The organism is Shewanella sp. GutCb, assembly GCF_002836135.1.
Classification (GTDB): domain Bacteria; phylum Pseudomonadota; class Gammaproteobacteria; order Enterobacterales; family Shewanellaceae; genus Shewanella.
The window spans coordinates 1-57,671 of record NZ_PJBL01000024.1; the positions used below are offsets into that span (position 1 = coordinate 1).

Annotated in this window: 43 protein-coding genes and 2 riboswitches (1 of these 45 running past the window's edge); of the genes, 25 read left to right on the forward strand and 18 right to left on the reverse strand. The window is 44.0% G+C overall.

Annotated elements, in window-relative coordinates:
* Positions 1 to 450: 450 nt before the first annotated feature.
* On the reverse strand, positions 451 to 762 hold the full coding sequence (locus tag CXF86_RS14085) for a hypothetical protein (RefSeq protein ID WP_101092322.1): 312 nt from the start codon (positions 760 to 762) through the stop codon (positions 451 to 453).
* 89 nt (positions 763 to 851) lie between these two features.
* Positions 852 to 1,385: an RNA 2',3'-cyclic phosphodiesterase gene (gene thpR / locus CXF86_RS14090; protein WP_102039283.1), complete on the reverse strand. Its 534-nt coding sequence runs from the start codon at positions 1,383 to 1,385 to the stop codon at positions 852 to 854.
* A gap of 147 nt (positions 1,386 to 1,532) precedes the next feature.
* Between thpR and hrpB the strand changes: the two genes are divergently transcribed.
* The 3 genes from hrpB to CXF86_RS14105 all read left to right on the forward strand — a co-directional run bounded on the left by hrpB (position 1,533) and on the right by CXF86_RS14105 (position 5,305).
* Positions 1,533 to 4,037 carry an ATP-dependent helicase HrpB gene (hrpB, locus tag CXF86_RS14095; protein WP_102039284.1) on the forward strand — a complete coding sequence of 835 codons (2,505 nt, stop codon included), beginning with the start codon at positions 1,533 to 1,535 and terminating at the stop codon, positions 4,035 to 4,037.
* 280 nt (positions 4,038 to 4,317) lie between these two features.
* Positions 4,318 to 4,734 (forward strand): MerR family transcriptional regulator, encoded by a 417-nt coding sequence (locus CXF86_RS14100; RefSeq protein ID WP_102039285.1) that lies wholly within the window; start codon positions 4,318 to 4,320, stop codon positions 4,732 to 4,734.
* Between the two features lie 115 nt (positions 4,735 to 4,849).
* Positions 4,850 to 5,305, forward strand: a complete 456-nt coding sequence (locus tag CXF86_RS14105) for a DUF6789 family protein (RefSeq protein ID WP_102039286.1) — start codon at positions 4,850 to 4,852, stop codon at positions 5,303 to 5,305.
* A 562-nt stretch (positions 5,306 to 5,867) separates the two neighbouring features.
* On the opposite strand, the gene CXF86_RS14110 is transcribed toward CXF86_RS14105, so the two are convergent.
* A complete protein-coding gene (locus tag CXF86_RS14110) occupies positions 5,868 to 6,809 on the reverse strand; it encodes a LysR family transcriptional regulator (protein WP_102039287.1) in 942 nt (313 codons plus the stop codon).
* A 174-nt stretch (positions 6,810 to 6,983) separates the two neighbouring features.
* Here CXF86_RS14110 and CXF86_RS14115 point away from each other — a divergent pair, with 174 nt between their 5' ends.
* The 4 genes from CXF86_RS14115 to mrcB all read left to right on the forward strand — a co-directional run bounded on the left by CXF86_RS14115 (position 6,984) and on the right by mrcB (position 13,566).
* Positions 6,984 to 8,441 (forward strand): NAD-dependent succinate-semialdehyde dehydrogenase, encoded by a 1,458-nt coding sequence (locus CXF86_RS14115; RefSeq protein ID WP_102039288.1) that lies wholly within the window; start codon positions 6,984 to 6,986, stop codon positions 8,439 to 8,441.
* A gap of 91 nt (positions 8,442 to 8,532) precedes the next feature.
* A complete protein-coding gene (gene gabT, locus CXF86_RS14120; RefSeq protein WP_102039289.1) occupies positions 8,533 to 9,813 on the forward strand; it encodes a 4-aminobutyrate--2-oxoglutarate transaminase in 1,281 nt (426 codons plus the stop codon).
* Positions 9,814 to 10,014: 201 nt separating this feature from the next.
* Positions 10,015 to 10,905 carry a LysR family transcriptional regulator gene (locus CXF86_RS14125; protein WP_102039290.1) on the forward strand — a complete coding sequence of 297 codons (891 nt, stop codon included), beginning with the start codon at positions 10,015 to 10,017 and terminating at the stop codon, positions 10,903 to 10,905.
* 270 nt (positions 10,906 to 11,175) lie between these two features.
* The gene (mrcB, locus tag CXF86_RS14130; RefSeq protein ID WP_102039291.1) at positions 11,176 to 13,566 is read left to right on the forward strand and encodes a penicillin-binding protein 1B; all 2,391 of its coding nucleotides are present in this window, start codon (positions 11,176 to 11,178) and stop codon (positions 13,564 to 13,566) included.
* Between the two features lie 62 nt (positions 13,567 to 13,628).
* On the opposite strand, the gene CXF86_RS14135 is transcribed toward mrcB, so the two are convergent.
* The 4 genes from CXF86_RS14135 to CXF86_RS14150 form a co-directional block, all read right to left on the reverse strand.
* Positions 13,629 to 14,372: a hypothetical protein gene (locus tag CXF86_RS14135; protein WP_102039292.1), complete on the reverse strand. Its 744-nt coding sequence runs from the start codon at positions 14,370 to 14,372 to the stop codon at positions 13,629 to 13,631.
* Positions 14,373 to 14,505: 133 nt separating this feature from the next.
* Positions 14,506 to 15,276 carry a PepSY-associated TM helix domain-containing protein gene (locus CXF86_RS14140; protein ID WP_102039293.1) on the reverse strand — a complete coding sequence of 257 codons (771 nt, stop codon included), beginning with the start codon at positions 15,274 to 15,276 and terminating at the stop codon, positions 14,506 to 14,508.
* Positions 15,273 to 15,806 carry an FMN-binding protein gene (locus tag CXF86_RS14145; RefSeq protein WP_101091615.1) on the reverse strand — a complete coding sequence of 178 codons (534 nt, stop codon included), beginning with the start codon at positions 15,804 to 15,806 and terminating at the stop codon, positions 15,273 to 15,275. Before CXF86_RS14145 ends, CXF86_RS14140 begins: the two co-directional genes overlap by 4 nt.
* 72 nt (positions 15,807 to 15,878) lie before the next feature.
* Complete coding sequence (locus CXF86_RS14150) at positions 15,879 to 17,057, reverse strand: porin (protein ID WP_102039294.1); 1,179 nt, start codon at positions 17,055 to 17,057, stop codon at positions 15,879 to 15,881.
* Between the two features lie 489 nt (positions 17,058 to 17,546).
* On the opposite strand from CXF86_RS14150, the gene CXF86_RS14155 reads away from it, so the two are divergent.
* The 7 genes from CXF86_RS14155 (at position 17,547) to CXF86_RS14185 (ending at position 29,170) form a co-directional block, all read left to right on the forward strand.
* Entirely contained in the window at positions 17,547 to 18,254 is a 708-nt protein-coding gene (locus CXF86_RS14155) for a DUF3581 domain-containing protein (RefSeq protein WP_101091613.1), read from the forward strand.
* 421 nt (positions 18,255 to 18,675) lie between these two features.
* A riboswitch (glycine riboswitch) is annotated at positions 18,676 to 18,806 on the forward strand.
* Between the two features lie 186 nt (positions 18,807 to 18,992).
* Entirely contained in the window at positions 18,993 to 20,363 is a 1,371-nt protein-coding gene (locus tag CXF86_RS14160; RefSeq protein ID WP_102039295.1) for an alanine/glycine:cation symporter family protein, read from the forward strand.
* A 307-nt stretch (positions 20,364 to 20,670) separates the two neighbouring features.
* Complete coding sequence (locus CXF86_RS14165; protein ID WP_102039296.1) at positions 20,671 to 24,378, forward strand: ATP-binding protein; 3,708 nt, start codon at positions 20,671 to 20,673, stop codon at positions 24,376 to 24,378.
* Positions 24,378 to 25,001, forward strand: coding sequence for a hypothetical protein (locus tag CXF86_RS14170; RefSeq protein ID WP_102039297.1), 624 nt, complete (start codon positions 24,378 to 24,380; stop codon positions 24,999 to 25,001). The genes CXF86_RS14165 and CXF86_RS14170 overlap by 1 nt, the downstream gene beginning before the upstream one ends.
* The gene (locus CXF86_RS14175; protein WP_102039298.1) at positions 25,001 to 26,242 is read left to right on the forward strand and encodes a hypothetical protein; all 1,242 of its coding nucleotides are present in this window, start codon (positions 25,001 to 25,003) and stop codon (positions 26,240 to 26,242) included. Before CXF86_RS14170 ends, CXF86_RS14175 begins: the two co-directional genes overlap by 1 nt.
* Positions 26,243 to 26,487: 245 nt before the next feature.
* A complete protein-coding gene (locus CXF86_RS14180; RefSeq protein WP_145992390.1) occupies positions 26,488 to 27,312 on the forward strand; it encodes a DUF7281 domain-containing protein in 825 nt (274 codons plus the stop codon).
* Positions 27,313 to 27,925: 613 nt separating this feature from the next.
* Positions 27,926 to 29,170, forward strand: a complete 1,245-nt coding sequence (locus tag CXF86_RS14185; RefSeq protein WP_101091607.1) for a dicarboxylate/amino acid:cation symporter — start codon at positions 27,926 to 27,928, stop codon at positions 29,168 to 29,170.
* 98 nt (positions 29,171 to 29,268) lie between these two features.
* On the opposite strand, the gene CXF86_RS14190 is transcribed toward CXF86_RS14185, so the two are convergent.
* Together CXF86_RS14190 and CXF86_RS14195 are read right to left on the reverse strand one after the other, a co-directional pair.
* Positions 29,269 to 30,648, reverse strand: a complete 1,380-nt coding sequence (locus CXF86_RS14190; protein WP_101091603.1) for a sigma-54-dependent transcriptional regulator — start codon at positions 30,646 to 30,648, stop codon at positions 29,269 to 29,271.
* On the reverse strand, positions 30,645 to 32,657 hold the full coding sequence (locus tag CXF86_RS14195; RefSeq protein ID WP_101091602.1) for an ATP-binding protein: 2,013 nt from the start codon (positions 32,655 to 32,657) through the stop codon (positions 30,645 to 30,647). Before CXF86_RS14195 ends, CXF86_RS14190 begins: the two co-directional genes overlap by 4 nt.
* 440 nt (positions 32,658 to 33,097) lie before the next feature.
* Between CXF86_RS14195 and CXF86_RS14200 the strand changes: the two genes are divergently transcribed.
* Both CXF86_RS14200 and CXF86_RS14210 read left to right on the forward strand, forming a co-directional pair.
* The gene (locus CXF86_RS14200) at positions 33,098 to 34,888 is read left to right on the forward strand and encodes a flavocytochrome c (RefSeq protein WP_102039300.1); all 1,791 of its coding nucleotides are present in this window, start codon (positions 33,098 to 33,100) and stop codon (positions 34,886 to 34,888) included.
* A gap of 674 nt (positions 34,889 to 35,562) precedes the next feature.
* Positions 35,563 to 36,438: a DUF2971 domain-containing protein gene (locus CXF86_RS14210; RefSeq protein ID WP_102039302.1), complete on the forward strand. Its 876-nt coding sequence runs from the start codon at positions 35,563 to 35,565 to the stop codon at positions 36,436 to 36,438.
* Between the two features lie 486 nt (positions 36,439 to 36,924).
* Here CXF86_RS14210 and CXF86_RS14215 read toward each other — a convergent pair whose 3' ends face one another.
* Positions 36,925 to 37,914, reverse strand: a complete 990-nt coding sequence (locus CXF86_RS14215) for a class 1 fructose-bisphosphatase (protein ID WP_102039303.1) — start codon at positions 37,912 to 37,914, stop codon at positions 36,925 to 36,927.
* Between the two features lie 227 nt (positions 37,915 to 38,141).
* Here CXF86_RS14215 and CXF86_RS14220 point away from each other — a divergent pair, with 227 nt between their 5' ends.
* The gene (locus CXF86_RS14220) at positions 38,142 to 40,382 is read left to right on the forward strand and encodes a S9 family peptidase (protein WP_102039304.1); all 2,241 of its coding nucleotides are present in this window, start codon (positions 38,142 to 38,144) and stop codon (positions 40,380 to 40,382) included.
* A 340-nt stretch (positions 40,383 to 40,722) separates the two neighbouring features.
* Here CXF86_RS14220 and arcA read toward each other — a convergent pair whose 3' ends face one another.
* The gene (gene arcA / locus CXF86_RS14225; RefSeq protein WP_101091598.1) at positions 40,723 to 41,439 is read right to left on the reverse strand and encodes a two-component system response regulator ArcA; all 717 of its coding nucleotides are present in this window, start codon (positions 41,437 to 41,439) and stop codon (positions 40,723 to 40,725) included.
* Between the two features lie 568 nt (positions 41,440 to 42,007).
* On the opposite strand from arcA, the gene CXF86_RS14230 reads away from it, so the two are divergent.
* The 4 genes from CXF86_RS14230 to CXF86_RS14245 all read left to right on the forward strand — a co-directional run bounded on the left by CXF86_RS14230 (position 42,008) and on the right by CXF86_RS14245 (position 49,514).
* On the forward strand, positions 42,008 to 42,436 hold the full coding sequence (locus CXF86_RS14230) for a DUF3293 domain-containing protein (RefSeq protein ID WP_101091597.1): 429 nt from the start codon (positions 42,008 to 42,010) through the stop codon (positions 42,434 to 42,436).
* Between the two features lie 78 nt (positions 42,437 to 42,514).
* Positions 42,515 to 42,694, forward strand: a riboswitch (Lysine riboswitch).
* A gap of 182 nt (positions 42,695 to 42,876) precedes the next feature.
* Positions 42,877 to 44,241 (forward strand): lysine-sensitive aspartokinase 3, encoded by a 1,365-nt coding sequence (lysC, locus tag CXF86_RS14235; protein ID WP_101091596.1) that lies wholly within the window; start codon positions 42,877 to 42,879, stop codon positions 44,239 to 44,241.
* 32 nt (positions 44,242 to 44,273) lie between these two features.
* Positions 44,274 to 45,383: a succinylglutamate desuccinylase/aspartoacylase family protein gene (locus CXF86_RS14240; protein ID WP_102039322.1), complete on the forward strand. Its 1,110-nt coding sequence runs from the start codon at positions 44,274 to 44,276 to the stop codon at positions 45,381 to 45,383.
* A gap of 342 nt (positions 45,384 to 45,725) precedes the next feature.
* Positions 45,726 to 49,514, forward strand: a complete 3,789-nt coding sequence (locus tag CXF86_RS14245; RefSeq protein ID WP_102039305.1) for a S8 family serine peptidase — start codon at positions 45,726 to 45,728, stop codon at positions 49,512 to 49,514.
* Between the two features lie 64 nt (positions 49,515 to 49,578).
* On the opposite strand, the gene asnC is transcribed toward CXF86_RS14245, so the two are convergent.
* From asnC to CXF86_RS14270, 5 genes are all read right to left on the reverse strand, one after another.
* Positions 49,579 to 50,040 (reverse strand): transcriptional regulator AsnC, encoded by a 462-nt coding sequence (asnC, locus tag CXF86_RS14250; protein ID WP_101091594.1) that lies wholly within the window; start codon positions 50,038 to 50,040, stop codon positions 49,579 to 49,581.
* 89 nt (positions 50,041 to 50,129) lie between these two features.
* Positions 50,130 to 50,807: a bifunctional tRNA pseudouridine(32) synthase/23S rRNA pseudouridine(746) synthase RluA gene (rluA, locus tag CXF86_RS14255; RefSeq protein ID WP_102039306.1), complete on the reverse strand. Its 678-nt coding sequence runs from the start codon at positions 50,805 to 50,807 to the stop codon at positions 50,130 to 50,132.
* A gap of 171 nt (positions 50,808 to 50,978) precedes the next feature.
* Entirely contained in the window at positions 50,979 to 51,269 is a 291-nt protein-coding gene (locus CXF86_RS14260) for a hypothetical protein (RefSeq protein WP_101091592.1), read from the reverse strand.
* A 27-nt stretch (positions 51,270 to 51,296) separates the two neighbouring features.
* Complete coding sequence (locus tag CXF86_RS14265; RefSeq protein WP_101091591.1) at positions 51,297 to 51,836, reverse strand: class I SAM-dependent methyltransferase; 540 nt, start codon at positions 51,834 to 51,836, stop codon at positions 51,297 to 51,299.
* Entirely contained in the window at positions 51,811 to 52,221 is a 411-nt protein-coding gene (locus tag CXF86_RS14270) for a hypothetical protein (protein WP_101091590.1), read from the reverse strand. Before CXF86_RS14270 ends, CXF86_RS14265 begins: the two co-directional genes overlap by 26 nt.
* Before the next feature lie 462 nt (positions 52,222 to 52,683).
* Here CXF86_RS14270 and CXF86_RS14275 point away from each other — a divergent pair, with 462 nt between their 5' ends.
* On the forward strand, positions 52,684 to 53,673 hold the full coding sequence (locus tag CXF86_RS14275; RefSeq protein WP_102039307.1) for a 2-hydroxyacid dehydrogenase: 990 nt from the start codon (positions 52,684 to 52,686) through the stop codon (positions 53,671 to 53,673).
* A gap of 197 nt (positions 53,674 to 53,870) precedes the next feature.
* Positions 53,871 to 54,608: a dienelactone hydrolase family protein gene (locus CXF86_RS14280; RefSeq protein WP_101091588.1), complete on the forward strand. Its 738-nt coding sequence runs from the start codon at positions 53,871 to 53,873 to the stop codon at positions 54,606 to 54,608.
* Between the two features lie 87 nt (positions 54,609 to 54,695).
* On the opposite strand, the gene CXF86_RS14285 is transcribed toward CXF86_RS14280, so the two are convergent.
* Positions 54,696 to 55,220, reverse strand: a complete 525-nt coding sequence (locus tag CXF86_RS14285; RefSeq protein WP_101091587.1) for a DUF3332 domain-containing protein — start codon at positions 55,218 to 55,220, stop codon at positions 54,696 to 54,698.
* A gap of 311 nt (positions 55,221 to 55,531) precedes the next feature.
* Here CXF86_RS14285 and CXF86_RS14290 point away from each other — a divergent pair, with 311 nt between their 5' ends.
* Positions 55,532 to 56,275: a spermidine synthase gene (locus CXF86_RS14290; protein ID WP_102039308.1), complete on the forward strand. Its 744-nt coding sequence runs from the start codon at positions 55,532 to 55,534 to the stop codon at positions 56,273 to 56,275.
* 58 nt (positions 56,276 to 56,333) lie between these two features.
* Here CXF86_RS14290 and CXF86_RS14295 read toward each other — a convergent pair whose 3' ends face one another.
* A complete protein-coding gene (locus tag CXF86_RS14295) occupies positions 56,334 to 57,032 on the reverse strand; it encodes a DUF4937 domain-containing protein (RefSeq protein ID WP_102039309.1) in 699 nt (232 codons plus the stop codon).
* 358 nt (positions 57,033 to 57,390) lie between these two features.
* On the opposite strand from CXF86_RS14295, the gene ahpC reads away from it, so the two are divergent.
* Positions 57,391 to 57,671: the 5' end (the start) of an alkyl hydroperoxide reductase subunit C gene (gene ahpC / locus CXF86_RS14300; protein ID WP_101091584.1), read on the forward strand. It continues 289 nt past the right edge of the window; the window shows 281 of its 570 coding nt (coding positions 1–281); its start codon is at positions 57,391 to 57,393; its stop codon lies beyond the right edge, outside the window.

Below are 57,671 nucleotides of genomic sequence, written 5' to 3' on the forward strand. Positions count from 1 at the left end.
TCTATGGTCTTAAAAGTTACTGACCATTAAATGAAAAGTTTTCACAGTTCTTCGATTAGCCACCTACATATAGGTGGCATTTTTTTGCAAAAAAGTTAATGTTCAGTACTTGTTTAAGTCGCTCATTCAGTACCGCATTAACTCTCTAATCTAGGGGGGCTGTTGATCTTTCGAGCTTAGTTTTTATTCGACTCTTTCCCGTAAAGAATAATGATTTTAGGTCAAGGATTGAGCTTTTCGCTTAGCTAGCTAAGCGAAAATCGCGTAACGCATTCTAGTCATAAAAGACTAAAAGCATTGAAACGAACCCTAAGGGCCGCGCTTCTTGGCTATTTTTACGGTGTTGTAGGCTATTTGTGGAGAATGACTAAACGACATAGTCTCCGTCTTGTCAAAATAGCCAATAAACGGCGGCAAAAACAACCGTGAAAGATCAACAGCCCCTAATGTTTAATCAAGAAAACCATCGTGGATAAATAGATGCTTAGTTTGATTGAAGCTTGCTTCGCTGCAATTGACAAAATCAATAGCGTGCTGGGCATTGTCTAAGCGAAATTTGTCCGTTTTTGCAATTTCATATTCGTTCATCACGATATTCATCGCTTCTTGAGTCCATTCCGGCTCACCTTTACCAATAACCACTTCTGGTGGATCGTAATGCGTCACCATCCAATTTTGCAGCTCTTCGGCTGAAATTTTCCCGAGTTTCCAAGATGATAAAAGATCGGTAAGTTGCACTTTAGTAATTTGCGATGTTGTCATGATTTAACCCTATTGACGCTGATGCGGCATAGATTAGCTTACTTTGCGAAAGCGAGAAAGATTAATACTTGTTCCCGCTGAATGAGCAACTATTTAATAGAATTGATATCGCTCAGTGACCAAGAATGGAGTATCGGATATTCAACGCCATTTGTACCCGCAAACGATTCAAAAAGGTGCAGTACCGTTGGCTGTAATAATATCGGTTGAAACGTAACATCATTGACCATGACTTTTGCTTTTCTAGCCAGTGTTATATGTGGATTATAGTGATGTTCACTTTGATGAAGGCCGTGCTGCTGAGCAATCAATTGCGCTGTCTTAGCCAGCGCCATTAGATTAGGATCAGATGCAGTTCCTTTAAGGCAAAGTATTTTGGGCTTTTGCCAATGCTCAATAAGATCGAGTGTAACTTTAAAACGAGGTTTGTTGAGGGCGTCAACTCTTAAGATCAGTGCATCAATGGTTTTATTGCTGGCTTGGCCTAAAAAAGCCAAGGTCATGTGCAAGTTGTCACTAGGCACCAATCTAATGCTTATCGGCAGTTGCTGCTGTATCGCTTCAATATACTGAGCTTGTTTCGGCGTCAATGAGAAGCCTAAAAATACTCTTTTATCTGCCATTTTTTAGATCCGCTGTGTTTTGTTGAGAGAAAAGATCTATGGGTAGTTTAGCCTGCAGAGGCTTTTAGCGTACACTGCGGGATAATTATTACTTCAATATGCCATGATTTAAAGTGTCATATTGAGCCGCATAACGAAAAGAACCCTGTGACTTCATTACCCATTCAAACGTTACTACAACCAATCAGATCCGCCTTTAATCAGTGTAATCAAATTATACTTGAGGCGCCGACAGGTGCGGGTAAATCAACAGCACTGCCGCTAGCGATGCTAGATTGGGATGAAATTGACGGCAAGATTTTAATGCTAGAGCCGCGCAGAGTCGCGGCGCGTAATGTCGCCCAGTTTATAGCGCTCAAGCGTGGCTGCACGCTGGGCGGTGAAGTGGGTTATCGGGTACGAGGTGAGTCAAAGATTAGCCGTGATACTCGTTTAGAAATCGTCACAGAAGGCGTGCTCACTCGGATGATCCAGCGTGACCCTGAGCTCACTGGGATCGCATTGGTTATTTTCGATGAGATCCACGAACGTCATCTCACCACAGATCTCGGCTTGGCGCTGGCGTTGGAGATCCAATCGAGTTTTCGCGAAGACTTAAAAATATTGGCGATGTCAGCAACCTTGTCGGGGTTACCACTTGCTAAGCTCATGCCTGATGCCACCACGCTGAGCAGTGAAGGCCGCAGTTTTCCGGTCGAGCAAAGCTATCGCGCCGCGCCAGTACAATCTTTATGGCTAGATCATATGGCCAAAGTGATCCTTGAGGCGTTAGCGTCGCAAACGACAGGTTCTTTACTGGCATTTTTACCAGGGCAAGGTGAGATCAGAAGATTACAAAATCTGCTCACGCCTCGTTTGGACCCGATTAAATTTAGCATCTGTCCTTTATATGGCAGCTTGCCTGCCAAGGTGCAAGATCTGGCGATTGCACCGCCAGCCTCAGGGATACGTAAAGTGGTACTGGCCACCAACGTTGCCGAATCGAGTTTGACCATTGAAGGCATAACACAAGTTGTCGATTCTGGTTATAAACGGCAAGCCAGTTTTAACCCTAGAACGGGCGGCACAAGACTGTCGCTTAAGCGGATCAGTCAGGCCTCTGCTGCGCAACGTAGTGGCCGTGCAGGACGTTTAATGGCAGGTTTTAGTACTCGACTCTGGAGCCAAGAGGAGCACGGCAGGCTGATCCAAGCCGATGAACCCGAGATCGTCCACACCGACCTAATCTCGATGGTGCTTGATGGCGCCTATTGGGGCGTTAAGTCCCTAAAAGAACTCCCCATGCTGACACTGCCATCCAAGGCTAATGAGAATATTAGTTGGCAGTTACTCACTTCCCTTGAAATGGTAGACAGCAAACGCGTTATAACCGCTCATGGCAGGGCCGCTTACGAGTTGGGTTGCCAGCCGCGTTTAGCGCATATGTTGTTGAAGGCTAAAAGCTTATCAGTGCAAAATGGTGACGATGATTTAGCAATATTGGCATGCATTATTGCGGGCACATTAGAGTCTAGAGGTCGCAGTCGCAAAGGCTGTGATATTAGCCATTATTTTGCCGAAGCATTAGCTTCTGAATCTGCAAAGCAGATCCGCCAATGGCTCAAAACTTTGGGTCTTTCAGTAGGATCAAACCACACGCTAACGACTGTGGCACGACAGGCAGCGAGTGATGATATTTCACTGTTGTTGGCGTTCGCCTACCCAGACAGAGTAGCCTGTAGGCGCGGAGTGAGTGGTTACCAACTTGCAAGCGGTTCAGGCGTTGAATTGGCCGCTGATGATGCACTCTCTGGGCAAGCTTGGTTAGTTATTGCAGACTTTCAAGAAACTGAAGGCCGCAGCCACGGTAAAGTGTATCTCGCTAGCGCGTTGAATGAACAATTATTGGCAGGCCAACTGTCAGGTTTAGTTGAAACCATAGAATATTGTGGTTGGGATGACAGTAAAGGCCGATTCTTTGCTGAAACACAGCGAAAAGTGGGACAAATTTTACTGAGTAAAACGCCGATAAAAAATCTCGACAAGCGGCTTATTAAAAACGCTATTGTGGAACAAATCAGCCTTAACGGTCTTGGCTTACTTAAGTTTGATGAGCGCATTGAGCAGTTACGCTATCGAGTGGCTATCGCCGCTAATTTGGATACGTCGCACGAGTGGCCATTACTTGATGATGATACGTTAATCGTTCAGTTAGATGACTGGCTTAAACCCTATTTAGATGATGTGCGCAATTTGGCGCAGCTGCAGCAATTAGATTGTTACACGCTACTGCTAAACCAAATGCCGTGGGCTACTCAAAAGCACCTTGAGACTTTATTGCCGACCAAGTGGCTTATGGCGACAGGTACCCATGCCAAGATTGAATACGACAGCGACGGACGTGGGCGACTCAGTGTTAGGCTACAAGAGGCCTTAGGTATGCAGGAAAGTCCTAAACTGGCGCAGGGCAAGTTAGTGGTCACTATGGAGCTATTGTCTCCAGCACGTAGACCTTTGGCGTTAACAGCTGATCTTGCCAGTTTTTGGCAAGGGCCTTATGAACATGTCAAAAAAGAGATGAAAGGGCGTTATCCTAGGCATCTATGGCCAGATGATCCGGCTAATACTCAGCCGACTAAATTTACCAAGAAGAAGACGTTCGCCCAAAAGTAATTTTTTTGATTGGGTATAGGTTTAGTTAAACTCCAAATTAACTCATTGCTATTAAAGCTGCGGCCTTACGGCCGAGAACGTCGTGACGCTTTGCCCACACCTGACCAAAGGGGCAAAGTGCTTGTTCCCGCTCTTGATATCATAAGAGCCAATCCCGCAGCGCCCCGACGAAGTTACCTCCCTCATACTTATTTGTAAAATAGCCATTGACCTGTGTGCTACTCCTAGGTTTTAAACTAAGGTTAAATCAACTGAAAAATTTCAGTGGGAGTATTCAAATATGATCACCTCAAGATTAGCCAAGCTCGCCAATGTCACCCCCGATACCGTGCGTTATTACACTAAGCGAGGGTTAATAATCGCGACTCGTAATCCAGATAACGGCTACAAAGAGTATGATTCCGCTGCTTTGCAGCGATTACGCTTTATTCATCAGGCCCGTGAGATCGGGTTTAGTCTCAAAGAGATCGAAGAGGTCTTGGAGTCGGCGTTGGAAGGAAGTTCACCTTGTCCCCAAGTGCGAACCATGATGTTAGATAAAATTGTCTCCACTGAAGCTCAAATTACTACGCTGCAGCAACACGTTAGCATGCTAAAAACCACCTTTGATCTTTGGGAGGAGTTGCCTACTAGTCAGCCTACCGGTGAATCGATCTGCTGCTTGATAGAGTCGTGGACTGAGGAGAGAAAATCATGAAACTTTAAACTCTCACTTAGCTGGCTGTTGATTTAGAACATAAATTACAAATGAGTCGTTGCTCATTAACAAAAAGACCGGTTGTACATGGGTCTAAACTGAGAGGAATATAATTATGTCGTTTAACTTATCTGCAATTATTAAAGGCATTATCGCTGGGTTCATTGGCACTCTGGTGTTAACGGGTCTAATGATGATTAAAAAGAATATGGGCGTGATGCCTGAATTAGATCCCGTTCATATGATGTCCACTATGGTCGCCGAAAAAATGGGCATAGAAGTCAACCTGATGATTGGTTGGGTTATGCACTTTGTTATCGGCTCAGTGGCTTGGGGCGTTGCCTTTGCAGTGCTTAATGACGTATTACCTGGTCGTTCACAAGGCATTAAGGGGATTGCTCTAGGTCTAGGTGCATGGTTGTTAATGATGATTGGGCCCATGCCAATGAGTGGCGCTGGCCTGTTTGGTTTATCCATGGGAATCATGGCGCCGGTAATGACGCTGGTGTTACATATTATTTTTGGGGCTGTGATGGGGTTAGCATTCTCTAAATTGGGGGGAAATGCCTAACAAACGCTTCAAATTGAATGATTTTCCCTGCTGAGCCTGAACCATCATCTGATAGGCAGGATGCCTGAATGCCTTGAAGTACATGGATGCACGAGAAAGAGCATGATGGTTCTACGGCATTTTTATCTAAGCACTTCGGCAACTCCGATGGGGAATGGGTGTTATTCGTTAGCGAGGAAGTTCATGCTTAGATCTATGTTTTTAAATTTAAAACTCAGATGCCGAGAGTTTGTGCTTTTCTAACCCAGTGTAGATGCGGCTGAGGCCTTCGGTTTCAGGGATGAAACCGCAGAGCGGCCAGGGATGGCGTAAAGCGTGCCTCAGCAGAACCTGCACATATGCTTGCCGCAGGCAATTGGAACCACCTTAGCCTGAAGGTAACTCACTTTTGTCCAGAAATGTGTTTAGCGAAGCTTTAGCAACTCTCCAAAAGCAGTATCGAACAATCACCAAACTCTGAATCGATAAGAAACGATTCGCCGCCGAATAACCTTTAACCCTCTTTGTTAAAGGCCCCTAATTATCTTGGTTAAAGACTCCTAACTCTCTTGGTTAAAGACTTCTAACCCTCTTGGCTAAAGACTTCATTAAACACTGTTTTTAATAGCTCGATTTTACTGGTCTCTCGTGGATTGTGCTTGGACACCATCGATAAGCTGAACTGATAACGGGCGCTGCTGCGGTGAATAATCTTCAGTTGGTTGGCTGCTAACTCTTGTTTTATGTAACTGAGTGGCAGATAGCCGATATAGCAGCCAGAGAGTATTAAGGTTTTACGGGTATCAAACTGATAAGCCTTGGCTGATAAATTTAACTGTTTTAATTGCTCTTTACCCTCCAAATCAATATCAATCCCGGGGTGAACTGCGGGGGTTAACGCCAACATTTCAGCGCTGATCTCGGTGTCACTAAGTTGGAAAAATGGATGAGAGTAGCTGCAACAAAGGTACATAGGTTCGTTGTAAATCGTTTGGTAATCTAGCCCTTCGACCTGCTGATAACTGGGCAGTAAACCGATATGGGCTTTTTCTTTAAGTAGGCATTTTTCAATATGTTTAAGCGCTTCATTGTCGAGTACAAGGTGCAATTGAGGTTGGGTGGTATGGATCCTTCTCACCACTTCGGCTAACTTAATCTGCATGCGAGAATCTAGTTGGTCGGCACATAATATAATGAGCTCACCACTTAACTCTTCTCCTAAGCCATTAATGAGCCTTGAAAAATCATTCAGCGAATCAAATAGCTCGATGCAGGCATGATATACCGCCTGACCGTCTTCCGTTAATGCAAACCCCCCGCGGCCTCGACTGCATAATTTAAGCTTCATGCGACTTTCTAGGTTTGACATATGCACGCTAATGGTTGAGCGGGTCACACCAAGTTCAACTTCCGATGCTGAAAAACCGCCGTTCTCAACCACGGTTCTGAAAATACGCAGCAAACGTAGATCATATTCAGTCACCGCTTTTGGAATGATGGAGCTTTTATGCGTCGTCTTAATCAAATGATCACCTACAGAAATATAATGTTTGATAGCGGTAAAACATAAGGTTTATTGTTTTGTATTTAACCTGAGTTCATTTTGCTATTCAATAGCAATATGAATTTTTAGTATCCGTTTCATTTTTAATGAACAAACGGGTGCCACCATCAGATGAAACAGCCCGCTGGAGTGATTATGCAACAAGTTAACGATTCTGGATTAGTTAAGCTCAGCTCATACATTGACGGTCAATGGATTGAAGGGGCTACGCGTTTTGATGTTATCAACCCTGCCAATGACCAAGTTGTGGCACAAGTCAGTAATGCTGGCATCGAAGAAACTAAAGCCGCGGTATTAGCCGCTAAAAAAGCGCTACCTGCTTGGTCTAAGAAGTCAGCCAATGAACGCGCGGTTATTATGCGTCGTTGGTTTAATCTGATGATGGAAAGCCAAGATGATCTCGGTCGAATCTTGACGTTGGAGCAAGGCAAGCCTTTAGCCGAAGCCAAAGGTGAAATCGCCTATGGTGCCGCCTTTATTGATTGGTTTGCGGAAGAGGGTAAACGTGTCTATGGCGATACAATTCCTGGACCCGCGGGTGATAAGCGCATCATAGTGATTAAGCAGCCCGTTGGCGTCGTGGCCTCTATTACACCTTGGAATTTCCCCAATGCCATGATTGCTCGTAAAGCGGCGGCGGCGCTGGCTGCAGGATGCACTTTTGTAGTGCGCCCATCACCTATTACGCCTTTATCGGCGCTGGCGATGGCAGAACTTGCACAGCGTGCTGGTGTGCCTGCAGGGGTATTGAATGTGGTTGTGGGTGAAGACGCTGTTGGCATGGGTAAAGTGCTGACTCAGCACCCTGATGTCGCCAAGTTTACCTTCACGGGATCGACTGCCGTGGGTAAGATACTGATGACCCAAGCTGCTAGCACAGTGAAAAAAATCTCTATGGAGCTAGGTGGAAATGCGCCCTTTATTGTGTTTGATGACGCCGATATTGATGCGGCGGTGCAGGGGGCAATGATCTCTAAATATCGAAATGCTGGACAAACCTGTGTGTGCACCAATCGTATTTTGCTGCAAAAGGGCATAGCCCAAGAGTTTACCGATAAGTTTGCCAGTGCAGTGGCTGAGCTTAAGATGGGGGATGGATTTACTGAGGGCGTCAATTTAGGCCCGATGATCACATCACAAGCGCTGGCTGGCGTACATCAACTGGTGCAAGAAACTATAGCCGCTGGCGCCAAGGTTATTGCCGGGGGTAAGCGCAGTGCTGCGGGCAATAACTTCTATGAGCCGACTATTTTAACGGATGTGACCAATGATATGCCATTGGCAAGTAATGAAATTTTCGGACCAGTAGCCCCCATTATCACCTTCGATACCGAAGAAGAGGCTATTAAATTGGCCAATGACACTGAGTACGGCTTAGCGGCGTACTTCTATTCCAGAGACATTGGCCGAATATGGCGCGTCGGTGAAGCATTGGAGTACGGCATGGTCGGTGTAAACGAAGGCATTATCTCAAATGCGGCGGCACCATTTGGTGGTGTTAAGCAATCGGGTAATGGTCGTGAAGGTTCTAAGTATGGCCTGGATGATTACATGGAGATCAAATATCTGTGCATGGGTGGCTTAGATCGCTAACGGCTTAGATCGTTAATGATGGAAATCAAATATCCGTGCATGGGTGGGTTAGACCGCTAGTTCAGGCAGTTTCGATAATAGGATAGTAGTAATGACAAACAGCAGCTTACAAGATAGAAAAGTGAAGGTTATCGCCCGTGGTCAAGGCAATGTCTACCCCGTTTATGTAGACAAGGCACTGAATGCTGAGCTTTGGGACGTTGAAGGTCATCGCTATATTGATTTCGGTACCGGTATTGCTGTTTGTAATACGGGTCATAGTCACCCCAAAGTGGTGGCTGCAGTTAAAGCGCAGCTTGATAAGTTTAGCCACACCTGTGTGATGATTAATCCCTATGAATCCGCAGTTGAGCTGGCAGAGAAATTAACAGAGCTAGCGCCAGGTGATAGTGACAAAAAAGCCATATTTGTCACCACGGGGGCGGAGGCGGTTGAAAACTGCGTCAAAATAGCCAGAGCACATACAGGCCGCCGTGGCGTCATTGCCTTTAATGGTGGCTTTCATGGGCGGACTAATTTAACCATGGCGTTGACGGGTAAAATAAGCCCTTATAAACATCTATTTGGTCCGTTTCCTGGTGATATTTACCATGCGCCTTTTCCAATGGATTTTCATGATGTGTCGGTTAAAGAGTCACTAAAAGCGTTAGATAACTTGTTTAAAGTCGATATTGCGCCAAGCGATGTAGCGGCGATTATTGTCGAGCCAGTTCAAGGCGAAGGTGGTTTTTATATCGCCCCCGTAGCATTTTTGCAGGCATTACGCAGTTTGTGCGATCAACATGGCATCGTGCTGATTGCAGATGAGATCCAAACGGGCTTTGGCCGTACCGGTAAAATGTTCAGTTTTGAACATGCCGATGTCGAACCCGACTTGATCACCATGGCCAAAGGCATCGCGGGTGGTTTTCCTATTGCTGCGGTTGTTGGTAAGAGTGAGATCATGGATGCTCCTTTACCTGGCGGTCTTGGTGGCACTTACGGTGGCTCTCCAGTTGGCTGCGTTGCAGCACTTGCAGTGCTTGAGATCATTGCAGAGGAAAAGCTGGTTCAGCGCGCAGATCAGATAGGCCAAATTTTTAATGAACAGCTAACGTTACTGCAATCAAGCTATTCGCATTTGATTGGTGAAGTGCGAAATCAAGGCGCTATGATTGCCATCGAGTTGGTGAGCAATGCTGACAGTGAACAGCCTAACCCTGCGCTGACGCAAGCGATTATTGCCAAGGCTGCAGAGCATGGGTTGATCCTGCTAGCCTGCGGATTTTATGGCAACGTGATCCGCTTTTTGCCTGCTTTGACCATATCTGACGAGCTGATCTATGAGGGGTTAAACAAGTTTAACCAGTTGTTTAGCAAATTAGCGGATTAATCAAGCGGCTTGAAATAGATAACTTGGTGGATCTGTTCTGCCAAGTTCTACTTTTTTAAAACAGTCCGCCTCGTGGCATTGATCATTGATGTTTGCATTTTTTACGCCGCCGATTAAATTGAATGTCGCTACTATTTTTTGATTAAAAAGGTTTACCATATAGCTAAAGTAAATTTTTTTTGTCTAAAAGGCTATTAACAAATGAGTCAACTCACCAGAATTCATTATTTCAATACGGTAGCCGAATTAGGAAGTATTTCAGCCGCGAGCAATTTTTATGATATTCAGCCTTCTTCCATATCGAGACAAATAGCCGTACTGGAAAAAGAACTGGGGGTGAGATTATTAAACCGAAATACACGAAATTTGGGGCTAACGGAGGCCGGAAGGAAATACTTCGAATATTCCCAAAGAATAATTTCTGAGATTGACTCGGCGAAAAGAGCCGTTAGCGATTTGCAGGATAAACCTCGGGGTGTTCTTCGAGTGAGTTTGACCGTTGGATTTGGTGAAATGGTGATCTTACCGCTAGTCACTAGGTTTATGGAGAAATACCCGGAAATAAAGTTGGAGCTTGAGCTCACTGAACGTGTAGTGGATATGGTCGATGAAAATATCGATATCGCGGTTAGAAGCGGACTGCTGCATGACTCTAATCTGGTTGCGACACATCTGCAGGATAATAATTTTATACTTTGTGCCAGCCCGAGCTACTTGAAAAAATACGGCGTACCTCTGTCATCAAATGAATTAATAGATCATACGTGTTTATGCTATGGATTCGCGGGTTGGAAAGAGTGGTATCTGTTGAGCGATGCCGCACAGCCAATCCCCTTGTCTAATCGCATCACGATAAACTCTGTTAATGGTCAAAAGCAACTGATCATCAATGATTCCGGTATCGCGCTTATCCCACGCTGGGCGGTTAAAGAAGATGTTAAGCAGGGAAGATTATCGGTCATCATGCCTTCACTGACTTTTAGCCCATCTGAAAAGTTAACCTCAACTTATGCCATTTATCAAAATCGGGAATTTGTTTCACCCAAAATAAGAGTTTTTTTAGATTTTATAAAACAAGAGTTACTCCCGTAAAATCCATAAAAACGTATCTAATGGAATGGGTATCGCATGCTCTTGTGCCGAAGATATAGTAGAATCCAGTCTCATTTTTTCATTTTCTTGGTTGCCAGCTTATTGTGATATTTTGCATTTGAAATGAATGTGAGTAAGAGGGTATAGCGTAATTCAATCATTTGTTGCCAAGTCTTTTTGGCCAGATGCCCTCGCCATAATGCAACCGAGTATATTTACCCATAAAGACCTGCAGCTCTAAATCATCTAGAGCTAGGCCGCGGAACAGTCATGACAGATAAAGCCACACCTAAACCAAAAGCTACACCGAAAAAAGCGCCAAAACGAGCGCCGGTTAAACGAGTTTCAGCTGCTAAAGGCGCTAAAAAATCGACAAAGGCAACACCCAAAAAACCATCATCGAATAAAACCACTTGGGGCCGTAAATTGTGGTCTATCAGTTGGAAACTAGCAGTCATTGGCGCGGTGGCTGTTGCAGCCTATGGCATCTATTTAGATCAAATTATTGCACGTAAATTTGAAGGACAAAAGTGGCACCTACCGGCGCAAGTGTTTAGTCGCTCGATGGCATTGTATCCTGGAGCGGCCGTGAGTCATGGTCAACTGATGTCTGAGCTTAAGTTACTCGGTTACCGTAAAGTGGCTAATCCGCGTCAAGTGGGTGAATTCTCCGCCTCTAAAACCAAAATTGATCTTTGGCGCCGACCTTTCTTACATCCTCAAGGTGATCAAGCAGAACAAAGAGTGATGCTCACCTTTGACTCGAATGGTGTGAGCTCGGTGACGAGAAGTAGCGACAAACGCCATTTAGCCGTGTTTCACCTAGAGCCGGTTTTATTGGACCGAATGATCACCGGTGATGGCGAAGACCGGTTATTTGTGACAAAGGCAAAGATGCCACATTCGATTATCGATGCACTTATCTTGGTTGAAGATCGCAGTTTTTATGAACATCACGGCGTCAATCCGTTTGCGATTGTACGTGCTGCTATGGTCAATATTAGTGCTGGACGAACGGTACAGGGGGGCTCAACTCTCACTCAGCAACTAGCGAAGAACTTCTTCCTGTCGAGCGAGCGTTCGATTATCCGTAAACTGCGCGAAGCACTCATGGCGATTATTATCGATTTTCGCTATCAAAAAGATGAAATACTCGAGGCTTACCTCAATGAAGTCTACATGGGACAAGATAAGTCTCGTGGAGTACACGGTATGGGGCTGGCATCGCAATTCTATTTCGGCCGCCCAATCGCTGAGCTGACAATGCCACAACAAGCCTTTTTAGTCGCAGTGATTAAAGGACCATCCTACTATAACCCTTGGCGTTATCCCGAGCGGGCACAGAAACGACGTGATTTGGTATTGCGCTTGTTAATGGAGGCGGGTGAACTTAATGTGACGCAGTATGAGGCCGCGGTTGAATCGCCATTAGGCTTGAGAAAATCAAATAAACCAGTGCACCAAAAACTGCCGGCATTTTTTGCTGTGGTTAGGCATGAATTAGCAACGCGATATGGTGATGCACTTTTACAACAATCAGGGATTAAGGTGTATACCACCCTGGATCCTATGGCGCAGGAAGCCGCTGAAAAAGCGGTTAAACAAACCCTTGAACAGCTAGGTAAAAACAACAAGTCCTTACAGGTCGGCATGGTGCTTACTGATAAATATTCCGCCGGTATTGCCGCCATGGTTGGCGATAAAGTGCCGAGTTACCAGGGCTTTAACCGCGCCGTTGAGATCCGTCGACCAATAGGCTCTTTAATCAAGCCGTTTGTTTACGCCACCGCCCTCAATCAACCCGATAAATACACACTTGCCACTCCACTAAAGGATCAGGCAATTACCCTTAAAAATGGTCAAGGCAAAACCTGGTCACCACAAAATGTGGATAAAAAATTCCGCGGTCAAGTGCCTTTGCTGACAGCCTTTAAAAAGTCGATGAACGTACCCACGGTTAATCTTGGTATGGCAATAGGTGTGGCAGGCGTTGCAACGACGCTCGATCGCGCTGGTTGGAAAGATAAGATCCCAGAGTATCCGTCAATGTTACTCGGTGCGGTTAATGGTTCGCCCTTAATGGTGGCGCAAGTCTTTCAAACCATCGCTGATAATGGTCGCTATCGCCATCTAAATTCAGTGACCACGGTATTGGATGCTAACAACCAGCCGCTGGTAGCATCAAGACCTAACGCCACTCAAGCTATTCCAGCAGCGAGTAACTACTTGGTTAAATATGCGATGACTCAAGTGGTAGAAGCTGGCACCGCTAAACGTTTAGGCAATGCTTTTCCGCGTACCACTCTCGCGGGTAAAACCGGTACCAGTAATGATTCCAGAGACTCTTGGTTTGCTGGTTTTGATGAGCGTAATGTCGCAGCTATTTGGGTGGGGCGAGATGATAATGGAAAAACTAATCTCTATGGTAGTAGTGGCGCGATGGCGGTATACCAAGCTTTCTTGAAGAATCGTCCACCTCTGAGCTTGCGGATGGCGCCAGTCGATGGCGTGGTACAGGGTTACTTTGAACGTGATACCGGAGTGGCAAAAGAAGCTGATTGCGGCAATGTCATGCGTGTACCAGCATTGCGGGAGAGTTACCAACCCGCCGCTAATTGCGGCGAGCCATTGCCGTGGTGGAAAAAGCTGATTGGTGGCTAAGTTGGCGAAGTGATGATAGTGAATAGAGTATTTCCTATAGCCGCTTCTTGTACCGCCTTGCGCTAGCTGGAAAGTTTAGCAGCTTGAGATTGATTTAGCTTATCGATATTACTGGCATTAAGTTGTTTGAGTTGTGTTAATGCTAAGTTATTTAACTGAGAAGGGTTTAATTTATTGAGTTGCTGACTATTGAGCTTTTTGAGTTGAGTTACGGGTAACTTATTTAACTCGACAACTGATAGTGAATTAAGTTGAGCGACAGTTAGTACTTTTTTACTGTCTCTTTGCTGAATACCTAAAAATTCAGTTTTGTTTAATCCCCCTTCTAACTGGGCGGAAGGAGTTCCATTTTCAGGCTCTGGGATACTATTTGTTAATTGTGTGGTTAGTTCATCCATTTTGTTCGTTAGTTTGGCAACATTTTCACGCTCAGTTTTTGTTAGTTTTTCAACGCTACTGTCAAGGATCGCATGCGCTTTTTCAAACAAACTATTCACTGACTTTTCTTCTTTATTCATTAAGTTATCTTTTTCGAATAACGTATCTAGCGCCTTATAGATATGGCCTAGCTGTTCTTTCTGTTCAGGTGTCACATGTTTTAGTAATGCATCATCTATGCTGCTTGAAATTTCATCAATCTCTTGAGTGAGCTTACCTTGAGAAGATAAGTTCAATTCACTTTTTGCGGCACTGTTTGATTTAGTTGCTGTAACTTCTAGCTCCTTCTTTTTAATCTCGGTGCTAGGTGGGGTTGAAGTACGACTAATGGCATTGTTTTGGGGGGCATTTTCGTTACTAATTTGCATATTAACTCCATAGCATTATGGCTATAATTCTATGGAGAAAAAATTGTCAAGTACGTAAGCATCTGTAAGCAAAGAGTGTTTAACACTGAGGTGTGTTTTTAAAAAATTAGTTGTTGTTAGCGACAGTCGTTAATTACTTTTTACGTCGTTTCACTTTTACTGGTTTCTGCTGCAGCCAAATATAACAGCCAGTCAATGACATGATAATAAGGGCGATGGCAACTAAGTCCATCAGCCAAGGGCCTAACGCACCGAAGAAACGGCCACTGTGTAGATCGAGTAATACCCGCTCCCAATGCAGGCGACTGGCGCGTATTTGCTCCGCTATGTCATTGCTATCGGTATTATTTAAGGTCTTAACCCAAGGAATAGCGGCAAGAGGTTGAGATTGTGACCAATCAATAAGATCGTTATCAGCGACAAACAGTCCCGATGGTGTTTTTAGCCACAGATTGTCTTGCAACCCAAGTGCTTGTATATGAGAGGGCAAACCTGTCGCGCTATCTTGCGTTTCCAGTAGTTCACCTTGCTGAGACAGCAAGTAGAGATGGCTAGTATCCACAGCCACAATCATCTCGTTATAACTGACAACCGCCAATACGGATGCATTTGCTTCTAGAATTAATTGCTCATCAAGCCACACTTGGTTACCAGCACTAATGAGTTTGTGTGGCGTTTGCTGATAAAGATTAACGTCTTTTGGTGCTTTTACGCCGTAGTAATCAAGCAGCCAGCTTTGTTTTACTTGAGCGGTATCGAGGGAAAGGTGATTACTGTGGTTGATCAGTACGCCTGAAACGGCCATGAAAATGACGAATAAGGTCGAAAAAATACCTATTCTGCGGTGCCAAGGGCGTAATTGTCGTAACAGTTTTACTCTTAAGCTTGGATGTTTTCGCGTCATTCTTTATCTTTTTTAATCACATAGTCGTTTAGATACAGGGCTATTCGAGATAACTTTGTTAACGCTCGAACGGATAACGTTGCGCCTGTTATGCCATCGATATGTGTATCGAGTTGCAAGTCTTGCTTGAGTTTGGCTGATTTAAACTGATCAGTAAAGAAGTCATGCCTGACTTCATCGCCGCGACTTTCTCGATAAACCAGTACTTTTGTCTGGGCAATCGCACTGTCTTTGACATGAATGGCGACGGTGATGGCGGATTCTTTGCCTATTTCATCCATAATCCAAACGCTTTCATTAGCTTGCTGCCAGTAGCGTAGACGCATTTTTTTATAGCTATGGGCGAGGATAGATTCAATTGCTTGTTGAGCGGGTTCGTCAATCCAGAATACTTTAGCTTTAGGCACTTCAGCATTAAAGGCTTGGCTTATAAACTCTTCTGGCTTTTGGTAGGTCCCTCTAGCATTTACTGCAGCGCTCATCAATGAGCAGCTTAATAAGACAGATAATATAACGAGAGGTAGTTTCATGTTGATCTAGCTCATGTGATGGTAAATGTATGAGTGCTCGAATTTGAGCACTCATTTTTAGCTGAGTTTACATTAGAACTGGTAGCCAACGCCTAAGTTAAATCCGTCAGCATCTTTAGCGCCGCCCACTTTTTCATAGTCGGCTTTAAATACCACGTTTTCGTGCAACCAGTAGTTAATACCCACGTTGGTTTGCTCTACTTTAGTATCATCGCTGTTGCCTGCATTGTTGTCATACTCGTTGTAACGAGCAAACACACCAAAGCTTTCGTTGAAACGATATGAAGGTTCAATGTAGTAACCGTTTTGATCATCACGACCTAAGGTTTCTGCTTCTTGACCATCGATATCCCACTGAGCGTATAGTGCTTTAACAGTGAAACCTTTGATAGTGTAGATAGCATGAGCCGTTAACAATGTTGCTGATGCAGTTTCAACACCAGCACGGCCTTGAGTTAGATCTGACTGGTACTGAGCTGTAGCGGCTAATTCTAGACCCGGTACGGCGGTGTACTTAATGCGTGCGGTATAAGCTAAGTCTTCCGCTTTTGCTTTAGACACTTTTTGACGTCCGCCACGAATACTGTATGACTCATCAACGTACAGGCCTGAGGTCACTGCACCATCAAATGCAAGACCTGGAGCTGCTTGAATGTTTAGGTTTAGACCCGCTTCCCACCAAGTGGCTGGCAAGATATTTTTCTCAACAGGGTTACGCTCAACACCGTAAAATGCTGGTGGCTCGTGAGTTTCGTTAATGATACCGACAGGCATTAAGAACAAACCTGCTTTAGCAGTAAACATGTCATTAAAGTCATGCTCAATGTAAGCTTGTTCGAGTTCTACTTCACCGTTTTGTCCTTCACCAGAGATTGAGTGCTCAACTTCTAGCTCAGAGAAAAAGCGTGTGCTGTCATTGAACTCATGGCCAACAAAAAGCACGAAACGATGGAAGTCGAACTCTTTTTTATCTTTGCCAGTTTTGTTATTAGTGATGTTGTTATAGTGAAGTTCACCATAACCACCAATCGTTGTAGCACTCTTAGATTCAGAAGCTGACTCTTCAACAACATCAGCCGTTTTTTCAACGCGCTTCTCAGTTTCATCAAGACGTCTTTCAAGATCTTGTAAGACTTTCTGCTGTTGTTCAATAATCTTACGTAGTTCAGCAGTTTCATCCGAAGCATAAGCCCCTTGAGCCGCAAACATGCTAATTAGCGCAGTAGCAAGTAACGTTTTTTTCATCATCATTCGGTCCCTTTGTTAGAGCGGGTTATAAATTTTGTGAGGAGTTTATCAACTGAGTAACATAATGCAAACTATTCTCATTAAAATTATGATTAAGATCAAGGTTTGTAAATAAACTGTATCAGTGGTCCGTATTTGATATTTGTAATGTTTGATTTTATATCTATTAAAACAGTGGTTTGAGTGTTAGTTGTGGAGGGTGCTCGCTGTTACACTTTTGTTTACGTTACTCAATGTGTGAAATTGATACGCTTGGTTTAAGCTAAACAGATGGAACAAAGGCATAGTAAAAGTAAGGTTTTAGTGATGTTTTGAGCTGTAGATTCTTAAAGTAGCGAATTTTTTGTTAAGGTTTATGGTGATATAAACGTGTTAAAACCTAGACTAATTGGGGGTGTGGGGCCATCATGCTAAGTCATCGGGTGAGTCAATTTTTGATCGTGGTATACAATGCTTGCCCATTTTACAGGCTAACAAGATTGTTGAGTGATTATGTTTCTAAGTTCTTTCTTTAAAAAAACAAACCAGTCTATTTTAATCGCTCCTGAACAGGCTAGTGAGTTTGCTAAAAGCGTTGCACAAGATTTCAATCCTATTCATGACGTTGCCGCAAAGCGCTTTTGTGTACCAGGCGATCTGCTTTTCTCTCTGGTATTGAATGAATACGGTCTTAGCCAAAAAATGACGTTTAATTTTGCCGGCATGGTTGGTGAAGGTGTAAAGCTACAGTTTCCCGTTACCGTAGATGAAGATTTCGATATTCACGATGACAAAGAAAAGTGCTATTTAAACGTACATCGCAGCGGTGATGTTAGACATTGTGATGTTCAGATTGAATCATTTATTCGTAAATATGTCGCATTTTCAGGCCTTAACTTTATGCATATTTTGGTGCCGATGATGAAACAGCGCCAAATGATGATCAACCCCGCAAGGCCGCTAGTTATTTATGAAAGCATGTCTTTTGATTTAACCACGCTCGACTTTACCGAAGTTGAGCTCACGTTAGTGAAGGAAGATTTACAGATCCAAGGTAAGCGTGGCGATGTCACATTAACGTTTGAGCTCCACAGTGGTGACACTTTGGTAGGCACCGGAATTAAGACATTGGTGATGAGCGGCCTACGCCCATACGTTGATGACCAAGCACAGCAGATGTTTGATAAATACGAAGAGCGCCGAATCAGCTATAGCGCTTAGAAAGACAGGCCCGTTATCGGGCATAGCATTCAGACCGATTGATCGCACTAGCGATTAGTCGGTTTTTTGTTTTAGGCTGCTGATTAAATCAGCAGCCAATCGATTGCGGGCTTTTTAGTGATTAAAGTGTGAGTTAGCTCACTTGAGGCTAGCGGTGAGATAACGCATTCTATTTAACCCTATTGATCGTGTTTAGATGCGGTTATTAGTGGATCCGTTCGGATGAAGGTAGCAGGAGAGTAGGGATAAATACCACTTCCAATAAATATGTGCTCAATTCAGAGCAACTATTCAATGGAATTGGTATACCTACACCGACGAGGCAACTTAGTTTCGAGCCCTACTTCACTATATTAATGTATAGCGTAGCGCTCAAATTAAGGACTCTTTCAGGTGCCACATTGTGGTGAGGACTGTTACTGGACGAGCCTCTGGAGAGACTGTGAACAGATAAGCGTTGCAAGCTTTATTTGCCACACAGCGCCGAAGGCGAAAGTGCTAACAGAACATTGTTAGCGCGAAACGCTCAGGCAAAAGGACAGAGGAGAGGATGACTGTGTTAGCTATTATCAACCCGATATTAGTCACTGTCGTTTGCTGCTGCGCCTTTTCTGCCTTTTATTGGGTTAGATAAACCGCTCGCTGCGATCAGCAGCGGCCAACACCAGCCATTTCTTTTCTCCTCCGATTATTAATAACTTTATACCAAGTTACGCTGTTTAATATTCGAGGAACACCATGAATTACCACGCACTACTAGCCGATATCAACGCCATTGTTTGGGGGCCTGTTACCCTTTGCCTACTGGTCGGAACCGGTCTTTATCTCACGATTAGACTTAAACTTATTCAAGTCTTTAAACTCCCGCTAGCCCTGAGTTTGCTGTTTAAACCCGCTACAGGCAAAGGCGACTTAACTTCTTTTGCTGCGCTTTGTACTGCATTGTCGGCCACCATAGGTACCGGCAACATTGTCGGCGTTGCTACCGCGATTAAAATTGGGGGGCCAGGGGCGCTTTTTTGGATGTGGCTCGCCGCCTTTTTTGGCATGGCGACTAAATACGCCGAGTGTATGTTGGCAGTAAAATATCGTACCACCGACGCCCGTGGCAACATTGCGGGCGGGCCTATGTATTACATTGAACGCGGACTCGGCCTTAAATGGCTGGCGAAAATTTTTGCCGTATTTGGTGTCGGTGTAGCATTCTTTGGGATCGGTACCTTTGCCCAAGTGAATGCCATTAGTGATGCCATGACTATCGCCTTTGATGTCCCGGCGTGGGTAACGGCCATTGTGCTGACCTTAATGGTGGCTGCAGTGACATTAGGCGGGGTTAAGCGCATCGCCAATGTGGCGCAAAAGGTCGTACCGACAATGGCGTTAGGTTATGTGTTTGCTTGCCTGTGGATTTTAGTGATGTTTGCCGATCAAATACTGCCTGCACTGCAACTTGTGCTGCACTCGGCTTTTACCCCAATTTCAGCCGCCGGTGGCTTTTTAGGGGCCACAGTGGCGCAGGCGCTGCAAATAGGTATCGCTCGAGGGGTATTTTCAAATGAATCGGGTTTAGGTAGCGCACCTATAGCGGCGGCCGCCGCTAGAACCAATGAACCTGTTGAGCAGGGCATGGTGAGCATGACGGGGACATTTTTCGATACTATTTTAATCTGTACTATGACTGGGCTGGTGTTAATTATCACCGGAGTGTGGAGTGGCGACACTGCCGGAGCAGCAATGACCAGTGCCGCATTTGCCGCTGGTGGCTCAGCTATTATTGGCCAATACGTGGTGACTATCGCACTGGTTTGTTTTGCCTTTACCACTATTTTGGGCTGGAATTATTATGGTGAACGCTGTTGGTATTACCTCACGGGTCACTATTTGGGTGAAAAAGGCGTGAAACTATATCAGTTGACCTTTTTAAGCTTGATTGCCGTAGGTGCTTTTATTCAGTTAGATCTGATTTGGATGTTAGCGGATACAGTCAACGGCTTGATGGCGATCCCAAACTTGATCGCGTTAATTGGCTTAAGGCATGTGATTATTGCTGAGACGGATAAGTACTTTGCCAAGCGTCGCGCTGCTGTGCTTGACGAACTAAAACACTAGGGGCTAAGCACTAATCATTAATCTGGGTTTTAAGTCACTTCACTGCGCGTTTATGGGGAGTAAAGTGACTTATTATGATGTCTCGTGTTAGTGCCGTGGCGTAACGAGTTAAGCATCATTAATTCTACACCGTTCGCTAAATTGCTTAAATAAGTCCTTTATGCAGCCGCATAACGGAATAAAGTTAGCCAAATACCTGTTCAAGTAGGACTTGGCTATCGACAATATAGCTCAATCCTTATAAATTATCCGGCTTACCCTTTTTTACGTTGTAATGGCGTAAAAATCGCTCATATGAGGAATGTTCATGGCTCAACAAGGCTACTCTTTACTGCGTATTATCATCATTGACAGTTTTTGGAAGGGGCAAGTTAATGAGCTTGATTTAAGCGGCCACACGCAGTTAGAGGGAACCAATGGTGCAGGTAAAACTTCATTAATGCGCTTATTGCCATTATTTTATGGCATGCGGCCAAGTGACATTGTCAGCAAGGTTGATCAGGCACGTAATTTTGTCGATTATTATCTGCCACGTGCTTCAAGTATGTTGATCTATGAGTATCAACGTCCCCATGGGCAAACGTGCATGGTACTCGTGTGTAGCGATGGTCGCGGCGCGCAGTATAAATTTATTGATGCGGCTTATAACAGTGAACACTTTATTGGCGATAATCATCAACGTCGATCAATGAAAGAAATTGAAGGCTTTTATCGGCAGATAGGCTGTGACTCAACCAGCTATCTGGCCGTTGAAAAGTACCGTCAAGTGATCCAAAACCTCCGCAGCGGCCGAAAATTAAAAGATGTACGCCAACTGCAAAATCGCTACAGCTTTTGTGAACAGTCTAGTCCGCATATCGATAAAGTGATTAACGGCACCATCGAAAAGAACCTCGATTTTGAAGCTGTGAAACGTATGCTGGTGGCTATCGCGAGTGACTATCTTGCCCGAGGTACAGGGGAAGAGAAAGAGCAAATAAGCCTCAATAAAGAGGACATCAGCAGTTGGTTGGCTGATATTCAAGCGAGCCGTGCGGTACAAAAAGTAGCAGATAAAATTGGCCTGTGGCAGGGTGAATTTAATAGCCTAGATAGTCTATTGAACAAGCTTCAGCACCTGCATTTTGAAATACTAGCCCATCAAGTAAGCCTCAATGAACAACAAGAGACCAGCGCTGAAAAGAAAAGGCAGGCACAACAACAGCTTTCAACTTTGGTACATGAACTAGAAACGACCAAGCAAGCATTGAGTAAGCAGGTGTCTAACTTAAAGGCTGATATCGAGGGCGATCAAAGCCGGATTGATCTACTCGATACTGACAAGATGAAGTATGACGATGATGATGCGGCAAATTATCAGCTGCAAGCAGACAGAGCACCGCATATCCAAGATCAGCTTAATGAGATCAATGCGATTATTAATGCCTTTGAAGGTAATATTAATAAGTTGCAGCAAAAATTTGCCGATCTGATCCAAACATTAAAATTTCAACACCTTCAAGATCAAACCAACAATCAAACCAAAGTCACCAGTATTCGTGAGGTTGCCACCCAAAAGCTCACTAAAATCATTGATGTTGATCGGTTACAAAATCGCGAACTAGAGCAGCAACTGAATGGGCGCAATATTGCCCTGCAGCTGAAGAAACAGCAGCTAGAAAGTGATCTTAAACTAGAGCAGCAAAAATTATCCCAGGTGCAGCTCAATCAAGTGCAGCTCGCCCCAGAGTTGCAGCAAGATATCGAGCAAAACACGCAAGCGTTAAGTGATGCTAAAGATAAACAAAACAGTTTGTATAAAGCGCATTCTCAAGCGCTGCAGCAATATAACGGTCTAATCAAGCGCCGCGATAATCAGTTAGAGAAATATGCTCAAGAAAAACGTCAGTTAGAGGGGCTCTCGACGGAATATGAGCAGGTACGTGCACAGCTTATTCCTGCTGATGGCTCGTTACAGTATTTTCTTGATAACGAAGCACAAGCAGAAAACTGGAAAGATAACATTGGTCGCTTACTGACAAGCGAGCAGTTAACGCGTTGTGATCTAGCCCCTACATGGGTCGGTGGCGACAGTTTTTATGGTCTTTCTCTCGATCTAGCGCCTTTACAGAGCAATGACTCACTGTTTCTCGATGAGATCCAACTACGAGAAAAGTGTGAAGCCTTGGGGGATAAAATAACTGAGCAGGCTGCTCGAATTGAACAGCTCGATGAGCATATTGGCTTATTAACCAAAGAGATCTCTGTAGCGGAAGCTGATTGCGCAACGGCGACGCAGGATCTGACCAAAAATGAACTCAATTTGCAGCAGCTAAATGTGCAAAAAGAGAATTTTGAGGTTAAAAAAGCCGTGGCGATTAAGGCTTATACCGATGCTGTTAATCAGCAACTCAAAACGCTAGAGTCTGAACAGAAACGCTTAGTCAAACAGCAACAACAGTATACAGATGATGCTGAAGAACAGCGCCATGAACTGCATAATCAGCTACTTGAAAAACGTATGGTGGTAGAAGGCGATCGTGATAGCCAGCTGGCATTGCTAGTGGAGGAGAGCACAGAGAGTGACGCGAACTATAAGCAACGTTTAAAAGATCTGAAAAAGCAGCAAAACACCGATCTGGCCAAACTTGATCCAGACGGGGAGGTCGATAAACGCACCACAGAGCGCAAGGCGATAGAGCAAGCGTTGAAGCAGTGTGCTGTGTTTGAGCAAAAGGCACATCACTACCAGCACTTTATGAGTGACCGCTATTGTCATCGTGACGGTTTAGTTGAGCAAAATCAGAATCGATTAGTACAGCAGCGGAGTATTGAGACTCAGCTTGAAGATGCTAACGTGCGACTCAATAGTGACATCACAGCGCTACGCAGCGATATTAAAAAACTGAATGATAAAAAAACCTATGCCGAGGAGTTGCTCAATCAATTAGCGGACAGCCAACGTCACTGTGAAAAGCAGGGCATTGAAGCGTTGGAGTCTGCTGGTCAACCGCATAATCAAGCGGATCTTAGTGTGAGTTTTTGCGCCGATTGGCTCAATCAATTTAAAGTGATTGAAAAACGCTTAGGCGAGCAGCTGAATAAGTTTAACGACGGTTTTAAAAAGAAACATGCCAGCAGCGATCTGTACGATAACTGGCAAAAGCTGGTGGCTGAACACGATAACTTTAGTGCCGCAAAAAGTTTGTTTAAATACCGAGAGCCCATCGTCGAGCTGTTAAGCAGTGCTCAGCAAAAGCAAAAAAACACTTACCAGTTGGTGTCGGTTAACGCCACCATGATCAATGAGTTTTATCAGCATGTTGAGAACTTTGCTAGACAAATTAAAACGATAGGTAAGCAGCTGTCGACTAAGGTAACAGGGCTTGCTCATTTTGACGCGTTAGCAGAGATCAGCGTCACCACAGTGATGAAGCAAGAAGAGTTGGAATACTGGGGATCGTTAAAAGAGTTTTCAAAAGCCTATGATCTATGCCGCGATCAATTAAGCGACGGTGTTGGTGAGATCCCTGACGATCTTGTTTATGCGATGCAAAAATTGGCGACGTACTTGCCTAGCGAAGGTTTTGTATTAAACCACTGCAATCTGTTTGATATTGAATTTACCATCACTGAAAAAGGCCAGGTTAAACATGCGCGTAATGCACGTCAGCTCAAAAAAGTGAGCTCGACGGGTCTATCGTATTTGGCGATGTTGTCGTTGTTTGCAGGCTTGCTTGGGATGCTGCGTGGCGAAAGCCAATTTGGCAGTCAGATCATTTTACCAGTGGATGAGCTGGGTGAATTGGCGGCTGAAAATATTGATCTGTTATTGAAAATGTTTAGTGATAATGACATTCACATTTTATCGGCTTCGCCGTCCACCGATCGTCATATTTTATCCTTATACGACAGACACTATAAGTTGAAAGATAATAAAATTTATCATGCTGAAATCCCGCAGTCGCGCCTCGATGAACTTTTGGCAAACCGAGCCAGTCAGCAACAAACGGCGACCGCTAAGCAGGAGTTATAATGTTTAAACAGACGATTCAAAAACTGCTCACTGGAGAAGTGATTTGCGAAACCGCTTTTGCTGAAGAGTTTACCTACCTTAAAGTCGACAGTGAGTTTGAACGAGTCAGTGATTTTTTGTCAAATCTCGATCGTAACCTAACTTACCTCGACAGTGCGGATGCCTATTACTGCACCTTTATGCAAGTGGAGCAAAGTAATTCTGCCGAGTTGTCAGCGCTGTTTAATGAAATGCGCAGTGTGTTTAGACCGTTAGTTGAATTCTTAGATTTACTGCTGACTGCGACCCAAGCCGATCTGCCCTTGCATGGAAAATCAGTCGTTAATATTAACGCACTATTCGAACCGTTCGAGCAAGATCAAACCTTACGCGATCAACTTAGACGGTTGACCTCGATTAAGCCGTTTAAAACCAATAAAGAAGAAACCAGAGAGCAGCTTGCGACCTTATTTAATAAGCTTGAGGATATGCACTATTTCGTTAGGAAAAACCCCGGTAGTAGTCGTTATTTCGCCACGGCGCGGTTTGATCTTATTTACTGTTTAATTGAGTTTTTAAATGATTCAGAGCAAGTCGAATTGCCGGATGAGCAGACCGAACAACAAGATGAGTTATTGTTCTAATGGCAGGCTTTGATGCAGGACAGGTTGCAGCGCTGCTGAGAAAAATAGGCGCTAACGATGAGCTATTGGCTAACGCTTATGTCTACGGCTCGATAGCGGCAGACAGTCAAGATGGCAAAACCATTTCGACCTTACACAAGGCGGGTCTACTGCGCCCTGATGATGAAGCTGGTGAGTTTAGGGTCACCACAGACTTTAAACGTATGCTTAATCGTTTGATGCGCAAGCAAAGCAGTTATCGTCAGTTAACCGACATGGGCAAGGTGATTGAAGCGCTGGACGAAACGGTGAAAGACTATCAACTGTCGGTACAGGCTAATCATTCTGAAGATGCCGATCTGTTTTTAGAACAACTTGACGATCTGTTATATGAAACCAAAGATGGTTTAAACAATAACCTCGACAATATGCATTACGGTATTGTGAGCCAGTTTGGTTTTGTCAGTAGCCTAGCGAACAAGATAAGACAAAACGAGCGCTACTTGAACCATGCACAGAATCTACTGACCGAGCTGCAACAAATTGATCCAGAAGCTTGTTATGAGTGGATAAACTGGCCGTGTCCAAATGAGTTCGCTCGTAAAATTACCGGTTTTGTCTATTGGTTTAACCAAGTGTTGCCAAGGCTACGTTTCATTATCGACAACATGCGTCTGAGCCTGTTTCGCTTACGTCGTGATGAGAAAAAGGCCAATCAACTGCGCAGCATGGCGCGTTTTTTACGTCAGCACCCTGAGTTTGATCTAAGCGATAATCTGTATGAGCACCCTGAATTGCCTGAGGGCTTAAAATTAGCCCCGGCGATGGCGCTTAAATCTTATGTTGATACGCGTAATACCGCGTTAGAAGCACCGCTTATTCAGTTAGTTCAAGCCTTGCGAAAGCAATCTATGGCTCAGGATATGAAGGAGCGAGAGACTGCAGACATTGAGCTTAAGCCGATAGAGCGAGTGCGCTATCAAAGTGACTTTTTTGATCTGCAAGCTGAATTGCTGTTTGAGCAAGTCATTACGACTAATGCCCCCATCTCTGCCTTAGTATTTTGGCGACAAGCACAGAATGATTGGCAAGAAAATGCTCATAGCATCAAGCCAAAAGCCTGGATTGAATTGGTGTTTAGCTGCTATTGCAAGCTAACCAATGAACAACAAACCGCGTTTAGCATCAATATGAAAGGGGTCCAACTTGCGGGGACATCCGATAACTTCAGCTACCACGATGTGGTGATCGGCTTAAATTAATCGCTGTGCTCTCTATTGCGGTTGTTCAATTTGTAAGAGTTTGAATTTTATCCATCTGAATAAAGTAGGTCTTCATCAGCATGGATGTAAGGCAAAGCCCCAGGGATGGGGTTACGGCGGCCTTGCCGATGAATGACAGCAGTGCTAAATAAACAACGTTTGAAAATCGCGCTTTGAATATAGGTTATGTATGCAAAAAGGCTTGTTTAACGATACCCAAAAACTGCTGCGTAAATATTCTGCAGGTGACAAGATTCCAAGTTAAAGAGTATTTAAAACGCCTAAAGTCGGACTATGATTTTGGTGTGTTTTCAGCTGGCTATTTCACTTACGCCATCGCTGATAAAATACGGCTCATTAATAAAGTTAAACAGCAGTTGGACGCGCATCTTGAGTTTGACCCCTATCCAGAACCACAAAGTCGACATGACAATTCAAAGACCGATAGAAATGAGAAGTTAAATAGCTACCCTGTTAGCCGTGACTTTATTCTCATTAACAGCATCAATGGTTTGAAAATCAACAAACAACTGATAGCTAAATCGCCATTTTCTTCATTGGGACTGTCAATAAAAGCTGACGAAATCGACAGTATTGAACACCCATACATCGTGCTGGTGGAGAACCTGACATTAATGGCTAACTTGGCGCAGCTCATCCTACCAGAGGCTTTAAAAGATGCATTGTGGGTATACCGTGGTGACGTAAAGCCCAGCCAGCAAACCGGAACTGCCTATCAATTTTTTAGGCGTTGGCAACATAACGCCAGCTATAAACTGGTCTGTTTTAGCGATTTAGACCCAAAGGGCATTGAGATCGCTTACACCAGCCAAGCGGATTACTGGTTGTCACCAGCAGATTGTGAGGCGGCGATAGCGATTACAGTAGGGTTAGAAGGAATTGAGCAAGAGTGGCATAACCAAAACGAAGCACGTCTTTATTTGGGCCGTCAACAGCCGTTACCCGCTCAATGTCAGTTGGCTTTATTGTTAATGAATCAGCAACATCTAACACTGAAGCAGGAGCATATGCTAAGTCATCATTTGCCGTTGCAGCTATTTGCTTTGTAGACGAAGGTTGTCTATTAACCGTCATTTGTTGAGATGTTCTTGCGATAACTATCCTCTCCTTGAAGGCTCCTTAAAGACGTTATCATTATTGATTAGCGTTATAGGGCTGTATGGTTCGGCATCACCTCAGTATTAAGCTGCAACATTTGCTAGCGATGTAATCGGCGCTAAAGTGTGCGCCAAGTCGCTGCTCGAGTATAAAATAGACTGGTAATCACTTTATATAAAACTGCCTAACACCACAGGGTAGTGACTTAGTTTGCTTGCTATGGTATTGGTAGTTTTTAGCTCTGCGATCCGTGCTCTTTCAGGTGGTTTAAACTGCTTTTTTTTGAAAGAAAAATAAGTCAGTGTTGTGTGAATGTTGCCTCTGTAGGTATTTTCTTGGGTTACTTGTATTTTTTGAGGGTTTTTTTTGATTTTATACAGTGCTTTAGTGTAGGTATTCTAATTTGTTATAAGTTTGTTTTGTAAAGTAATTCGGTGTTTTTTATTGAATTTATTGCCAGCATGTTTCACTATCCTAACCACAAATAGGCGACTAGTACTAAGTCGTCATGATTGAAGGCAATAGAAGACATGCGATAAGACATGTCGAATATAAGGCAAGTTAATGACTAAATCACTTTCAACGCGGATCTTTATGGGTCTGTTTACCGGTCTGATCCTCGGATCGATTATTCAATATTCTCTCGCAGATATCAGCTTCTTTACTGGCACTGTTGTCGATATCGCCTCTGGCGCTGGCACCATGTTTGTCAACATGATCATGATGTTAGTTGTACCGCTGGTTTTTGTTTCCATTGTATGTGGGGTTTGCGAGCTTAAAGATCTCAACAGTTTTGGTCGCTTGGGCGGAAAAACCTTTGGCTTCTATATCATCAACACGTTAGTGGCCATTTTTGCGGCTTTGACGGTAGCCTTGTTATTGGCTCCGGGTAAAGGGGTTGATATGTCTAGCAATGGTGGCGTCGATATTGTCGCAACTGAGTTACCAAACTTAGTTCAACTTATCGTCGGCATTGTACCGAGCAATCCAGTCGCCGCCTTTACGTCAGGCAATATGCTGCAAGTTATTTTTATGGCTCTGCTGCTGGGGGGGGTGATTAAGTCGCTTGGCGAGACAGCTAAAAGTGCAGTCAGTGGCTTTCAGGTTGCTAACAACATTATGATGAAGTTGATTAGCGTGGTGATGCAGCTTGCACCAATCGGTGTGTTTGCATTAATGCTTAAACTCGGTGCAACACTTGAAGCTGCCATATTTGGTAGCGTGCTTGAATACCTAGTGGTGATTTTAAGTTTGCTACTCTTCTGGATTTTTGTGGTATACCCATTTGCGGTAAGCATGTTTACGCCTGTATCGGCGAAAGAGTTCCGCAGTAAGACCCGTGAACAGATCCTGTTTTCACTATCAACGGCAAGTTCAAATGCAACAATCCCAGTGACGATGCGCACCCTGACCGAAAAGCTTGGCGTTAATCGTGCTGTTGCTGGATTTGGCGTTCCGCTCGGTGCCACCATGAACATGGGCGGGGTATCGATTTACATCACTATTGCTATTTTCTTTGTCGCAAACGCGTTTGGTGCTCCCATCGGCATGGATCAGCTTCCTGCACTACTGTTTAGTATCTTCTTGCTCTCTGTTGGCGCTGGTGGCGTTCCTGGAGGCGGAATGGTGATGATTGGTGTGCTTATCCATCAGATGGGTTTACCAGTCGAAGCATTTGCTATTGTTGCAGCGCTAGACCGCTTAATCGATATGGTACTGACCTCATGTAACGTAGTTGGTGATACCGCAGTGCTGACTATTGTTGATGAGACAGAAAAGCGTGCTGAAGCTAAATTAGCGACAGTTTAAAACACGATGATCCTAGACTAACTAGCATAATGGTCTAAACAAAAAAACTCGCCTAATATGGCGAGCTTTTTTGTGGTCATAATGCTTTAGGCTAAACACTATTTATCTTGCTTAAGTCGTCGACTTAACGCGCTTTGGCTAATGCCGAGCATTCTTGCTGCTGCAGTTTGGCTATTGGCTGTGCGGCTCATGGCTTCATTTATCAGTGCGTCGCCCATCTGCGCTAATGTCGGCAGCTCTTTTGGAAAAACCAACTGGCATTTATCATCGGGAGCGGCTTTATTGAGATTTATGGCTTCCATAAAGGGGGTAATGTTGAGTTGAATACCATCGCTTCTGCTGACCGCATCAAACACCATTCCCTTAAGTTCGTGTAAGTTTCCAGGAAACTCATACTCGGCTAATTGTGCGGCAAGGCTGCTGGGTTGTTGTGGTCTAGACAAGTTCATCTCATCCGCTGCCAGGGTGATGAAGTGATTAATCAACATGAATAGGTCGAGCCGACGTTGCCTTAATGGTGGCAGCTTTATGGTGTGAGATCGTAACCGGTATAGGAGATCGTTTCGAAACTTGCCGGCTTTGCTTAGTGCGAGCAGATCATGCTGTGTCGAGGTGATGATTTTACACAGTACGGGATAGGCTTTATCACTGCCAATTGGATAGTATTGTTTATGCTCAATCACATCGACCAGCTTTGCTTGTGCTTCTATCGGTAAATCACCAATCTCATTCAAATACAGTAAGCCTGATTGCACTTGATGTAATACACCCGCTTGCGCGCTGACTTGGCCATTTTCGAGGGTCTTGATCTGCCCAAATAGCTGCAGTTCAAACGCAGAGGTGCTTATTCCTACAAGGTTCACATTAACAAATGGCGCGTCAGGGCAACAAAGTAGATGGCCTGATTTGGCGAATTCATCCTTGCCGGTGCCGCTTTCTCCTTGGATCAGGATTGGCTCAGGGCTGGGTGCAACGGCTTCAAAGTAACGGAACTGGTCGATCAAGGAGGGCTCGCAAGTCAGAATATTATTGAACGCTTCGGGCTGACTTAAGGTTTTACTTAGAAAGCTCTCTTTTATTCTTAAATAGTTGCGTTCCAGACCGACAACCTCTAAGGCACGACGAACGGTTCTGGCCAGATCATTAACATTGTCGGTTTTAATGAAATAATCGTACGCGCCATGTTTAATGCAGCGGACTGCGGTATCGACTTCATTAACGCCAGTGACAATGATGACCCGTGTATTAGGGAACGCATTGCGGATCATATCCAACAGCTCTTCACCGGAGTGAAATGGCATCGTCAGATCCAGTAACACCAAAGCGTAGTCACTCACCTCAAGACGGTTCATCACTTGTCTGCTGTCAACACAGGTATCAATTTTTGCTTCGGGTACTAACCGATTGAGCGTAATTGATAAGGTGCGCAACCAAGATGCTTCATCGTCGACAAGTAGGATATTTCTGGCAAGTTTCACGTTTGAGACTCCAATGGAAAACGAAGGGTAATGACCGTACCTTGGCCAATACGTGATTCAATCTGCATATCGGCTTTATGTTCTTTAATAATGCGGCTGCAAACGGATAAACCTAGACCACTGCCACCATTGGAGCGTCTGGTGGTGAAAAATGGCTCGGTGATCCGTTGCAGTGTTGCTCTGTCCATTCCTTGGCCTTTATCTATCACGGTTAGGCAAGCAAATTGCTCCTCTACGCTGGTCTTTATCAAGATATGCTGGTCATGCTCATAAGTCTCGGCATCAAGTTCAATGGCATGGCAGGCATTTTGAATCAAATTAATCAGCACTTGGTTGAGTTGCTGTGCATCACCTTTAATGATTGGGCTTGGATTGTGCAGTTCAGTGGCGACATTCAAGAGTTTTATTTGGTTAGCGGTTAAGCGTAAAGATACCAGCACCACTTCATTAAGTGCGATAGCTTGATATGCATCGGTGAGCGTTGGCAAAGCGTAACGCTTTAGGTCACTTACGATGCGGCTAATTCGCCCGGCGCCTTCAAGGATCGACTGACTACTCAAACTGAGTTCTGCCATGGCGGATGTAGGTTCTAGGCCGGCAATATTCCAAAATGGATTTTGTTTTTGATAGCTATCAGCGGCGCTTGAAAGGTCGGTAAGGGCATCATTAATAAAGGCAATGGAGTGGACGATAATACCGGTGGGATTATTAATTTCATGCGCGATACCCGCAGATAGCTCGCCTAGTGAGGCCAGCCTACTGGCTTCGTTATTGGCTTGGCGCAGCCGCTGCTGTTCTGTCGTTTCTTCAAGCAAGATAACCGCTTGATTATCACCGATAGGATGCAGCTGTAACTGCCAATACTGATTTTCAATCATCATATCTGCAATGGTCGATTTATCCGTATCGAGTGCTTCAATCAAGGTTGGGTAAAGTGTAAAAGGTTGACCATCTTCATAGTGAAACAGAGGATTACTCAGCAGCTGGTTATTGTCGTTGCTCCATAAGCACTCACCCTCTCGATTAAATAGAGTGACCCCATGAGGAATACCATCTAACACCGATTGGAACTGTTTAGAGAGATTAGATATAGCCGTTTCTGCTTTTTTTCGCTGTGCTAACTCAAGGTTTAGCGCTGTGGTGCGTCTGCGTAAGTTCAGACTGATGTAACCCGTCAGTAACATGCCTATCGCAGAGATAAGGCTGACGAAAATAGCCAACGACAGTATTTTCTGTTGGGCAGAGTTAAGATCCACTTTCTCACGGCCAGTACCAAACCACTTATTGACGAGACGGTCATATTCTCCTGACAGTTTTAGCTGCCTTAATGCATCATTAATTTTATCCATTAACACAGCATTTTTATGGTTGCTTATAAAATTAAACGCGCCGTAAATGAGTGGGTCGCTAGAACTACGAATTGAGGGATATAAAGGCATTAATCGTCTTGCGACAAAGTTTTCGGCAATCACCACATCGACTTTGCCTTTTATTAATAGCTGAAAACCCGTTTCATAAAGATCGACATCGACTCTTTTAAAATTTTGCAGTTTTCCCGATATGTACACATCGACACAAGCGCCTTTTTTGATGGCGACACGTTTCCCTTTTAGGTCGTTCCAGCCGTCAATAAATGACTTTCCTTGCAGGGTGTAGGCTTTTGCATGGGTGGCATAAATGGGATCTGATTGGCTGAGATCGCGATCGATCGTCACCGGACTCACCACGGCAATCACATCAATCAATGATTCAGGATTGTGTACATCGGCAAGTAATTGCTGAAATGTCTTACGTCTAACGACGATGCGCTTGCCTATTAGTTGACCAATCCTATCCATCAATTCCAGGTTAAAGCCCTGTTCGACGCCATTATTACGCCACTCTAGCGGAGCTGTTTTTGAGTGAACTCCAAAGACAATACTTTGCTTTTCATGGGGGGCTGCGGCCTGTGCAATGAGAGGGAGAGTCAAAAGACTGAGAGTGCAGAATAAGTTAACTAATATTTTCATAAGCCAATTTTAGCATGCGCTTATAGAGCATAACTGTGCTGAGATTCTCGCTTTAACTACCTATTTACATATCGTTTGGCTATACATCACCTTCGGTGTTCAGCTTTATGCACTCTATTTAGCTACGCAGAGGTTTCTATTGTCTATCATTAACTAAAATAGTTGGGTGCTGTCGGCATTGATGTGTGAGCGGGATAACATAGAGTTATGCATTTTTGCATAACTGACCATGCAGTTATGCATCTTTGCATGAGGTGATTTACAGGCTGTGATCAAGTGTTCAGTTTAGCGTTGTTATCACGGGATTCAGTTGAGCAACGCCTGTATCAGCCGCAATATAGTGATGAATTTAAAAATTAACGACAACACTTTTGATTGTCGAAATTATAGTGATGACTTTTGTTCGCTGCGATGCAGTTGGGTAAAGGTGAGGATTTGAGATGAAAAACTTTAAAAAAGCAGTGTGTATTGCCACACTTCTCGGCTCAACAGGCTTTATGGCAAGTGCGATTGCCGCTGACAACTTGGCAGAATTCCACGGTGAAAACCAAGAGTGTGATAGCTGCCACATGCCAGATGGTGAACTATCAAACGATAGCTTAACTTTCGAGAACGCTCAGTGCGTATCTTGTCACGGCACGCTAGAAGAAGTCGCTGAAGAAACCAAACATGAGCACTACAATGCCCATGACTCTCATTTCCCAGGCGAAGTGGCTTGTACCTCTTGTCACAGCGCTCACGAAAAATCGATGGTCTACTGTGATTCTTGCCATAGCTTCGATTTTGATATGCCGTATACAAAGAAATGGGAACGTAACGAACCTAGCATCAAAGAGTTGTTGAAAGACAAGTCTGAGCGTCAAGCAGCACTCGCTGCAGCGCCTCGTGATACTGTAGATGTTGTTATTGTTGGTTCTGGTGGTGCTGGTTTCTCTGCTGCCGTCTCTGCGGTTGATAACGGCGCTAAAGTCATTCTTGTTGAAAAAGAGCCCGTCATCGGTGGTAACGCTAAGTTAGCCGCAGGTGGTATGAACGCCGCTTGGACTGATCAGCAAAAAGCCAAAGGTATTAAAGACAGTGTTGAATTGATGGTTAAAGACACCATGAAAGGTGGCCGTAACTTAAACAATCCAGCATTGGTTGATGTACTTGCATCTCACTCTAAAGCTTCAGTTAACTGGTTGACTGGCATGGGTGCTGATTTAGATGACGTTGGCCGCATGGGTGGCGCATCAGTTAACCGTTCTCACCGTCCAACGGGTGGCGCTGGTGTAGGTGCTCACGTTATTCAAGTGCTTTACGATAATGCTGTTAAGCGCGATATTGATATGCGCATGAACACTCGCGGTATTGAAATCCTAAAAGACGATGAAGGCAATGTTAAAGGCCTACTCGTTAAAGGCATGTATAAAGGCTACTACTGGATCAAAGCAGATGCTGTTGTATTAGCAACTGGTGGTTTCGCTAAGAACAACGAGCGTGTAGCAAAACTTGATCCTAAGTTAAAAGGCTTTATTTCAACTAACCAACCAGGTGCTACTGGTGACGGTATCGATGTTGCGGAAAATGCAGGTGCAGCTACGGTTGACCTTCAGTACATCCAAGCTCACCCAACACTTTCTGTTAAAGGTGGTGTGATGGTGACTGAAGCTGTACGTGGTAACGGTGCAATCTTGGTTAACCGCGAAGGTAAGCGCTTCGTCAACGAAATCACTACACGTGATAAGGCTTCAGCAGCTATCTTGAACCAAACTGGTAAGTCTGCGTTCCTAATCTTTGATGACTCAGTCCGTAAGTCACTAAGCAAGATTGATAAGTATATCGGTCTAGGTGTTGTACCAAGTGCTGATTCGCTAGTTAAGCTTGGCAAGTTAGAGAACATCGATGGAAAAGCACTGACTGAAACTGTCGCTCGTTACAACACCCTTGTGACTAGTGGTAAAGATACTGACTTTGCACGTCCAAACCTACCTCGTGCATTGAACGAAGGTAACTACTACGCAATTGAAGTGACTCCTGGTGTTCACCACACTATGGGCGGCGTGATGATTGATTCTAAGTCTGAAATTATGGACGCTAAGAAGCAAGTTATCCCTGGTCTATACGGCGCTGGTGAAGTGACTGGTGGTGTTCATGGTGCTAACCGCCTAGGTGGTAACGCAATCTCTGACATCGTCACCTTCGGTAGAATGGCTGGTGAGAACGCAGCTATCTATTCTAAGAAAAAATAATCTTAGAAGTGTTAGTCAGGTAAGAGGTTACTTTTAAGGTTCCCTTTAAATTGAAAGCCTTCATCTTATGGATGAGGGCTTTTTTGTATCTGCGGATACGTCGTCTACTTTGTAATGTATCAAGCTGCGCTTGATCAAAATCGTGGTGCTTCGCCCACACTGCTAATGCATCAGACTGCGTCTGACCAAAGTCGTGGGATTCCATCCCACACCCGAATCAATCAAACTTCGTTTGATAAAGGTCGTGAGCTTCCAGCTCACACTCGGCCAAAAGGGGATCAACAGCAATCCCCTCTTGGATCACCCGTGCCGCCCCGACGAAGTGGTCTCCCTTATACTTATTCGAAATAGCCTAACGCTTCCGATGGGACATCCTGTCCCGCGAAAGCTATGCCCACGTCCGTGTGGGCATTACGGCTATTTCTTCAACGTACTTCGGCAACTTCGATGGGGAATAGGTGTTTTCTGTTATCTAAGGGGTCACATGGAAGTAAGTGTTTTAAAATAGAAAGTACAAATGGCGTGAGTTTGAGTATTTTTACCTAGTACGGATATCGTCGCGGCGATCAATGAAAGTATGCCAAGCCCGATCTTTCAATATGGAATTGTAGTGTGTCGCAAGATTATTACTTGTACTATACATTTTGCTTCTTACAAGCTAATGGATACCGAAAATGTTAAAACTTTACAAGTATATGTCTCAAGAAGTAGCTCTGAAATTTATTAAAAATCCAGTACTTAGAGTTACCCCTAATTGGGCGTTAAATGATCCATTTGAGAGTAAGTTAGCAGTCTCTACAAGTAAGCACTTGAATAGTCTTGATGCCAATACAGAACGTAGTAAACGTCTTGAGGATTTTATGGGACTTCATGGCATCGTCTCACTATCAGAAACTGCTGACAACTTGCTTATGTGGAGTCATTACGCTGATGAGCATAAAGGTGCTGTCGTTGAGTTATTGATTGACGAAAGAGCCCCTTTTAAAACATTTAATATAACAGGTTGCCCAGCGTCCTCAGATGCAACTTTTAGTAAAGTAAACTACCGTAAACGAAGAAACTATCCAATTGGTGATACGGCAGATCCATTGGAATCCATTAAAAAACACTATTATCTAACTAAATCAGATGAATGGATTTACGAAAAAGAGCATCGTTTTATCTTTCCCGTGACAGAGATTAGTAGCGCAAAACTCTCTCCTGATGAAATGAACATGTACCCGAGCTTTAAGCCTGAGAGCGATGACTTAACTCATATTTATTCATTATCAGCAGAAGATAAGGTGAATTTATGGGGAAGCTCGCAGCAAAAAGGATCAATGTTTTTTGCTGAAATTCATCCAAAATCGATTGGGCGAATACTTATAGGATGTAATGCAGATCTGGCTTTGTATAAAGAATCTATGATTGAAGCCGAAGAGAGTAACCCATATAGAACGTTTGCCTGTTCAGTGCTTAATAAATTCCAGGGCGTAGAGATATCTAGATTACACGATGAAAGGTTTGAACTGTTCTTTGAATCGCTAGAGGATAAAGTCTATGCCGACTAAAAGGCTGTTAGAAATAGAATTATCTAAACATTAGAATTTGTGATGTCAGGGGGGAAATCTTCTGTAATACATAACTTAATTTTTCTACTTGAGCTAACAGATAACACCCTTTCCCCATCGGAGTTGCCGAGGTTATTGAAGGAAATATCGTGATTGAGGCATGGATGCCGAGATAGCCTTAGGTGAGCCATGGATGGCGAATATGAGGCGATAGATATTTTCGAAAATGACTGAGGGTTAACAACTTCGTCGGGGCGTCATGGTGGATGCAAGGAGGATAAGGACGAGCAGTCCTCCTTGCCCGGGTGTGGGATGGAATCCCACGACCTTTATCAAGCGGAGCTTGATTGGCTCTATAGTACAGGCGAACCCTGATACCTTTCAGCTAAGTAGCTAATCTTGCAAGCGAGCCACAAAAAAAGCGCAGTCCCCGAAAAGGAACTGCGCTTTTTTAATCTACTGGCGTTGTACTAAAACAACGTCAATTTAGATCGTTGGCTCTTCACTGTAATCTTGAGTGTGATATTCAAGACAAACGTCAACTTCGTTGGCTGAGCCTAAGATCACTGCAACACGCTGGTGGATCGCTGTTGGTTGAATATCCATAATGGTCTCGTAACCCGTAGAGGCCTTACCGCCTGCTTGTTCAACTAGGAACGACATTGGGTTAGCTTCGTACATCAAACGCAATTTAAACGGCTTGTCAGGGTTCTTATTGTCAGTTGGGTAAGTGAAGATACCGCCACGACATAACACTCTATGCACATCACCGACCATGGCTGCTATCCAGCGCATGTTAAAGGCTTTTTCACGCGGACCAATAGTGCCTAACAAAAGGTCACTGATATAGGTCTGCATTGGCGCTTCCCAGAAACGCTGGTTTGACATATTAATCGCAAACTCAGCAGTATCTTTACTGATGTTCATCGCAGGATCAGTTAACAGGTACTCGTTAGTGTCAGGGTTTAGGGTAAACAACTGCACCCCTTTACCTGTTGTTAGCGCCAACATGGTTGATGGGCCGTACAGCACATAACCGGCAGCAACTTGCTTACGACCTGCTTGTAAAAAGCTCTTTTCTGAAAACTCGCCAGCGGGTGCAGGTAGTACTGAGAAAATAGTGCCGACTAATGAGTTGATATCGATGTTTGATGAACCATCAAGTGGATCAAAACACACTAGATACTCACCGTTAGCATCGGCATCAACGACGTAATCTTCCTCTTCAGACGCAATGCCACGTACTGTACCGTCAGCTTTTAGCGCATCTTTGAGCATATCATTGGTGATGATATCCAGTTTCTTTTGGGTTTCACCTTGAACGTTCTCTTGTTCAGTTGCGCCCAGAATGCCGGCTAAAGCACCGTGGCGAACGGCATGGCTGATCTCGATTGAGGTTTCAGCTAAGGTCAGGATCAGTTTTTCAAGAGAGGGAGAAATCGCTTGCGATGTCAGGTTTTCAGCCAGAGTCTGCATGTTGTTTCCTATGACAATTTAATCACACTAAATTGAGTTAGAGATTTGAGGGTTTAAACTTATTATTGTCGGCGATGATACCTGAGAATGGCAGTTTTTTCAGCTGTAAAGCACACGCGCCTGTGCATATTGTGTGCATTGTTTTTGTTTTAGTGATGATTGAGGCACAATGTAGGCGAATTTTCAGTCAAAGCACGTTTTAACAACGTGTTATCCAAGGAATAATAATGAAAAAAAATTGGATGAACTTGCTGCTTGCTACTCTCCCTATGGTGATGGCATCGTCGGCAGTTGCACAATCTGCAGCATTAGCGGGCGGTGATACTCCGCTCACTATCGAACGTATGTATGCTTCTCCTGCACTTGCGGGAACCAGTCCTCGTGGACTTAAGTTATCGCCAGACGGTAAGCGGGTAACCTATTTAGCGGGTCGTAAAGATGATCAACACCTTTATGACCTATGGCAGATGGATGTGGCCAGCGGTAAGCAGAGTTTATTGCTTGATGCTGACAAGCTGGTAGCGGGCGAGTTATCGGATGAAGAAAAAGCACGCCGAGAGCGCCAACGCATCTATGGGCAAGGGATCATGGAGTACTTCTGGGCTGATGATAGCCAAGCTATCCTTATTCCAGCATCAGGCCTGCTGTATTATTTCTCCGTTAATAGTAACCAAGTCAAACTGCTTAATACCGGTGAAGGCTTTGCAACGGATGCGAGGTTGTCTCCTAAGGGCAATTTGGTCTCTTTTGTGCGTGAGCAAAACCTGTATGTGCTTGATCTCAAAACCGAGAAAGTGACTGCGCTAACAACCGATGGCGGCGGGGCAATCAAAAATGCCATGGCTGAATTTGTCGCGCAAGAAGAGATGGGCCGTATGACAGGCTATTGGTGGTCACCGGATGAGTCGGCGATTGCTTATACCCGCATTGATGAGTCTGGCGTGGAGCTGGTGACGCGCAATGAAATTTATGCAGATGGCATCAAGCTGACTGAGCAACGTTACCCTTATGCGGGTAAAAACAACGTTAAAATTGAACTTGGCGTAGTGTCGCTTAATGACAAAAAGGTCGCTTGGGTTGATTTAGGCAAAGAGACAGATATCTACCTGCCGCGGGTTAAGTGGTTACCTGATAGCAAGCAGTTGTCGTACCAATGGCAAAGTCGTGATCAACAATCACTCGATTTAAGAGTGGTCAATATTGATGACATCAAGCGCAATAAAAACTTAGTGCAAGAGCGCAGCCAAGCTTGGGTTAATCTCAATGATGATCTGCACTTTTTAAAGCAACAAAAAGCCTTTATCTGGGCATCTGAGCGTGATGGATTTAACCACCTTTATTTGATTGGACTGGATGGCAACGTTATTCGTCAACTCACCAAGGGGGATTGGGCGGTTGATGACGTCGAGTTTATCGATGAAAAAGCGGGCCAAGTTTACTTTACTGGCCGCCAAACTAAAGTGACTGAGAAGCAGTTATACCGCGTCGCTATTGCGGGTGGCAAGGTCGAGCCAATCAGTACTCGTTCTGGTATGCACTCAACGGTGTTTGCTGACAATCAAGCTGTCTACTTGGACTATTTCAGTAGTTTATCGCAACCACCTCAGGTGAGCTTACATGACGATTCTGGCAAGCGCCTTGCTTGGGTAGAGCAAAACGAAGTCAAGCCAGGACATCCGCTGTATGACTACTTTGGTTTATGGCAAGTACCGGAGTTTGGTGAGTTAACCGCTGAAGATGGTCAAGCATTGCAATATAGAATGTTTAAGCCAACCCATTTTGATGCCAGTAAGAAATATCCAGTGGTGGTGCGTGTTTATGGCGGCCCACATGCTCAACTGGTGACAAACAGTTGGAGTCATCAAGATTACTTTACTCAACACCTACTGCAGCAGGGTTTTATCGTTTATCAACTGGATAACCGCGGTTCAGCTCATCGTGGTACTAAGTTTGAGTATGTCATCTATAAGCAGTTAGGTGATGCTGAAGTGAACGACCAGAAGGTGGGGGTCGATTACCTTCGCAGTTTGCCTTTTGTTGATGGCGACAATATTGCTATCTACGGCCATAGCTATGGCGGTTATATGGCATTAATGAGCTTGTTTAAAGCGCCAGACTACTTTAAAGCGGCTATCTCCGGAGCGCCAGTGTCTGATTGGTCACTGTACGATACGCATTACACCGAGCGTTATCTTAGCCACCCAGAGACGAATGCTAAAGGGTATGAGGCGAGCAGTGTATTGCCGTATGTGAAAGGCTACGAGTCTGGACTGCTGATGTACCACGGTATGGCAGATGACAATGTACTATTTGAAAATAGCACTCGAGTTTATAAAGCCCTACAAGATGAAGGTAAGCTATTCCAGATGATTGATTACCCTGGTTCAAAACACTCTATGCGCGGCGAGAAGGTTAGAGTGCACTTATATCGTTCTTTAGCTGACTTCTTAGAGCGTGAATTGAAATAGTACTATCGCTAAGTTAAAAATAGGCATGGAGGTTTTTTATGACTCTTTGCCTATATTTTATTAACTAAAGATTAAACATCGTTAATAATAAGACTATTTATTCTAAAAAAGCCAAAGGCAGAATGGAACTATACTCCTAAATATATATAGGAGTATGGTTAGCATATTTGACAAATGGTGTTTATCTGCTACCAATGTTTAGCTTAGTGTTGAATACACTTAAGGTTTAATTAAGCATTATATTGTTTTTTACGCAGTAAATTTTACTATTTTAAAACACAAATTTTAGAAACAAAAAAGCCAGTCAAATGACTGGCTTTTATTTTATTCGATTATCGAATTAGTCTTCTAAGTTACCACAAAAACGGTAACCTTCACCGTGGATCGTAGCGATGATTTCTGGCGTATCAGGCAAGCTTTCGAAATGCTTACGGATGCGACGAATAGTTACGTCTACAGTACGGTCATGTGGCTTAAGCTCACGACCTGTCATCTTCATTAGCAAGTCAGCACGGCTAAGGATCTTACCTGGGTTCTCTACAAAGTGCAGCATAGCGCGGAACTCACTACGTGGCAGCTTATATGACTCACCCTGTGGGCTGACTAGAGAACGACTGTTTATTTCTAAGCTCCAAGCGTTGAAACGGTAGAACTCAACAGCGCTTTTCTCTTCAGACTCAACACCAGTGCTATTGACACGTGTTAGTAAGTTGCGAGCACGAATAGTCAATTCACGAGGATTGAATGGCTTAGTGATGTAATCATCTGCACCGATTTCAAGTCCAAGGATCTTGTCTACTTCGTTATCACGGCCCGTTAGGAAGATCAGGCCAATGTTATTTATTTCACGAAGCTCACGGGCTAATAAAAGTCCGTTTTTACCTGGTAGATTAATATCCATCACGACCAAGTTAATTTTATTGTCTTGCATAGCTTTATGCATTTCAGCGCCGTCATTGGCTTCAGATACCACATATCCTTCTGCTTCAAAAATACTTCTAAGTGTGTTTCTGGTAACGGCTTCATCTTCAACAATCAGAATGTGCGGGTTTTGCATATTAATTACCTAATTTCTGTCAATTCTATTCTAACCATGAGTATAAGTACTTTTATACTCCATCTAGTTATGCTGATATTTCACTGATACACGTTGGTGTTTTCAAAATATATTCTGAAACGGCAACACACTTCATGATAAGTAAAGTATGGGTATCTCACATATGGAAAACGTAAACTGTATTCTCTTCGATAAACAATAAGTACAAGAAGTTCCTTAACTATTGTTTTTTTTTGAAGTTTAAATGTTAAATCAAACATAGATCACATTTGATACAGCCGTGTGGATTACTCTTCTATCTGTTTCAGATATATGTAACAAAGTGTGTCATTACATGTATGCAGTGAGAGTCAATCAACAAGACCCATTGTACTCGTTTTAGGCATTTGTTAACAAATGAAATGTTAACAAATTTACGCCAAGGCATGACTTAGATCACTATATTACACCTAAGTGACTGATATTTATACAATGTAATTTTTTATTTACTGTGAGCTATATCACGCGCCTAGCGAGTCCTAACGATTTAGCTATAATAAAATCACCTCAAGTGGAGAGTTTGTTAGCAATGGACCAGTCAGTCGAATGCCTTTGGCGCTATTATCAAGAAACGCAATTCCTGATCACGCAAGGATTGTCCTCTAAAATATCTTTTGCAATCATCACTGCACACAATCCAAGAGGTAAGACGCTTACTCCTTGCCAAAATCGACTGCTAGATCGAAAGCTGCAGCAAGCTATCCTCATGTTACGTCGACCCTATCGAGCGATGGTGGGGGCATCGCAAGATCGTAAACACATGGAAAAGAGCTGGGCGGTGTCGACCGATAAAGCGTCAGCAATCGAATTAGGGTGTCAGTTCAACCAAAACGCTATCTATTACGTAGAAGATGATCAGTTGCAATTGGTCCCATGCTTATTGTCAGGGCAGGAAACTTCGCTCGGCGCTTTCTCGCCGCGGGTCAACGTGGTTCATGAATTTCCAGACCGGGTGTAATTCTTAAGTTGTATAAATTTCGTTTGACTTGAACGTGTTATTTATATACTTTTTACTCTCTTGGTTTGTGTACAAATTGAGTACAGAAGAGGAGCGTTAACTAGGTAGTGAATGAAAGGGGACCAAACCCCATTGACCATTCATGATGGAGATTAACGCCGAGATACTAAAGACGTTTTGGCACTGTCTTATGTATTGGTCGTTCAGGCTGAATCCTGACGATTGTCACCTATATTATGGTGGAGAGCTTCTGGTGACGATCGCTGTTTCCCATCTCTGGGGTGCATATCTTAGCACCAGGCTCTTCGAACGAAGTTAGTTCGGAGCTTATTCATGTTAGTTTTTCTCTCAGTTTTTATACCTGTTTCTATATCAGTATCTATATTAGTTTTTAACGATATCCAATCGACATTGTGTTCACTCCATGTGGAGGCATCTTTATGTCCGTAATTCATACGTTAACCGTTGCTAAGTTTGGCGGTACCTCTGTTGCAGATTACGATGCTATGCATCGCTGTGCGGATATCATCATCAATAACACCGCCACTAAAGTGGTGGTGGTGAGTGCTTCTAGTGGGGTGACTAATAAACTCGTTGCGCTGACCCAAGCTACAACAACGGATGAATATCGTAAGCAGTTAATTAAGCAGATAGCTTCTATTCAATATCAAATTCTCGATAGATTAGGGAACCCAAGTGATGTTGCTGCCAAAATTGATGCGGTACTCAGTCATATTTCAGATCTAGCTGAACGTCTAGTGCTAACTCGCCATAAGGCTGTTGTTGATGAGCTGTTGTCTCAAGGCGAAATGTGTTCATCGATTTTTTTTGCTGCAGTATTACGAGAAAAAGGCGCTTCGGCCTCAGCATTTGATGTAAGGCAAGTGATGCGTACGGACAGTCACCATGGCCGTGCCGAACCACAAATTGAGGCGATATCTGAGCTTGCAGCGCTGTATTTAACCCCTCTATTAGCATCGCAAGTGATCGTGACTCAGGGGTTTATTGGTGCCGATGCTGAGGGGGCTACAACGACATTAGGCAGGGGCGGCAGTGACTATTCCGCTGCTCTACTTGCAGAAGCACTGCGTGCTACCTCGGTTGAGATTTGGACTGATGTTGCTGGGATCTATACTACGGATCCAAGACTGGCCCCGAATGCTAAGCCTATACCTGAGATAAGTTTTAATGAAGCGGCAGAGATGGCCACGTTTGGTGCCAAAGTGCTGCATCCTGCCACTATTTTGCCCGCAGTACGCCAAAAAATCCAAGTCTTTGTAGGATCTAGCTGGGCACCAGAGCAAGGAGGTACCTGGATCCGACATCAGGTGTCTGACGAGCCCGTTTATCGCGCAGTTGCCGTAAGACGAGATCAAACATTATTGAATCTGCACAGCTTGCAAATGCTACACGCACAAGGCTTTTTAGCGGAGACGTTTGCAACGTTGGCACGGCATAAAATCAGTGTTGATCTCATCACCACCTCTGAAGTGAATGTGGCGTTAACACTCGATAAAACCGGCTCTGACTCGAGTGGTAACGGTCTGTTAAGTGAGCCTTTACTGCAAGAACTCTCTCAGCATTGCCGCGTGCGGGTAGAAGACGGTTTGGCATTAGTGGCTGTGATTGGTAATAGAATCGCTTCAACGGCGGGGGTATGTCGCCGGGTGTTTGAAGTATTAGAGCCGCATAACGTTCGAATGATCTGCCAAGGTGCGAGCCCTCATAATCTGTGTGTATTGGTTGAAGAGGCAGAAGCTGCAGATGTTATTCGTGCTTTGCATGAAAACCTGTTTGAATCTTAATTACTGTTTACCCAAGGAATAGACTGCACATGATGCAATTTACCCAATCTAGCTTAATCGTCGGAGAACTGGCGACGGGGCAAGAGTTGAGAGTGCCTGTGTATCATCTGGCCGCAAAAGATCCATCTGCGCCAAAAGTGTTTTTGCAAGCGAATGTTCATGGAGCAGAAGTGCAAGGCAACGCAGTGATATTCCAGCTGATGAAACAGTTGGAAGCTATGGATGTTCGGGGGGAGATCACCTTACTGCCGCTGGCAAATCCATTAGGTATCAATCAAAAGAGTGGTGAATTTACGCTAGGCCGTTTTGATCCTATCACCGGTGTTAATTGGAACAGAGAATATTTAGATCACCAGATAGATATCCCAAATTGGTACTCAGAGCATTGCCATTTAAGTGATGAATTGCTCAACCAAGCCTTTAGGCTACAGCTTATAGCGTCTTGCCAGGCTCACTTGGCGAACCCTTGGGGGGTGACAACGGGTAAAAGACTGGCTATAAGCTTACAAATGTTGGCGCATCAAGCGGACATAGTGATTGACCTACATACCGGGCCTAAGTCTTGTAAGCATCTTTATTGCCCTGAATACGCACAAAGTTCGGCTAAATTCTTCTCGATCCCTTATAGCTTAATTATGCCTAATAGTTTTGGTGGCGCGATGGATGAAGCCGCATTCTGTCCATGGTGGGAGTTGGTGGAGTATGCCGCAACACAAGAGCGAGAATTGAATGTAGCAGTGTCGGCTTTTACATTGGAACTGGCGAGCCAAGAGCGTATCGATATGGATGACGCCCGAGAAGATGCACTGGGGATTTTAGCCTATTTGAGTCATCGAGGCGTGATGGCCGATCAAGTGGCTCCTGCGGTAATGGCACGTTATGGCTGCTTACTGAAAGACTACAAAAAATATCACTCACCGAAAGGCGGTATGGTTGAGTATTTAGCACAACCCGGCGAACCGTTACAGGCTAACCAACCTCTGGCCAATATATTAAGGCTTGATTGTTATGGCACTGAAGAGGAGTTAACCCCGCTATACCTCGAACAAGATTGTGTGCCCATCCTCCACTTTGCTTCTGCTTCAGTCTATCAAGGGACTGAGCTATACAAGCTGATGACCAATGTGTTTGAGCTAAATTAAAGCTCAGGTTTTTATGAAAATAAATCTGATATCCATTTTTTGTTTATACTCTAAACCTAGCGATTATCTTCGATTAGTAGTTCGTTATTTATACGAAACTAGTATTAATAGGTTAGTTATAAGTAATGTAACGTTTACAGCTTGGTTTCTTTGTGTTCCCACTTGTAATACTTGTTAATTAAATGTTTGCCGCTTTGTTTTTATTATGTTAATAATGCTCCCCCCTCAGTCGAATATGCTACAGAAAGTTATTTGGCGTTAACTTTCCTCTTGTTGGAGAGTAGGGACCATAACAAAGCAGGATATAACAAAAAATACTTTTAAGTATTAAGGAATTGACAAGTGAAAACCAAAATCGCAATTGCAGTATCTACTGCGCTAATCACCATGTCAGCGAGTGCGATCAGTGCGCCGTCTGACTACAATATTACTCTCTCAAAATCAGCGGAAGCTAGAGTTCAAATTAAGAACGTAGATTCAAAGTCATACGCTGAAAATCAAATTGTTCGTAATAACGCTATTTTTACACCAGAAGCTAACTTAGGCTCAGGTGCATATCGATACTTTGTGCGTTTGATCGAAAATCCAGTAGCGCTTTATCAAGGCGGTATTGCGGGATATAAAGCGACATCTGTTGAGAAAGTACAAGGCAAAAATAGAAAGTTAGATGTTACGAGTGCCAATGTAAAATCTTACCGTTCATTTCTGAATTCACGTCAAGACAGCGTGATTCAGAAAGCCACTGCTGCACTGGGTGAGCTAAATGTAAAGCAAAGAACTACATTAGCGTACAACGGTCTAGTCGTTGAAATGACTCAAGCTCAAGCCGCTAAGTTAGCTAATGTTGCAGGAATTGCTAACATCCAGCGCGAAATTCTACGTAAGACAATGACTGACTCTGGCCCTGCGATTATCAAGGCACCAGCAATCTGGAGCGGAGAGGCTACAGGTACTGAAAGTAAAGGCGAAGGAATGATTGTTGGTATCATTGATACCGGTATCAACACCGACCATCCTTCATTTGCCGATGTTGGTGGCGATAAATATGATCACTCAAACCCATGGGGACCAGGCGTGTACTCTGGCGATTGTGCTGGTGATTTCGCAGAGCTTTGTAATGATAAGCTGATTGGTGTTCATAGCTGGCCAGCAGTGACTGATGGTTATTTAGACTATGATATTGATGTCCCTGCTAACGGTGAAGATCATAATGGCCATGGTTCTCATACCGCGGGTACTACAGCGGGTAACGTACTTGTAGACACCAATGTCCCTGACGTTGATGGTGGTAATACTGGTGTCGTATTTGCTTCAATGTCTGGAGTTGCACCGCATGCGAATATCGTTTCTTACCAAGTATGTTTACCTGGTGAAGATGATGATGTTGGTTTTGCGGGTTGTTTACCGTCGCTAACAGTACTAGCAGTGGAGCACGCAATTGAAAATGGTGTTGACGCGCTAAACTATTCAATTGGTGGCGGTTCAAGTAATCCATGGAACGATGCCGATGCACTAGCATTCCTTTCAGCTCGTAAAGCAGGTATCCATGTTGCCACTTCTGCTGGTAACTCAGGTCCTGGTCCAGAAACAGTGGGTTCACCAGGTGATGCTCCTTGGTTAACGACGGTTGCTGCTTATACTCATGATCGTGACTACTCTGATAAAAATATTGGTGCGTTCACGGGGGGTGATACAACTGCACCCGGTGAGCTTACTGGTAAGTCTATGACGGGCGCATTCACTGGTACTCTTGTTTACGCTGGCAATTTTGAAAATAGCAATGACCCAGATGGCGATTCAGCTCAGTGTTTAGAACCGTTCCCTGCCGATACTTTTGCTGACAATTCAATTGTTGTTTGTGATCGCGGTGCAATTGCTCGTGTCGATAAAGGGCGTAACGTCCTTGCTGGTGGCGCTGACGCGTTAGTGCTGGCGAACCTTCAAGGTGGTGCTGCGAGTGTTGTAGCTGATGCACATGTACTTCCTGCAATCCATATAGATGCTAACAAAGGCGATGAGCTAAAAGCATGGATGGCAAGTGGCGCTGAGCATACTGGTACTATTACAGGTACTGAAGTGATACACGATGAAAAGCTTGCACGTATCGCTGCTAGCTTTACTTCTCGTGGTCCAAACAAATCTGTTCCTAACGTGATTGCTCCATCAATTGCCGCACCGGGTGTGAGTATTTTTGCAGCTTATGCAAATGACCAGTCTGATGCATTTAAGCAAAACCCAGATCCAAGCGATTACGGTTTTCTAAGCGGTACGTCAATGGCTAGCCCACATATTGCGGGTTCGTTAACATTGCTAGCAAGTATTCATCCTGAGTGGACGCCTGCTGAAGTTCAATCTGCATTGATGATGACTGCAAATCAAGACACACTAAAAGATGATGGCGTAACTCCGTCAGACTTCTTTGATATGGGTGCAGGTTATGCAAACTTAGAAGCAGCAGCTAAAACTGGCCTTGTTATGGACGAAAGCTATGTTGGTTATGTAAAAGCGGACCCAGCTCTAGGTGGTCAGCCTTCAGAAATTAACTTAGTCACAATGGCAAATGCAAAGTGTGTTGGCGAATGCAGTTGGACACGTACTGTTAAAGCAACAAAAGATGGTACTTGGACAGCAAGCACTATGGGTGTCACTGATGGCCTAGTGCTTTCAGTAATGCCTGCGTCTTTCGAGTTGAAAGCGGGTGAAACACAAGAGCTAACAGTAAAGGCTGACGTATCTGCAGCAAGTGCTGGTTGGAACTTTGCCAATATCAAGCTTATGGCAGACGGTATGCCTGAAGCGAAATTGCCAGTAGCAGTTAAATCACATGGTGATAACCTTCCTACAAGCCTTGCTATTACAGCAGGTCGTAAAGAAGGAAGCATGACTTATTCTGGTTTTGTTTCAAATGATCTATCGAACATTAAAGCGGGTGTTTATGATAAGTCTACTAACTTAATCGAACCTGCTACATTGAACGTTGCTGAAGATGGATTTGATTATGTTGGGCTTACTCTTCCTGATTTAGCTAACGTTATCTTCTCAACTTCTTCTGAGACAGCGCCTGATGTTGATCTTCGTATTTTAGATGCTACGTTTACGAAAATTGGCAGCAGTGCGGGTCCAAACTCAGATGAATCTGTCGCTTTCACTAACCTCCCTGCTGGCGATTACTACATTGTCGTTGATGGCTATAAAGCATCTACACCAGGTGGTTCTGATGACGTTGTCGTCAGTATCACTTCTGTTTTAGCAACTGATGAATCGCTAAGCGATGATGTATCAGTGTCGGTTGAAGAGTCAGATGGTGAGTTTAGCTTAACATTTGATTGGGATACTGATAAGAGCTCTGCAGGTATCTTGATTTTAGAATCAGGTGCTAGTGCTAATGCGATTCAATTGCCATATAGCATTACTCGTAAGAATGATGTTACTCATATGGCAAACCTGTCTGATGCAATGCCAGCAGGAGTTGCAAGCCGTGTTAGCTTCGATGTTGAACCTAATTTCAGCGACGAAGATAAAGAGTATACATTTGCTGCATTAATGTCAGCAGGCCATAAAGTTGCTAATATTTCAAACGATGGTAAGCAAGAAGGAAATACAATTTCTTGGACTGTTGTTCAAAAGGCAGCTTCTGGCGAAAACATGTCAGTTGGATTTGACTTAATTCCGACGAAAGCGGGTTCGGCTTATGCACTTAAGCTAACCAATGGCTTTGACGGTGATGAAGTTGAAGAGCTATTTAAGTTCGGCGTTACTGAAGTGGCTCCTGTCGCTATTGCTGATTCACCTAGCTGGGTTGTAGAAGGTGTTAGCGTTAATATGAGTGGCTCTGCATCACATGATGGTAATGATGATGAATTGACTTATAAGTGGTTACAAACAGGCGGAGCAACAGTCTTGTTTGATACTGCAGCTGAGTCTTTCATGTTTGAAGCGCCTCAAGTTGGTAGCCAAGGTGATACTTTATCGTTTGAGCTAACGGTATCAGACTCAAATGGTAATTCAGACACTGCGACAACAGTTGTATCGGTTACTCAGGCTGAAGAACTTGATAAAGGTGGTTCTTTCGGTTGGTTAGGACTATTGCTTCTACCTGTTGTATGGATTCGACGTAAATTGAAGTCATAAGGTTTAAAGGTATTTGAATAAAAGGCTAACGTGAGTTAGCCTTTTTTATTATTCGACTTTTAAACTAAGGCTTTACTGCTCTAACGATTGGGTTTTGTAGGCTAATGAGGGTTTCGGTAGATTGGATTTCATCAATCGATTGAATGCGATTAATGAGTACATGCTGCAGGGCATCGATAGATTGGCACATCACTTTGACAAACACGCTGTAATTACCCGTAGTGTAATACGCTTCAACCACTTCCTCTAGCGCATTTAACTTTGAAATCGCGGCAGGGTAATCACCCGCACTTTTCAAATTAATACCGATAAAACAACAGACATCATAGCCAAGTGCTTTAGGGTTAACCGTAATTTGTGCTCCTGTGATAATTCCGGCTTGTTTCATTTTTTCGACGCGAACATGGATGGTGCCAGCACTCACACCAAAGCGTTTGGCAAGCTCAGCAAAGGGGGTTCGCGCTTCTTTCATCAGTGCAGAAAGGATCTGGTTGTCGAGTGAATCTCTTTGAAATGAGGTTTCCATAATAAATACGCATATTTTTTAAAGTGAATTAAAACAATTTACGTATTTTTATATTGATAATCTAGTCTTTTCAGTATTTCCCTAAGGATTTACTGTTCTGCTTCCGCCGACATAAAAGGTGTTTCACAGCTAAATGTCATTAGCTCTTTCGAGTATGGATGAGTAATGGTTAGCGATTGGGCATGCAGTAATAAGCGTGGTGCTAAACGTTTTGCTAAAGGGTCTGCGTAGAAGTTATCACCCAAAATCGGATGACCTAGCGCCATCATATGCACTCGTAGCTGATGAGAGCGACCGGTGATGGGGGTGAGCTTTACCAGTGTTGAGCGCTTGGCACGGCTGATAACCTCATAATGAGTTTGTGATGCCTTGCCAATTTGATGATCAACCTTTTGCTTAGGTCGATTAGGCCAGTCGCAAATCAAAGGTAGGTTAACGGTGCCAGTGTCGGCTTTTACATGACCTGCAACGCGCGCATAGTAAGTTTTTGCGGTTTCTCTGTCTCTAAACTGTCGCTTTAATTCAGATTCAGCGCTGCGCAGCAGCGCTACCACAATGACGCCTGAGGTGGCCATATCAAGTCGATGCACTATCTTAGCGTCTGGATATTCGGCGAGTACACGGCTATAGGTACTATCATGATGTTCAGCCGCGCGACCAGGCACCGACAATAAGCCTGAAGGCTTGTTGAGCACCATAATATCTTTGTCTTGGTGCAAAATGTCGAGCCAAGGCGATGTGGGCGGAGCATATACGAAATCAGTCATGGTAGAACCTTTTTAAAAATGCGCCGCAAAGATACCTCTTTGGCTGTTCTCCATGCAAGCAGATTCACCCTGAAATATCATAAAGGGGTCATAATACGCAGATATGTAGGGCATGGCTGTGCTTGAGGGGCGTTAACGTAACAGTACCGATTGACGCCAAAGGAGGAAGGCTTAAGAGAACCCATGACCGTTGACGTGCATGATGCAAAAAGTCCATACCACGAAGGCAAGTGAACAATGCACTAGTGCATAGAAAGATTGATCGAGTCGGCCCATACTTCTGGCATCCCATATAAGTATCAGGTGCAATAATATGACCAATGGAAATAGGGCTAATAGTGGATAAAGGCTATAGGTACTGGCATCACCAAATACTAAGCGACTTAATAGTGCCCATACAACCATGGCCCCGGTAATAATCGGAGGTGCAGCAACGCGGTAGTGTTCAGGGTATGGAAACATAAATTGCTATCAATCCTTTAGCAGTGCTTACAGAGGTTTTTGCGCGATTATCTGCGCTTTATAACTTGCGTTGGTTAATTCACCAAGCAGACCCTCAGAGTAATGTAGGCAGCGCCAGTTAGCAAATAAAGCTTTCAATTCACCGGTTTTTAATAAGAAATTTGGATTGCGTGGTCTACCAATGGTGGCTTGTTGGGTGGTAAATGTTTCGTAGATAATGAGGCCTCCAGGCTTTATAGCATCCATTATCTGTGAGAAGAGTGGCCGGTGTAAGTAGTTAAAGGCCACGATTACATCATAAGTGTTAGCAGGCAGAGTGTGCGCGTCGTCAGCTTCTAGATCCCATTGCAATAACTCGACTTCTGCAGTGTTATCACTCAGCTGAAGCCTGTTTAAATCGCGATCTAAATAGGTAACGTGGCAACCTTGCTGCGCAAACCAGTTACCATTTCGACCGGTGCCACAGGCTAAGTCAAGCACATGGCTACTGGCGGCGACAAAGTCTTTTAGTTCAGTAAACTGGCTAATTAGCGGTGCGGCATTAGCCTTTAACTTCTTTTTTTCCATCAATTCTGCGTCCGTGTACGATTGAAAAGTGTCTGAGGCTTGCGGGCCCGTGGGAGACAATAACCGACAATAACACAACCGTGATCAGCAGTTCAGGTTTATAAGTGGCAAAAGGGATGAATAGGCAGAGCAGTCCTAGTTTAACAACTGTGAGTACACCTTTTAATTGAATGAGCCAGCGCCAGTCACGAACGACTTCCCACAACATCATTGCGGCCCCCGTGCTCATGGCCATAATCCAGTAAACGAGCCATTGATCTTGGGGGACGTGCATCAAAATGCCACCGCCCGCACCCGTGACCCCTAAAATATGGATGGCACGTAATGTGGTTTTGGAAAAACGTTGGACCAAAAATTGTTTTTCTGAGAGTGCTTTTCTAGCCATAATAAATTGCGTGCTCCTTTCTATTTAGGCAAAGCTTATCAGTAATTGCCCTAAAGATAAGCTGAGATTGATCACAGCTTGATTATCGCGATCAATCACAAGCTGATCTTATAGCAATTGCTATTTCTAAATGGCTTGGATATCAGTTTTAAGGCATAACATTGAACATAATAAATGTGAACTAACGAGCAATACTGCCGAATGTATAGTGATAACGTACTGCTACTTGCTTAAATCTCTACGGATAGCTAACAATTCATTGCTACATCAATCCTAAAGGTTTAACACTGGCGCAGTCCTCTGCCTGCGGTTAAACATGATTAAGCGGGTAAGCGAGCTGTCAGGAGCTCGCTTTTATTTATCTGCCTTTTAAAACACATTTAAGGGCTCGCGCGACAAAGTTCCCAATATCACATAAACTTACTCTCCATATTATCTACTTATTTTGGATAAGGTTCTGCAATGAAAATCGGTTTTTTTAGCGCTAAGCATTACGATATGCAGCATTTTGACCGCACCAATAGTGCATTCGGTGCTGATATAGAATATTTTGATTACCGCTTGTGCATGCAAACGGTAAAGTTGGCCGCAGGCTTTGAAGTGATCTGTGCTTTTGTTAATGACTCTCTTTGCGAAGAGGTTTTGGTGGAGCTGGCAAAAGGTGGCACTAAAATTATTGCGATGCGTTGCGCTGGCTTCAACAATGTTGGATTGGAAGCAGCAGAGCGTTTAGGTATGAAAGTGGTCAACGTTCCTGCGTATTCGCCGGAATCAGTCGCCGAGCATACCGTTGCCTTGATGCTGACTTTGAATCGCAAAATTCATAAAGCTTACCAACGTACCCGTGATGCCAACTTCTCACTAGAGGGCTTGGTGGGTTTTAATATGCATGGTCGCACCGTTGGTGTGATTGGTACGGGTAAAATAGGTCTTGCGACGATTAAAGTCCTGCAGGGTTTTGGCTGTAAGGTGATTGCACATGACCCCTACCCGAGCCAGGCAGTGATCGACTTAGGCGTTGAGTATGTCACGCTTGATGAGATGTACCCTATCTGTGATGTGATTAGCCTTCATTGCCCATTGATGGAAGACAACCATCACTTATTGAGTGAAAAAAGCTTTGCTAAAATGAAGCCCGGAGTGATGGTGATAAACACCAGTCGTGGTGGGCTACTCAACGCGCTAGATGCGATGGAAGCCCTTAAAACGGGTCAATTGGGGTCATTAGGACTTGATGTCTACGAGAACGAAAAAGAGTTGTTTTTCGAAGATAAATCGAGCGAAATTATTCAAGATGATGTGTTTAGACGTTTATCGGCTTGCCACAATGTTATCTTTACAGGGCATCAGGCTTTCTTAACGGAAGAAGCGCTAGGGGCTATTGCTGCTACTACGCTAACCAATGTTAAGCAATTATTAGCGGGTGAGAAGTGCCCTAACGAACTGTTTTAATAGCGAGTCCGTTAAACAAATAGCAGAATTCTCTTTTGTGTTAGTAGCACATAAGTCGATTCTGCTTTTTTGTGGCTAAAAATAGTGAGTTGTTTTAGGCTAGAGGCTGAAATTGCCCAATAGAAAGACATAATAGAACAGAGTTTGCTTTCACGTAGCAAATTAGCTTCTATGACTGAATCTAAGGAATAAAGCCGATGATCATCACTCAAGAAACCCATGATATTTCGACTGCTACAGGCACTATGCGAACTTATCTATATCGCCCTGATTGCGAAGGTCAGTTTGCAACGATTATCTTCTACTCTGAAATATTTCAACAAACAGCGCCAATAGCGCGTGCTGCAGCCATACTCGCTGGACATGGCTTTGTAGTGCTGGTACCAGAAGTGTTTCATGAACTAAACTCGATTGGTACTGTGCTGGCCTACGATGAAGCTGGTAAAGATAAAGGCAATGCCGATAAATTTGCTAAGCCGTTAGAGCAACACGATAGTGACACAGAAGCCTTAGTTGATTTTGCTCGAAGCTTGAGTTTTTGCAGCAGCCAGGTTGGTAGTATGGGAGTTTGTCTTGGCGGGCACTTAGCTTATCGCGCTGCGCTTAATCCTGATATTCTTGGCGCTTTCTGTTTATATCCAACCGATATTCATTCCAATACATTACCCAGCCAAAAAGGTAACGACTCACTATCGCGTACTGCAGATATTGCGGCAGAATTAGTGATGGTTTTTGGTAAGCAAGATCCGCATGTATCGAGTGAAGGGCGTAAGCTTCTTTACGCTAAGCTTGAGGCGACTGAACGCAACTTTAGTTGGATAGAGGTCAATGCACAGCATGCCTTTATGCGTGATGAAGGGGAGCGATATGATCCTGCGATTGCATTGGAAATGTACCTTAAAGCCGTGGCATTTTTTCAGCGGACGTTGAAATAGTTTTCTAAGTTCAGCTTTACTCGTAAAAAGGGCGATGATTGATCGCCCTTTTTATTTGCGACGCCTTTGGGGCGCTTATCGCTAAGATTAGCTTTGTTGGTAAGCGGCTAGCTCTTCTAGGCTCACTCGGGTAATAAACGCATTATCCAAGTAAAAGTCGACATGCTCATTTTGCTTGATCCCGGACATCACTTGTTGACTGCCATCTTCATATAACAAGGTCATCAACAGGGTGTTTTCATCTTTGGCTTCTAGTGCTGCGCTAGTGAGTTTTATTTCAGGTAGGGGCGCTGTGGTCAAATCGCTATTTAAATGTTGATTGACCTTAAAAATGGCTTCTACTGGCATATCCACAACCGCTGGCGAGCGACCTGTTACTGGGTTGGTGCCAGTCCAGAACTCCACGCTATTAATAATAAATAGATCTGCAGTTGCCGCAATACCGTACAGAGGGCTCATTAACACAAATAGACCTGCACGACCGTAGCGGTTATCAACGGCACTTAAGTTGCCTTTAGTGACCATCTGACTTAAGCCCATTTGTCCCATGCAACCACTAAGTTGGCTGGTCAGTATTGCGGTTAATGCAAGCGCGGATATTTTCTTTTTCATTTATAAATTCAAGTGATTTAAGCGGGATGCAGATTGTATGTATTAGTTAAAAATGAAATGAGAACCTTGTCACGTTTCAATGTTCGTCATTTATCATCATTGTTGCGTGTGTTATCTATTTTGGTGGGGTGATAACGGCATTGGGGCAACGCTTGATTACTTGTTAAGTTGTGATTAATTGGTGGTACTCATGTTGTGGTTGTTATTGCGTATGCGCTGGTGGCACTGTCAGCGGAACATAACGGTTATTACAGGGCATTCTATTGCCGTTCAGTTTCACGCATAATAGCGGCCTTATTAATGGAGAGCGCATGTCTGATTACCAAGTATTACACCAAACCGAAGATGAGTATGGCCCACTTATTGTTTTAGATGATAAAGAGTCGAGAATTTTGGCCTTTGGTGAAAACGACGAGCAAAGTAAATTACTTAAAGCTGCGCCACATATTCCGCAACATACTTACGTGCAAGCCATGTTATTAGTATTGCTGTATAGCCAACCTAAAAGTGCCATTGTACTCGGACTCGGTGGTGGGGGACTTATCCATGCATTACGCCATTTTGATGCAGGGATTAAGCTGACCGCTGTTGAGCTCAGGGCTGATGTGATTGACTTAGCTAAACGCTATTTTCAGTTACCGTTAAGCAAAAAGCTGAAAGTGATTAATCAAGATGCGACTCAGTTTTTAGCGCTTGGCGATCACAAACGGGTTGATATCATTTTCACTGATATTTATAGCGCTGAAGGTGTTGATGTGGCACAGGTATCTGAATCATTTATCGCCCAATGTGCAGCGTTGATAAAAGCCGATGGTTACCTAGTGTTGAATTGTTGGAAGGAACATAGCAAGAATCGGGAATTACTGGCTTATCTTGAACTGCATTTTGTTGAGGTAAGAGCCTGTCTTACAGGCAGTGCTAACTGGGTTGTTATTGCAGGGAAAACCAGACGTGACATCAGCTCGAGCGCATTAAAACATCACGCACAAGCATTATCGAACCAATTGGATTTCCCATTGGCCCGTTCGCTTACCCGCTTTGATTTATGGGAGTAAGCTGTTTATACCCAACGGACCTGGATTTATCCACTTTCGAACGTAGCTACAGATCTATTTAAGGGTGAGCGAAGCGCCAGTGAGGTTCGACTTTCAATTGATGGTCCTGTACGTGCTCAGTTAACGACTTTTGATTCGCGATTGCTTGGATGTCGAGATATACGTGTTGCATATAGTGTTGGTGGCTGGCTTCGGTTAACCAATAAGTGATCACTACAAACGGGTTACCCTTTGAGCTTGAACGTAATAGCATGCCGCCAAGCATGCCCGTCACCGCTGCCATTGCCGGATTCCACAAGTTGATTTGCTGCTGGATAAAGTCGGTAACCTTGTCTGCTGTGACATTGCACTGGGTAATACCAATAAACTGCGCACTCTTCATTAACTCTGCTGCCAATGCCTGATCGGGTGCAGTTAGTGATGTTGGCGAAGGGGTAGCGGACCCGCGAGTTGCCAAGAGTGCGCTGTGATGGCCGGGAATGTCTAAAACCTGCTGCAAGTAATCAACCTCAAGACTGTTATAGCTATCTTGTTGATTGGCGTCCTCAGCGATAGCGTCATGAGATAGCTGCATAAAATGTTCAACGGATTCTTTGCGCTCCCATAAAGCCAAGATAATAGCGCTGTCGTCTTGCCATCCACCAATCTGAGCAATAAAACCATCTGACTCAGCAGTACGTTGCCAGCAACGCTGCCCTTCACTAAAGGTTGATTTCAACGCAGGCTTAACGTGGCAGTTAATGTATTTAACGATCATTGGTAAACCTTTCTTGTTTATCTCGCTGAGGTTAATCCCCCGGTTGAGTGACAAAGCCCCGTCAATCGTTATCGGCGGCTATTGCCATATAAAAACACCTAGTGCATAAGGTGCATCGATCGCCATCGAAAATAGCATAGAACGATTGCCTTTACATTCGAGCTCGGCGCTTATACTTCTATTCGGTAAAACAGATTAAGATAATAGGTTTTATCCATTATCTTAATTTTCGTCACTCCGCTATTATTCTCACATCGAAAACGAACTGGCTTACAGAGACTCATCATCACTCATCTCAGTTTGTTGAATTAAATAGAAATATCCCATTTATTTTTAAATTATTAGACCGGAGCTTTACATGACTCAATCAATTATCAACTCAACTATTAAGCCATTCTCTGCAACTGCTTTCCATAAAGGTGATTTTCACTCAGTGACAGAGCAAGACCTATTAGGCAAGTGGTCAGTTGTTTTCTTCTACCCTGCAGATTTCACTTTTGTTTGTCCAACTGAATTAGGCGACATGGCTGACCATTACGAGAAGCTGCAAGCGATGGGCGTTGAAGTTTACTCAGTGTCGACTGATACACACTTCACTCATAAAGCATGGCATTCAAGTTCTGACACTATCAATAAAAT

Bases quoted from the DNA above. Each gene is read 5' to 3' on its own strand.
- CXF86_RS14085 (WP_101092322.1), bottom strand. From the start codon at position 762: ATGACAACATCGCAAATTACTAAAGTGCAACTTACCGATCTTTTATCA.
- thpR (WP_102039283.1), bottom strand. From the start codon at position 1,385: ATGGCAGATAAAAGAGTATTTTTAGGCTTCTCATTGACGCCGAAACAA.
- CXF86_RS14100 (WP_102039285.1), top strand. From the start codon at position 4,318: ATGATCACCTCAAGATTAGCCAAGCTCGCCAATGTCACCCCCGATACC.
- CXF86_RS14105 (WP_102039286.1), top strand. From the start codon at position 4,850: ATGTCGTTTAACTTATCTGCAATTATTAAAGGCATTATCGCTGGGTTC.
- CXF86_RS14115 (WP_102039288.1), top strand. From the start codon at position 6,984: ATGCAACAAGTTAACGATTCTGGATTAGTTAAGCTCAGCTCATACATT.
- gabT (WP_102039289.1), top strand. From the start codon at position 8,533: ATGACAAACAGCAGCTTACAAGATAGAAAAGTGAAGGTTATCGCCCGT.
- CXF86_RS14125 (WP_102039290.1), top strand. From the start codon at position 10,015: ATGAGTCAACTCACCAGAATTCATTATTTCAATACGGTAGCCGAATTA.
- mrcB (WP_102039291.1), top strand. From the start codon at position 11,176: ATGACAGATAAAGCCACACCTAAACCAAAAGCTACACCGAAAAAAGCG.
- CXF86_RS14135 (WP_102039292.1), bottom strand. From the start codon at position 14,372: ATGCAAATTAGTAACGAAAATGCCCCCCAAAACAATGCCATTAGTCGT.
- CXF86_RS14140 (WP_102039293.1), bottom strand. From the start codon at position 15,276: ATGACGCGAAAACATCCAAGCTTAAGAGTAAAACTGTTACGACAATTA.
- CXF86_RS14145 (WP_101091615.1), bottom strand. From the start codon at position 15,806: ATGAAACTACCTCTCGTTATATTATCTGTCTTATTAAGCTGCTCATTG.
- CXF86_RS14150 (WP_102039294.1), bottom strand. From the start codon at position 17,057: ATGATGATGAAAAAAACGTTACTTGCTACTGCGCTAATTAGCATGTTT.
- CXF86_RS14155 (WP_101091613.1), top strand. From the start codon at position 17,547: ATGTTTCTAAGTTCTTTCTTTAAAAAAACAAACCAGTCTATTTTAATC.
- CXF86_RS14160 (WP_102039295.1), top strand. From the start codon at position 18,993: ATGAATTACCACGCACTACTAGCCGATATCAACGCCATTGTTTGGGGG.
- CXF86_RS14165 (WP_102039296.1), top strand. From the start codon at position 20,671: ATGGCTCAACAAGGCTACTCTTTACTGCGTATTATCATCATTGACAGT.
- CXF86_RS14170 (WP_102039297.1), top strand. From the start codon at position 24,378: ATGTTTAAACAGACGATTCAAAAACTGCTCACTGGAGAAGTGATTTGC.
- CXF86_RS14175 (WP_102039298.1), top strand. From the start codon at position 25,001: ATGGCAGGCTTTGATGCAGGACAGGTTGCAGCGCTGCTGAGAAAAATA.
- CXF86_RS14185 (WP_101091607.1), top strand. From the start codon at position 27,926: ATGACTAAATCACTTTCAACGCGGATCTTTATGGGTCTGTTTACCGGT.
- CXF86_RS14195 (WP_101091602.1), bottom strand. From the start codon at position 32,657: ATGAAAATATTAGTTAACTTATTCTGCACTCTCAGTCTTTTGACTCTC.
- CXF86_RS14200 (WP_102039300.1), top strand. From the start codon at position 33,098: ATGAAAAACTTTAAAAAAGCAGTGTGTATTGCCACACTTCTCGGCTCA.
- CXF86_RS14210 (WP_102039302.1), top strand. From the start codon at position 35,563: ATGTTAAAACTTTACAAGTATATGTCTCAAGAAGTAGCTCTGAAATTT.
- CXF86_RS14215 (WP_102039303.1), bottom strand. From the start codon at position 37,914: ATGCAGACTCTGGCTGAAAACCTGACATCGCAAGCGATTTCTCCCTCT.
- CXF86_RS14220 (WP_102039304.1), top strand. From the start codon at position 38,142: ATGAAAAAAAATTGGATGAACTTGCTGCTTGCTACTCTCCCTATGGTG.
- arcA (WP_101091598.1), bottom strand. From the start codon at position 41,439: ATGCAAAACCCGCACATTCTGATTGTTGAAGATGAAGCCGTTACCAGA.
- CXF86_RS14230 (WP_101091597.1), top strand. From the start codon at position 42,008: ATGGACCAGTCAGTCGAATGCCTTTGGCGCTATTATCAAGAAACGCAA.
- lysC (WP_101091596.1), top strand. From the start codon at position 42,877: ATGTCCGTAATTCATACGTTAACCGTTGCTAAGTTTGGCGGTACCTCT.
- CXF86_RS14240 (WP_102039322.1), top strand. From the start codon at position 44,274: ATGCAATTTACCCAATCTAGCTTAATCGTCGGAGAACTGGCGACGGGG.
- asnC (WP_101091594.1), bottom strand. From the start codon at position 50,040: ATGGAAACCTCATTTCAAAGAGATTCACTCGACAACCAGATCCTTTCT.
- rluA (WP_102039306.1), bottom strand. From the start codon at position 50,807: ATGACTGATTTCGTATATGCTCCGCCCACATCGCCTTGGCTCGACATT.
- CXF86_RS14260 (WP_101091592.1), bottom strand. From the start codon at position 51,269: ATGTTTCCATACCCTGAACACTACCGCGTTGCTGCACCTCCGATTATT.
- CXF86_RS14265 (WP_101091591.1), bottom strand. From the start codon at position 51,836: ATGGAAAAAAAGAAGTTAAAGGCTAATGCCGCACCGCTAATTAGCCAG.
- CXF86_RS14270 (WP_101091590.1), bottom strand. From the start codon at position 52,221: ATGGCTAGAAAAGCACTCTCAGAAAAACAATTTTTGGTCCAACGTTTT.
- CXF86_RS14275 (WP_102039307.1), top strand. From the start codon at position 52,684: ATGAAAATCGGTTTTTTTAGCGCTAAGCATTACGATATGCAGCATTTT.
- CXF86_RS14280 (WP_101091588.1), top strand. From the start codon at position 53,871: ATGATCATCACTCAAGAAACCCATGATATTTCGACTGCTACAGGCACT.
- CXF86_RS14285 (WP_101091587.1), bottom strand. From the start codon at position 55,220: ATGAAAAAGAAAATATCCGCGCTTGCATTAACCGCAATACTGACCAGC.
- CXF86_RS14290 (WP_102039308.1), top strand. From the start codon at position 55,532: ATGTCTGATTACCAAGTATTACACCAAACCGAAGATGAGTATGGCCCA.
- CXF86_RS14295 (WP_102039309.1), bottom strand. From the start codon at position 57,032: ATGATCGTTAAATACATTAACTGCCACGTTAAGCCTGCGTTGAAATCA.